General features: G+C 55.1%; 53 protein-coding genes and 2 tRNA genes (1 of these 55 only partly in view). 26 read left to right on the top strand and 29 right to left on the bottom strand.

Features of this window, described 5'->3' with window-relative positions; translation table 11 throughout:
• Positions 1-93: 93 nt before the first annotated feature.
• The 4 genes from infB to ACOTZP_RS08755 form a co-directional block, all read right to left on the bottom strand.
• Positions 94-2,781 (bottom strand): translation initiation factor IF-2, encoded by a 2,688-nt coding sequence (infB, locus tag ACOTZP_RS08770; RefSeq protein WP_022649517.1) that lies wholly within the window; start codon positions 2,779-2,781, stop codon positions 94-96.
• A 24-nt stretch (positions 2,782-2,805) separates the two neighbouring features.
• A complete protein-coding gene (gene nusA / locus ACOTZP_RS08765) occupies positions 2,806-4,308 on the bottom strand; it encodes a transcription termination factor NusA (protein WP_003861798.1) in 1,503 nt (500 codons plus the stop codon).
• 28 nt (positions 4,309-4,336) lie between these two features.
• Entirely contained in the window at positions 4,337-4,789 is a 453-nt protein-coding gene (gene rimP, locus ACOTZP_RS08760) for a ribosome maturation factor RimP (protein ID WP_014833432.1), read from the bottom strand.
• A 207-nt stretch (positions 4,790-4,996) separates the two neighbouring features.
• A tRNA-Met gene (locus ACOTZP_RS08755) sits at positions 4,997-5,073 on the bottom strand.
• 287 nt (positions 5,074-5,360) lie between these two features.
• On the opposite strand from ACOTZP_RS08755, the gene argG reads away from it, so the two are divergent.
• Positions 5,361-6,707 carry an argininosuccinate synthase gene (argG, locus tag ACOTZP_RS08750; RefSeq protein ID WP_022649518.1) on the top strand — a complete coding sequence of 449 codons (1,347 nt, stop codon included), beginning with the start codon at positions 5,361-5,363 and terminating at the stop codon, positions 6,705-6,707.
• A 187-nt stretch (positions 6,708-6,894) separates the two neighbouring features.
• Here argG and ACOTZP_RS08745 read toward each other — a convergent pair.
• The 6 genes from ACOTZP_RS08745 to rlmE all read right to left on the bottom strand — a co-directional run bounded on the left by ACOTZP_RS08745 (position 6,895) and on the right by rlmE (position 12,486).
• Positions 6,895-6,981 (bottom strand) — tRNA-Leu (locus ACOTZP_RS08745).
• A gap of 9 nt (positions 6,982-6,990) precedes the next feature.
• Entirely contained in the window at positions 6,991-7,323 is a 333-nt protein-coding gene (secG, locus tag ACOTZP_RS08740) for a preprotein translocase subunit SecG (RefSeq protein WP_022649519.1), read from the bottom strand.
• 222 nt (positions 7,324-7,545) lie between these two features.
• Complete coding sequence (gene glmM / locus ACOTZP_RS08735) at positions 7,546-8,883, bottom strand: phosphoglucosamine mutase (protein ID WP_003861804.1); 1,338 nt, start codon at positions 8,881-8,883, stop codon at positions 7,546-7,548.
• Entirely contained in the window at positions 8,876-9,724 is an 849-nt protein-coding gene (folP, locus tag ACOTZP_RS08730) for a dihydropteroate synthase (protein WP_022649520.1), read from the bottom strand. Before folP ends, glmM begins: the two co-directional genes overlap by 8 nt.
• A 98-nt stretch (positions 9,725-9,822) precedes the next feature.
• Positions 9,823-11,757: an ATP-dependent zinc metalloprotease FtsH gene (ftsH, locus tag ACOTZP_RS08725; protein WP_003861810.1), complete on the bottom strand. Its 1,935-nt coding sequence runs from the start codon at positions 11,755-11,757 to the stop codon at positions 9,823-9,825.
• A gap of 102 nt (positions 11,758-11,859) precedes the next feature.
• Positions 11,860-12,486, bottom strand: a complete 627-nt coding sequence (gene rlmE, locus ACOTZP_RS08720; protein ID WP_003861812.1) for a 23S rRNA (uridine(2552)-2'-O)-methyltransferase RlmE — start codon at positions 12,484-12,486, stop codon at positions 11,860-11,862.
• Between the two features lie 127 nt (positions 12,487-12,613).
• On the opposite strand from rlmE, the gene yhbY reads away from it, so the two are divergent.
• A complete protein-coding gene (yhbY, locus tag ACOTZP_RS08715; RefSeq protein WP_003861814.1) occupies positions 12,614-12,907 on the top strand; it encodes a ribosome assembly RNA-binding protein YhbY in 294 nt (97 codons plus the stop codon).
• A 151-nt stretch (positions 12,908-13,058) separates the two neighbouring features.
• On the opposite strand, the gene greA is transcribed toward yhbY, so the two are convergent.
• Complete coding sequence (gene greA / locus ACOTZP_RS08710) at positions 13,059-13,535, bottom strand: transcription elongation factor GreA (RefSeq protein WP_023298719.1); 477 nt, start codon at positions 13,533-13,535, stop codon at positions 13,059-13,061.
• Positions 13,536-13,763: 228 nt separating this feature from the next.
• On the opposite strand from greA, the gene dacB reads away from it, so the two are divergent.
• The 3 genes from dacB to pmrB are packed head-to-tail and all read left to right on the top strand — an operon-like array spanning position 13,764 to position 16,902.
• Entirely contained in the window at positions 13,764-15,197 is a 1,434-nt protein-coding gene (dacB, locus tag ACOTZP_RS08705; protein ID WP_003861817.1) for a serine-type D-Ala-D-Ala carboxypeptidase, read from the top strand.
• A gap of 2 nt (positions 15,198-15,199) precedes the next feature.
• Positions 15,200-15,862 (top strand): two-component system response regulator PmrA, encoded by a 663-nt coding sequence (gene pmrA, locus ACOTZP_RS08700; RefSeq protein ID WP_046620875.1) that lies wholly within the window; start codon positions 15,200-15,202, stop codon positions 15,860-15,862.
• On the top strand, positions 15,859-16,902 hold the full coding sequence (gene pmrB, locus ACOTZP_RS08695) for a two-component system sensor histidine kinase PmrB (protein WP_421633690.1): 1,044 nt from the start codon (positions 15,859-15,861) through the stop codon (positions 16,900-16,902). The genes pmrA and pmrB overlap by 4 nt, the downstream gene beginning before the upstream one ends.
• Before the next feature lie 33 nt (positions 16,903-16,935).
• Here the strand turns inward: pmrB and cgtA are convergent, their stop codons facing one another.
• The 4 genes from cgtA to rplU all read right to left on the bottom strand — a co-directional run bounded on the left by cgtA (position 16,936) and on the right by rplU (position 19,776).
• Positions 16,936-18,111 (bottom strand): Obg family GTPase CgtA, encoded by a 1,176-nt coding sequence (gene cgtA / locus ACOTZP_RS08690; protein WP_271075425.1) that lies wholly within the window; start codon positions 18,109-18,111, stop codon positions 16,936-16,938.
• A 15-nt stretch (positions 18,112-18,126) separates the two neighbouring features.
• Positions 18,127-19,092, bottom strand: a complete 966-nt coding sequence (locus tag ACOTZP_RS08685) for a DMT family transporter (RefSeq protein ID WP_003861826.1) — start codon at positions 19,090-19,092, stop codon at positions 18,127-18,129.
• A 95-nt stretch (positions 19,093-19,187) separates the two neighbouring features.
• Positions 19,188-19,445 carry a 50S ribosomal protein L27 gene (rpmA, locus tag ACOTZP_RS08680; protein ID WP_003861831.1) on the bottom strand — a complete coding sequence of 86 codons (258 nt, stop codon included), beginning with the start codon at positions 19,443-19,445 and terminating at the stop codon, positions 19,188-19,190.
• Positions 19,446-19,464: 19 nt separating this feature from the next.
• The gene (gene rplU / locus ACOTZP_RS08675; protein WP_003025032.1) at positions 19,465-19,776 is read right to left on the bottom strand and encodes a 50S ribosomal protein L21; all 312 of its coding nucleotides are present in this window, start codon (positions 19,774-19,776) and stop codon (positions 19,465-19,467) included.
• Between the two features lie 257 nt (positions 19,777-20,033).
• On the opposite strand from rplU, the gene ispB reads away from it, so the two are divergent.
• Both ispB and sfsB read left to right on the top strand, forming a co-directional pair.
• The gene (ispB, locus tag ACOTZP_RS08670) at positions 20,034-21,005 is read left to right on the top strand and encodes an octaprenyl diphosphate synthase (RefSeq protein WP_006812126.1); all 972 of its coding nucleotides are present in this window, start codon (positions 20,034-20,036) and stop codon (positions 21,003-21,005) included.
• Between the two features lie 229 nt (positions 21,006-21,234).
• Positions 21,235-21,522: a DNA-binding transcriptional regulator SfsB gene (gene sfsB, locus ACOTZP_RS08665; RefSeq protein ID WP_022649524.1), complete on the top strand. Its 288-nt coding sequence runs from the start codon at positions 21,235-21,237 to the stop codon at positions 21,520-21,522.
• 63 nt (positions 21,523-21,585) lie between these two features.
• Here the strand turns inward: sfsB and murA are convergent, their stop codons facing one another.
• The 7 genes from murA to mlaF form a co-directional block, all read right to left on the bottom strand.
• On the bottom strand, positions 21,586-22,845 hold the full coding sequence (murA, locus tag ACOTZP_RS08660) for a UDP-N-acetylglucosamine 1-carboxyvinyltransferase (protein ID WP_006812128.1): 1,260 nt from the start codon (positions 22,843-22,845) through the stop codon (positions 21,586-21,588).
• Between the two features lie 50 nt (positions 22,846-22,895).
• On the bottom strand, positions 22,896-23,150 hold the full coding sequence (gene ibaG, locus ACOTZP_RS08655; RefSeq protein WP_003861840.1) for a BolA family iron metabolism protein IbaG: 255 nt from the start codon (positions 23,148-23,150) through the stop codon (positions 22,896-22,898).
• 126 nt (positions 23,151-23,276) lie between these two features.
• Complete coding sequence (gene mlaB / locus ACOTZP_RS08650) at positions 23,277-23,570, bottom strand: lipid asymmetry maintenance protein MlaB (RefSeq protein WP_022649525.1); 294 nt, start codon at positions 23,568-23,570, stop codon at positions 23,277-23,279.
• Positions 23,570-24,205 (bottom strand): phospholipid-binding protein MlaC, encoded by a 636-nt coding sequence (gene mlaC / locus ACOTZP_RS08645; protein WP_006812130.1) that lies wholly within the window; start codon positions 24,203-24,205, stop codon positions 23,570-23,572. The genes mlaB and mlaC overlap by 1 nt, the downstream gene beginning before the upstream one ends.
• A gap of 18 nt (positions 24,206-24,223) precedes the next feature.
• On the bottom strand, positions 24,224-24,772 hold the full coding sequence (mlaD, locus tag ACOTZP_RS08640) for an outer membrane lipid asymmetry maintenance protein MlaD (protein ID WP_022649526.1): 549 nt from the start codon (positions 24,770-24,772) through the stop codon (positions 24,224-24,226).
• A 4-nt stretch (positions 24,773-24,776) separates the two neighbouring features.
• Entirely contained in the window at positions 24,777-25,559 is a 783-nt protein-coding gene (gene mlaE, locus ACOTZP_RS08635) for a lipid asymmetry maintenance ABC transporter permease subunit MlaE (RefSeq protein WP_003861848.1), read from the bottom strand.
• Positions 25,560-25,566: 7 nt separating this feature from the next.
• The gene (gene mlaF, locus ACOTZP_RS08630) at positions 25,567-26,379 is read right to left on the bottom strand and encodes a phospholipid ABC transporter ATP-binding protein MlaF (protein WP_022649527.1); all 813 of its coding nucleotides are present in this window, start codon (positions 26,377-26,379) and stop codon (positions 25,567-25,569) included.
• A gap of 227 nt (positions 26,380-26,606) precedes the next feature.
• Here mlaF and ACOTZP_RS08625 point away from each other — a divergent pair, with 227 nt between their 5' ends.
• The 11 genes from ACOTZP_RS08625 to npr all read left to right on the top strand — a co-directional run bounded on the left by ACOTZP_RS08625 (position 26,607) and on the right by npr (position 34,526).
• Positions 26,607-27,584: a calcium/sodium antiporter gene (locus ACOTZP_RS08625; protein ID WP_003861852.1), complete on the top strand. Its 978-nt coding sequence runs from the start codon at positions 26,607-26,609 to the stop codon at positions 27,582-27,584.
• A gap of 13 nt (positions 27,585-27,597) precedes the next feature.
• Positions 27,598-28,584, top strand: coding sequence for an arabinose-5-phosphate isomerase KdsD (gene kdsD / locus ACOTZP_RS08620; RefSeq protein WP_003861853.1), 987 nt, complete (start codon positions 27,598-27,600; stop codon positions 28,582-28,584).
• A 14-nt stretch (positions 28,585-28,598) separates the two neighbouring features.
• Positions 28,599-29,165 (top strand): 3-deoxy-manno-octulosonate-8-phosphatase KdsC, encoded by a 567-nt coding sequence (kdsC, locus tag ACOTZP_RS08615; RefSeq protein ID WP_017382729.1) that lies wholly within the window; start codon positions 28,599-28,601, stop codon positions 29,163-29,165.
• A complete protein-coding gene (gene lptC / locus ACOTZP_RS08610) occupies positions 29,162-29,737 on the top strand; it encodes an LPS export ABC transporter periplasmic protein LptC (RefSeq protein ID WP_022649529.1) in 576 nt (191 codons plus the stop codon). Before kdsC ends, lptC begins: the two co-directional genes overlap by 4 nt.
• Complete coding sequence (lptA, locus tag ACOTZP_RS08605; protein ID WP_006812136.1) at positions 29,706-30,260, top strand: lipopolysaccharide ABC transporter substrate-binding protein LptA; 555 nt, start codon at positions 29,706-29,708, stop codon at positions 30,258-30,260. Before lptC ends, lptA begins: the two co-directional genes overlap by 32 nt.
• 6 nt (positions 30,261-30,266) lie before the next feature.
• Positions 30,267-30,992 (top strand): LPS export ABC transporter ATP-binding protein, encoded by a 726-nt coding sequence (lptB, locus tag ACOTZP_RS08600; protein WP_003861862.1) that lies wholly within the window; start codon positions 30,267-30,269, stop codon positions 30,990-30,992.
• Positions 30,993-31,039: 47 nt separating this feature from the next.
• Entirely contained in the window at positions 31,040-32,473 is a 1,434-nt protein-coding gene (rpoN, locus tag ACOTZP_RS08595) for an RNA polymerase factor sigma-54 (RefSeq protein ID WP_022649530.1), read from the top strand.
• Positions 32,474-32,495: 22 nt separating this feature from the next.
• Entirely contained in the window at positions 32,496-32,783 is a 288-nt protein-coding gene (hpf, locus tag ACOTZP_RS08590; protein ID WP_014171818.1) for a ribosome hibernation promoting factor, read from the top strand.
• Positions 32,784-32,865: 82 nt separating this feature from the next.
• The gene (gene ptsN / locus ACOTZP_RS08585; RefSeq protein WP_003861869.1) at positions 32,866-33,357 is read left to right on the top strand and encodes a PTS IIA-like nitrogen regulatory protein PtsN; all 492 of its coding nucleotides are present in this window, start codon (positions 32,866-32,868) and stop codon (positions 33,355-33,357) included.
• A 45-nt stretch (positions 33,358-33,402) separates the two neighbouring features.
• Positions 33,403-34,257 carry an RNase adapter RapZ gene (gene rapZ, locus ACOTZP_RS08580; RefSeq protein ID WP_003861870.1) on the top strand — a complete coding sequence of 285 codons (855 nt, stop codon included), beginning with the start codon at positions 33,403-33,405 and terminating at the stop codon, positions 34,255-34,257.
• Positions 34,254-34,526: a PTS phosphocarrier protein NPr gene (gene npr, locus ACOTZP_RS08575; protein ID WP_003861872.1), complete on the top strand. Its 273-nt coding sequence runs from the start codon at positions 34,254-34,256 to the stop codon at positions 34,524-34,526. Before rapZ ends, npr begins: the two co-directional genes overlap by 4 nt.
• A 39-nt stretch (positions 34,527-34,565) precedes the next feature.
• Here the strand turns inward: npr and mtgA are convergent, their stop codons facing one another.
• From mtgA to lptF, 5 genes are all read right to left on the bottom strand, one after another.
• Positions 34,566-35,291, bottom strand: coding sequence for a monofunctional biosynthetic peptidoglycan transglycosylase (gene mtgA / locus ACOTZP_RS08570; protein ID WP_022649531.1), 726 nt, complete (start codon positions 35,289-35,291; stop codon positions 34,566-34,568).
• Positions 35,288-35,941: an isoprenoid biosynthesis glyoxalase ElbB gene (gene elbB, locus ACOTZP_RS08565; protein ID WP_271075426.1), complete on the bottom strand. Its 654-nt coding sequence runs from the start codon at positions 35,939-35,941 to the stop codon at positions 35,288-35,290. The genes mtgA and elbB overlap by 4 nt, the downstream gene beginning before the upstream one ends.
• 232 nt (positions 35,942-36,173) lie before the next feature.
• Positions 36,174-38,507, bottom strand: a complete 2,334-nt coding sequence (gene arcB, locus ACOTZP_RS08560) for an aerobic respiration two-component sensor histidine kinase ArcB (RefSeq protein WP_048966237.1) — start codon at positions 38,505-38,507, stop codon at positions 36,174-36,176.
• Positions 38,508-38,644: 137 nt separating this feature from the next.
• Positions 38,645-39,727 carry an LPS export ABC transporter permease LptG gene (lptG, locus tag ACOTZP_RS08555; protein WP_022649534.1) on the bottom strand — a complete coding sequence of 361 codons (1,083 nt, stop codon included), beginning with the start codon at positions 39,725-39,727 and terminating at the stop codon, positions 38,645-38,647.
• Positions 39,727-40,827: an LPS export ABC transporter permease LptF gene (gene lptF / locus ACOTZP_RS08550; protein ID WP_023307066.1), complete on the bottom strand. Its 1,101-nt coding sequence runs from the start codon at positions 40,825-40,827 to the stop codon at positions 39,727-39,729. Before lptF ends, lptG begins: the two co-directional genes overlap by 1 nt.
• A gap of 265 nt (positions 40,828-41,092) precedes the next feature.
• Between lptF and pepA the strand changes: the two genes are divergently transcribed.
• From pepA to ahr, 5 genes are all read left to right on the top strand, one after another.
• On the top strand, positions 41,093-42,604 hold the full coding sequence (pepA, locus tag ACOTZP_RS08545) for a leucyl aminopeptidase (protein ID WP_003861882.1): 1,512 nt from the start codon (positions 41,093-41,095) through the stop codon (positions 42,602-42,604).
• A 118-nt stretch (positions 42,605-42,722) separates the two neighbouring features.
• Positions 42,723-43,166, top strand: coding sequence for a DNA polymerase III subunit chi (gene holC, locus ACOTZP_RS08540; RefSeq protein WP_003861884.1), 444 nt, complete (start codon positions 42,723-42,725; stop codon positions 43,164-43,166).
• Entirely contained in the window at positions 43,166-46,021 is a 2,856-nt protein-coding gene (locus ACOTZP_RS08535) for a valine--tRNA ligase (protein ID WP_421633689.1), read from the top strand. The genes holC and ACOTZP_RS08535 overlap by 1 nt, the downstream gene beginning before the upstream one ends.
• A 123-nt stretch (positions 46,022-46,144) precedes the next feature.
• Positions 46,145-46,648, top strand: coding sequence for a GNAT family N-acetyltransferase (locus ACOTZP_RS08530; protein WP_048966236.1), 504 nt, complete (start codon positions 46,145-46,147; stop codon positions 46,646-46,648).
• 83 nt (positions 46,649-46,731) lie between these two features.
• The gene (ahr, locus tag ACOTZP_RS08525; RefSeq protein WP_022649538.1) at positions 46,732-47,751 is read left to right on the top strand and encodes an NADPH-dependent aldehyde reductase Ahr; all 1,020 of its coding nucleotides are present in this window, start codon (positions 46,732-46,734) and stop codon (positions 47,749-47,751) included.
• Positions 47,752-47,794: 43 nt separating this feature from the next.
• On the opposite strand, the gene ACOTZP_RS08520 is transcribed toward ahr, so the two are convergent.
• On the bottom strand, positions 47,795-49,435 hold the full coding sequence (locus ACOTZP_RS08520) for a dihydroxyacetone kinase subunit DhaK (protein WP_271075427.1): 1,641 nt from the start codon (positions 49,433-49,435) through the stop codon (positions 47,795-47,797).
• A gap of 137 nt (positions 49,436-49,572) precedes the next feature.
• On the opposite strand from ACOTZP_RS08520, the gene ACOTZP_RS08515 reads away from it, so the two are divergent.
• Positions 49,573-51,075, top strand: a complete 1,503-nt coding sequence (locus tag ACOTZP_RS08515) for a helicase HerA-like C-terminal domain-containing protein (protein WP_271075428.1) — start codon at positions 49,573-49,575, stop codon at positions 51,073-51,075.
• Here the strand turns inward: ACOTZP_RS08515 and ACOTZP_RS08510 are convergent.
• A complete protein-coding gene (locus ACOTZP_RS08510) occupies positions 51,055-51,996 on the bottom strand; it encodes a TIGR01212 family radical SAM protein (RefSeq protein ID WP_271075440.1) in 942 nt (313 codons plus the stop codon). The genes ACOTZP_RS08515 and ACOTZP_RS08510 overlap by 21 nt on opposite strands.
• Positions 51,997-52,683: 687 nt before the next feature.
• On the opposite strand from ACOTZP_RS08510, the gene gltB reads away from it, so the two are divergent.
• Together gltB and gltD are read left to right on the top strand one after the other, a co-directional pair.
• A complete protein-coding gene (gltB, locus tag ACOTZP_RS08505) occupies positions 52,684-57,144 on the top strand; it encodes a glutamate synthase large subunit (protein ID WP_271075429.1) in 4,461 nt (1,486 codons plus the stop codon).
• 9 nt (positions 57,145-57,153) lie between these two features.
• Positions 57,154-57,671: the beginning of a glutamate synthase subunit GltD gene (gltD, locus tag ACOTZP_RS08500; RefSeq protein WP_032626441.1), read on the top strand. 901 nt of this gene lie beyond the right edge of the window; 518 of the gene's 1,419 nt are visible here — the first part of the coding sequence; it begins with the start codon at positions 57,154-57,156; the stop codon falls past the right edge of the window.

Raw genomic sequence — 57,671 nt, 5'->3', positions numbered from 1 at the left:
GACAAAAAAGGGGCTTAAGCCCCTTTTTAAAATTACTGCCGGGTGGCGCTTCGCTTACCCGGCCTACGCTAATTAATCTTCAGTTGACGAAGATTACGCGATGGTACGCTGAATTTCGATGATCTCGAACACTTCGATCATATCGCCAACGCGAACGTCGTTGTAGTTCTTAACACCGATACCACATTCCATGCCGTTACGAACTTCGTTAACGTCATCTTTGAAGCGGCGCAGGGATTCCAGCTCACCTTCGTAGATAACCACGTTGTCGCGCAGTACGCGGATTGGGTTGTGACGCTTAATGGTCCCTTCGGTAACCATACAGCCCGCGATCGCACCGAATTTCGGTGATTTGAACACGTCACGTACTTCAGCCAGACCGATGATCTGCTGTTTCAGCTCAGGAGACAGCATGCCGCTCATCGCTGCTTTCACTTCGTCAATCAGGTTATAGATGACGGAGTAGTAACGCAGATCCAGGCTTTCAGCATCGATAACTTTACGCGCAGATGCGTCAGCACGAACGTTGAAGCCAACCAGGATAGCGTTGGACGCGGCTGCCAGGGTTGCGTCGGTTTCGGTGATACCACCTACGCCAGAACCGATGATCTTCACTTTCACTTCGTCGGTAGACAGTTTCAGCAAGGAGTCGGAGATCGCTTCCACAGAACCCTGTACGTCCGCTTTCAGAACGATGTTCACTTCGTGAACTTCGCCTTCAGTCATGTTGGCGAACATGTTCTCGAGTTTAGATTTCTGCTGGCGAGCCAGTTTCACCTCACGGAATTTACCCTGACGATACAGCGCCACTTCACGTGCTTTCTTCTCGTCACGTACCACGGTTACTTCGTCACCGGCAGCCGGAACACCGGACAGGCCGAGGATTTCCACTGGGATGGACGGACCCGCTTCCAGCACTTCCTGACCCAGTTCGTTACGCATCGCACGAACGCGACCGTATTCGAAACCACACAGAACGATGTCGCCCTTGTGCAGAGTACCTTCGCGAACCAGAACGGTTGCAACCGGACCACGACCTTTATCCAGGAAGGATTCGATTACCGCGCCGCTCGCCATACCTTTACGAACCGCTTTCAGCTCCAGAACTTCAGCCTGAAGCAGGATAGCGTTCAGCAGGTCGTCGATACCGGTACCTGCTTTTGCAGATACAGGGATGAACTGCGCTTCACCGCCCCACTCTTCCGGCATAACGCCGTACTGTGACAGTTCGTTCTTAACGCGATCCATATCGGCTTCTGGCTTATCGATTTTGTTGACTGCAACAACCAAAGGCACCTGCGCCGCTTTCGCGTGCTGGATAGCTTCAATGGTCTGTGGCATCACGCCATCATCGGCAGCAACAACCAGAACAACGATATCCGTTGCCTGAGCACCACGAGCACGCATTGAGGTAAACGCTGCGTGGCCTGGGGTATCCAGGAAGGTGATCATGCCGTTTTCGGTTTCTACGTGGTAAGCACCGATGTGCTGGGTAATACCACCCGCTTCGCCGGAGGCAACCTTAGTAGAACGAATGTAGTCAAGCAGAGAGGTTTTACCGTGGTCAACGTGACCCATGATGGTCACAACCGGTGCGCGCGGTTCAGCCGCTGCGCCCGTATCACGGTCGCTCATTACTGCTTCTTCCAGCTCGTTTTCACGACGCAGGATAACTTTGTGGCCCATCTCCTCGGCAACCAGCTGTGCGGTTTCCTGGTCGATGACCTGGTTGATGGTGGCCATTGCGCCCAGCTTCATCATCGCTTTGATGACCTGAGAGCCTTTCACCGCCATCTTGTTAGCCAGTTCGCCAACGGTGATGGTTTCGCCGATCACAACGTCACGGTTAACGGCCTGAGCTGGCTTCTGGAAGCCCTGCTGCAGAGCGGAACCTTTACGCTTACCGCCTTTACCACCGCGAACCGCTGCACGTGCTTCTTCACGGTCAGCTTTAGATTCAGCGTGCTTGTTACCTTTTTTCGCAGGACGCGCCGCTTTTGTACTGCGAGTACGGCCACGACCACCTTCAACTTCACGGTCGTTATCGTCTTCTGCCTGACGTGCATGCTGAGAGGTGGTGACGTGATAATCGCTGTTGTCTTCAGTTGGTTCAGCGGTATTCACACCGTTCTTCTCGTTTTCTTCTGCCATGCGACGCGCTTCTTCGGCGACGCGGCGAGCTTCTTCTTCAAGCTTGCGGCGGGCTTCTTCTTCCGCTTTACGCTTCAGCTCGGCAGCTTCATTTTCACGGCGGGCTTTTTCAGCCTGGGCAGTTTTGGTCATTTCGTCGGTCTGTTGATTGCTCACTTTGTCTTTTTCCGCAGCGTCACGCTTCGCTTTTTCACCGGCGTCGCGTTTCGCTTTTTCTGCGGCCTCACGTTCAGCTTTTAATTCTGCTTCGCGTTTAGCAGTGGCTTCTGCCTCACGCTGAGCTTGTTCTTCCGCTTCACGCTGTGCCTGCTCTTCCGCAGCAAGGCGTTCTGCCTCTTGCGGATCACGTTTTACAAAGGTGCGCGTCTTGCGGACTTCAATTTGTACCGATTTGCTTTTGCCACCGGTACCAGGGATGTTCAACGTGCTACGCGTTTTGCGCTGCAGCGTTAACTTGTCAGGCGTAGAGCCGTGTTCACGGTTCAGGTGCGCTAACAAGGTTTGTTTTTCTTGCGCGGTCACCGAGTCATCAGCGGCCTTCGGGATCCCTGCATCAGCAAATTGCTGTACCAGGCGGTCCACGGAGGTCTGAATCTCAGCAGCCAGCGATTTTACAGTTACATCAGTCATGCTGTTCCTTCCTGCTACAGTTTATTACGCTTCGTCGCCGAACCAGCAAATATTACGTGCGGCCATGATGAGTTCGCCGGCTTTCTCGTCGGTTAAACCTTCGATATCAGCCAGGTCATCAACGCCTTGCTCAGCGAGATCTTCCAGCGTACAAACACCACGGGCAGCCAGCTTGAACGCAATCGCACGATCAAGACCTTCCAGATTCAGCAGGTCATCAGCCGGCTTCTTATCGCCAAGGCTTTCTTCCTGAGCCAGCGCCAGGGTGGTCAGTGCGTTTTTAGCGCGTTCACGCAGGGCTTCAACGGTTGGTTCATCCAGACCGTCAATTTCCAGCAGCTCTTTCATTGGCACGTAGGCCAGTTCTTCCAGCGTAGAGAAACCTTCTTCAACCAGCACAGTGGCGAAGTCTTCGTCAATGTCCAGGTATTTGGTGAAGGTATCGATCGCCGCGTGGGCTTCAGCCTGATGCTTGGCCTGAAGGTCATCAACGGTCATCACGTTGAGTTCCCAGCCGCTCAGCTGTGACGCCAGACGTACGTTCTGACCGTTACGGCCAATCGCCTGCGCCAGGTTGCCCGCTTCTACAGCGATATCCATGGTGTGTTTGTCTTCGTCAACAACGATAGACGCCACATCAGCCGGTGCCATTGCGTTGATCACGAACTGCGCCGGATTGTCGTCCCACAGAACGATATCAATACGCTCGCCGCCCAGTTCGGTAGAAACCGCCTGAACACGTGCGCCACGCATACCGACGCAAGCACCGACCGGGTCGATACGCTTGTCGTTGGTTTTCACCGCAATTTTCGCACGGGAACCCGGATCGCGGGCCGCCGCTTTGATTTCGATAACTTCTTCGCCGATTTCCGGCACTTCGATACGGAACAGTTCAACCAGCATTTCTGGTTTAGAACGCGTCACGAACAGCTGTGCACCACGTGCTTCAGGACGTACGGCATACAGCACACCACGAATACGGTCGCCTGGGCGGAAGTTTTCACGCGGCAGCATGTCTTCACGCAGGATAACGGCTTCAGCGTTACCCGGCAGCCCTTCGGATTTGATCTCCAGAGAGATGTTATCGCGGTTCACTTTCTTCACCACGCCAGTGATGATTTCGCCTTCCTGATCGCGGAACTGATCGACAACCAGCGCGCGCTCGGCTTCGCGAACTTTCTGCACGATAACCTGCTTCGCGGTCTGGGTGGTGATACGGTCGAAGGTGACAGATTCAATCTGATCTTCAACGTAGTCACCCACGTTCAGACTTTCGTCTTCAAAACGTGCCGCTTCCAGGGTGATCTCTTTGGTCGGTTGGGTCACTTCTTCAACGATTACCCAACGACGGAATGTATCGAAGTCACCGCTTTTACGATCGATTTCTACGCGAACATCGATCTCTTGTTCGTATTTTTTCTTGGTTGCTGTAGCCAGTGCACTTTCCAGCGCTTCGAAAATCTTCTCACGCGGCAGTGATTTCTCGTTGGAGACGGCTTCAACAACAGCCAAAATTTCTTTGTTCATCGCGGGCTTTTCACCTCAATCCAGACTGTTAAAAGTGGGGAACCAGGTTCGCCTTCTGGATATTACTCAGCGCGAACACTTCATCTTTGCCTTCGACTGTCACCGTGATCATTTCACCATCAACGGCTTTGATAATTCCCTGCCATTTACGGCGGTTCTGTACGGCCATACGCAGAACGAGAGCCACTTCTTCACCGGTAAAGCGCACATAGTGCTCGGCCGTGAACATCGGACGATCGAGGCCAGGTGAGGAAACTTCCAGGTTGTACGCAACGGTAATCGGATCTTCAACATCAAGAACCGCACTCACCTGGTGGCTGACATCAGCACAATCATCAACATTGATGCCATCTTCACTATCAATATAGATGCGCAGCGTCGATGTGCGGCCGCGAACGAATTCGATGCCGACCAGTTCGTAGCCCAGTGCTTCGACCGGTGCAGTAATCATCTCTGTTAATTTTTGCTCTAATGTGGACAAGCCCACCCCCAAGACATAAAAAAAGGGCGTAAAGCCCAGTTATTCTGTAGTCAGATAACAAAAAACCCCGATAAATCGGGGCTTTAGATAACTGAACCCTATAGCCACAACTGTGGCCTGGAGCACTTTCCGAAAGAATTTTTTCAAATCCAGCTACGAAGGCTCTAAGTCTTCACAGTATATTTGAAAAAGAACTTTATAGGAAAGTGGTTGCGGGGGCCGGATTTGAACCGACGACCTTCGGGTTATGAGCCCGACGAGCTACCAGGCTGCTCCACCCCGCGCCTGAAACGTGGCAAATTCTACGCGTTTTGGACAGAATTTGCAAATAATGCTGGGATTTGGTACCGAAGACGGGACGTAAAATCGGCGTTTAGTATATTGATAGTTGACCCCACCTGTCAACCCAGCTTCTGCCAGACAGAACAGACCAATTTTTTTACAAAAAACGCACGAGTCTCTTTCGGTCTTCGACAAAAGATGATTAAATGAATACTCACTTATTTTGCATAAAAATGCACAAGAGAGCGAAAGCGGTCTCTAATCAGTCAATCAAGCAGGGTTTTATTCTATGACGACGATTCTCAAGCATCTTCCGGTAGGACAACGTATTGGCATCGCTTTCTCAGGCGGCCTGGATACCAGCGCTGCACTGCTGTGGATGCGCCAGAAGGGAGCGGTTCCGTATGCATATACTGCGAACCTGGGTCAGCCGGACGAGGAAGATTATGACGCGATCCCTCGTCGTGCCATGGAGTATGGCGCAGAGAACGCGCGTCTGATTGACTGCCGTAAGCAACTGGTCGCTGAAGGCATTGCCGCTATCCAGTGCGGTGCTTTTCATAACACTACCGGCGGCCTGACCTATTTTAATACCACTCCGCTGGGTCGTGCTGTCACCGGCACCATGCTGGTCGCCGCCATGAAAGAAGATGGCGTGAACATCTGGGGTGATGGCAGTACCTATAAAGGCAACGATATTGAACGTTTCTATCGTTACGGTCTGCTGACCAACGCCGAGTTGCAGATCTACAAACCGTGGCTGGATACCGACTTCATCGACGAACTGGGTGGCCGTCATGAAATGTCTGAGTTTATGATTGCCTGCGGCTTTGACTATAAGATGTCCGTTGAGAAAGCCTACTCAACCGACTCCAACATGCTGGGTGCGACGCACGAAGCGAAAGACCTGGAATTCCTGAACTCCAGCGTAAAAATTGTTAACCCGATCATGGGCGTAAAATTCTGGGATGAGAACGTGAAGATCCCGGCGGAAGAAGTGACCGTGCGTTTCGAACGCGGTCATCCGGTTGCCCTGAACGGTAAAACCTTCTCAGACGATGTTGAACTGATGCTGGAAGCAAACCGCATCGGCGGTCGTCACGGTCTGGGTATGAGCGATCAGATCGAAAACCGTATCATCGAAGCGAAAAGCCGTGGCATTTACGAAGCTCCAGGGATGGCGCTGCTGCACATCGCTTACGAGCGTCTGCTGACCGGTATTCACAACGAAGACACCATTGAGCAGTATCACGCTCATGGCCGTCAGCTGGGCAAACTGCTGTATCAGGGTCGCTGGTTTGATCCACAGGCGCTGATGCTGCGTGACGCCCTGCAACGTTGGGTGGCGAGCGCAATCACCGGCGAAGTGACGCTGGAACTGCGTCGCGGCAATGATTACTCCATCCTCAATACCGTGTCTGACAACCTGACCTATAAAGCAGAGCGTCTGACCATGGAGAAAGGTGAGTCAGTATTCTCTCCGGATGACCGTATCGGTCAACTGACCATGCGTAACCTGGACATCACCGATACCCGTGAGAAGCTGTTCAACTATGTTGAGAATGGCCTGCTCTCCGCGAATTCCGGTAATGGTCTGCCGCAGGTTGAGAACCTGGAACACAGCGATAAGAAGTAATCGACAGCAAGACATGCAAAAGGCGCCTAATGGGCGCCTTTTTTGTGGTCTTCGTAGGCCCGGTAAGCGCAGCGCCATCGGGCAAAACGGCGGGCGGCGCTGCGCTTACCCGCCCTACAATAGATCGGAAACACAGAATGTACAGACGAAAAAAAAGACGTCTTGCGACGTCTTTCTTCTGGAATATTGGTACCGAGGATGGGACTCGAACCCACAAGCCCGTTAGGGCACTACCACCTCAAGGTAGCGTGTCTACCAATTCCACCACCTCGGTACTGAATACTTACTGCGGGATATCGCTGGTTGGCTTAGCCGGTGCAGCTGGCTGAGTTTGCTCACTTTTTGCTGGCGCGCTCAGATTTTCCCACTCGCTTCCTTTACTGGTCTTGTTGCTATTGATATTGCCCAGCACCAGACTGATGATGAAGAACAGCGTAGCCAGAATCGCCGTCGTACGGGTCATGAAGTTCGCAGAACCACTTGAACCGAACAGCGTACCGGAAGCGCCTGCTCCGAAGGAGGCTCCCATATCAGCGCCTTTACCTTGCTGCAGCATAATCAGCGCTACGAGAGCGATGGCTACAATAAGGAAAATAACTAAAAGAGCTTCGTACATAATCAACCTGTTCCTTGCGGATTTGCCGCATACCAATGCTTCGACCATTTAGCAGGATTTTGTTTCCCACTGAAGCGGGTGTGAATACTAACCAAAGCGAATCACCTTCGCAAGGGCATTTTCGAGGCATTGTATCAACTGCGGAAAAAAACAGCAAAAAGCCATTAATTGCTTAAAACAAAGGCGGCAAACGCCGCCTTTTTAAACACTTATTCTGAAAGATTATGCAGCTTTCACTGCATCCGCAATGCGGTGCGCAAATTCAGTTACCTGCGCTTCGTCTTCACCTTCCACCATCACGCGGATCAGCGGCTCGGTACCCGACTTACGCAGCAGGACGCGTCCACGACTGCCAAGCGTCGCTTCCACCTCTGCCATCACCGCTTTCACGTTATCATTTTCCAGCGGGTCGCCTTTACCAGCGGTGAAACGCACGTTCACCAGGATCTGCGGGAACATTTTCATGCCGCTGCAGAGATCGTGCAGGCTCATATGGTTACGCGCCATCGCGGCAACAACCTGAAGCGCCGCCACAATGCCGTCACCGGTGGTGGTTTTATCGAGCAGGATCACGTGGCCGGAGTTTTCCGCGCCAATGCGCCAGCCTTTTTCCTGAAGTTTTTCCAGCACGTAGCGGTCACCCACTTTCGCGCGAACAAACGGGATGCCCAGCTGTTTCAGCGCCAGCTCCAGACCCATATTGCTCATCAGCGTGCCCACCGCGCCACCGCGCAGTTGCCCCTGACGCAGGCCTTCACGCGCAATGATGTAGAGGATCTGATCGCCATCGACCTTGTTACCTTCGTGGTCAACCATGATCACACGATCGCCATCGCCATCCAGGGCAATACCCAGATCGGCTTTTTCAGCCAGTACACGCGCCTGCAAGGCACGCACGTCTGTCGCGCCGACTTCTTCATTGATGTTCAGACCGTCCGGCTCGCAGCCGATGGTGATCACTTTCGCGCCCAGCTCGCGGAAAACATTCGGCGCAATGTGATAGGTCGCACCGTTTGCACAGTCCACCACAATTTTGAGGTGTGCCAGGCTCAGTTCATTCGGGAACGTGCCTTTGCAGAATTCAATGTAGCGGCCTGCGGCATCGACAATACGGTTGGCTTTACCCAGCTCAGCGGAGTCGACACAGGTGATCTCTTTCTCCATTTCCGCTTCAATCGCCTCTTCCACGTCATCCGGCAGTTTAGTGCCGTCGATGGAGAAGAATTTGATACCGTTGTCATAGAACGGATTATGAGAAGCTGAAATGACGATGCCCGCTTCCGCACGGAAGGTACGAGTCAGATAGGCAACAGCAGGGGTCGGCATTGGCCCCGTAAAGGAAGCTGAAAGCCCCGCCGCCGCCAGCCCGGCTTCCAGCGCGGACTCAAGCATATAACCCGAAATACGGGTATCTTTACCAATAATGATCTTACGGGAGCCATGACGCGCCAGTACCTTACCCGCCGCCCAACCCAGCTTCAGGACAAAGTCAGGGGTAATTGGCGCATCGCCTACGCGCCCACGGATGCCATCGGTACCAAAATATTTACGATTACTCATAGCGTTTGTTTTCCTTCGCTGCCAGTGTGGCTTCCACCACACGCATGGCTTCTACTGTTTCTTTTACGTCATGGACGCGAATGATGTGTGCACCTTGCATCGCGGCAATCACCGCGCAGGCCAGACTGCCGCTCAGACGTTCGTTCGGCCCGACATTCAACAACTGACCAATCATCGATTTTCTCGACATTCCCACCAGCAGTGGCAGGCCGAACTGATGAAACTCTGATAAGCGCGCAAGCAACGCGTAATTGTGTGAGAGATTTTTACCGAAACCGAAGCCCGGGTCGAGCAGCAATTTCTCTTTTGCGATACCCGCACGTTCACAGCGTTCGATATGCTCAATAAAGAAGCGGGTGACGTCGGCAAACACATCTTCATATTTTGGCGCCTCCTGCATTGTCTTAGGCTGGCCCTGCATATGCATCAGACACACCGGTAGCCCGGTTTCAGCGGCGGCTTCAATTGCGCCCGGCTCGGTCAGCGAGCGGATATCATTGATAATGTGAGCGCCCACTCTCGCCACTTCACGGATCACTTCGGGTTTGGAGGTATCAACGGAGATCCACACTTCAAAGCGCCGGGCGATAGCCTCCACCACCGGCACCACGCGCGCCAGCTCTTCTTCCACCGAAACCTCCGCCGCGCCAGGCCGCGTTGACTCCCCTCCAACGTCAATGATGGTGGCACCCGCGTTGATCATTAAATTCGCGTGTTTAACCGCGTCGATAAGCGAGTTATGCGTGCCGCCGTCAGAGAAGGAATCAGGCGTGACATTCAGGATCCCCATCACATGCGGATGTGAAAGGTCGAGATGCGAGTCCTGGGCGAAGAGTTTCATGGCTAAATCCCTGTTATTTGCATGGTTATATAAAAAAGAAAAACCCCGGAGCACGCTCCAGGGTTTGATGTACAGACAAACGCTTCAACAGCAGTGACTTACTTGTCGCCCAACTGCTCTGACATGGTGTTGCCCGGGTTTGGCGTACGCGGTTCATCGACCGGACGCGGTGCACGCGGGGTGCCATTGTTGTCAGAATTGTTAGACGCGCCTGGGTCTTCCCAGCCTGCTGGCGGACGCACTTCGCGGCGAGCCATCAGGTCGTCAATCTGCGGCGCATCGATGGTCTCATATTTCATGAGCGCATCTTTCATCGAATGCAGGATGTCCATATTGTCATTCAGGATCTGACGGGCGCGAGCGTAGTTACGCTCAATCAGCGCTTTCACTTCCTGGTCGATGATACGAGCCGTTTCATCGGACATATGTTTCGCTTTTGCCACGGAGCGGCCCAGGAATACTTCGCCCTCTTCTTCTGCATAGAGCAGCGGACCGAGTTTGTCGGAGAAGCCCCACTGGGTCACCATGTTACGTGCCAGGTTTGTCGCCACTTTAATATCGTTCGACGCACCGGTGGAAACATGTTCCGCACCGTAGATGATCTCTTCTGCCAGACGACCGCCGTACAGGGTTGAAATCTGACTTTCCAGCTTCTGACGGCTGGCGCTGATCGCGTCGCCTTCAGGCAGGAAGAAGGTCACACCCAACGCACGACCGCGTGGAATGATCGTCACCTTGTGTACCGGATCGTGTTCCGGCACCAGACGACCGATAATCGCGTGGCCCGCTTCGTGATATGCCGTGGACTCTTTCTGCGCTTCCGTCATCACCATGGAGCGACGTTCCGCACCCATCATGATTTTGTCTTTCGCTTTCTCAAATTCCACCATGGACACTACACGCTTGTTACCGCGAGCGGCAAACAGTGCTGCCTCGTTGACCAGGTTAGCCAGATCCGCACCGGAGAAGCCTGGAGTACCACGCGCGATGATTGCCGCGTCGATATCTGGTGCCAGCGGTACGCGACGCATATGCACTTTCAGGATCTGTTCACGACCACGAACATCCGGCAGACCGACCACAACCTGACGGTCGAAACGGCCTGGACGCAGCAGCGCAGGGTCGAGTACGTCTGGACGGTTAGTTGCCGCGATAACGATGATACCTTCGTTACCTTCAAAGCCGTCCATTTCAACCAGCATCTGGTTCAGGGTCTGCTCACGTTCATCGTGACCACCGCCCAGGCCTGCGCCACGCTGGCGGCCAACGGCGTCGATTTCATCGATGAAGATGATGCACGGTGCTGCCTTCTTAGCCTGCTCGAACATGTCACGCACACGAGATGCACCGACACCCACGAACATTTCAACGAAGTCAGAACCTGAAATAGTAAAGAACGGGACCTTCGCTTCACCCGCGATGGCTTTTGCCAGCAGGGTTTTACCGGTACCCGGAGGGCCGACCATCAGGACGCCTTTCGGGATCTTACCGCCCAGTTTCTGGAAACGGCTCGGCTCGCGCAGGTATTCAACCAGTTCACCCACCTCTTCTTTTGCTTCGTCACAACCTGCTACGTCAGCAAAGGTGGTCTTGATCTGGTCTTCCGTCAGCATACGCGCCTTGCTCTTACCGAACGACATGGCACCTTTGCCACCACCGCCCTGCATCTGGCGCATAAAGAAGATCCAGACACCGATAAGAAGCAGCATCGGGAACCAGGAAATGAAGATAGAAGCCAACAGGCTTGGTTCTTCCGGCGGCTCGCCTACCACTTTGACGTTTTTGGTCAGAAGGTTATCAAGCAGCTTAGGATCGTTCACCGGGATGTAAGTCGTGTAACGGTTACTATCTTTCTTGGTAACGTTGATCTCACGTCCGTTGATACGCGCTTCGCGAACCTGGTCCTGATTGACCTCTTGCAGGAAGGTAGAATAATCCACCTTGCGGCCATTCGACTCGCTGGGCCCAAAGCTCTGGAAAACTGACATCAGCACAACGGCAATGACCAGCCAGAGTATTAGGTTTTTCGCCATGTCACTCAAGGGATTAACCTCATATTACAACTGTGTTAAAAACAGCGTCAGGATACTCTATATCCAGTTTCATTCAAACTTTCGCCTGAAATCTACCGGTTATCATTTTCGCCCGGTCGCTACAATATACACTTCACGGGAACGGGCCCGGGAAGAGTCCGGCTTACGAACTTTGACCTTCGCAAACAGGGAGCGAATTTCCTTAAGATACTCCTCGAAACCTTCGCCCTGAAACACCTTCACAACAAAACTACCACCAGGCGCTAGTACATCACGACACATTTCTAACGCTAGTTCCACCAGATACATGGCGCGGGGGATATCCACCGCCGGTGTTCCACACATATTTGGTGCCATATCCGACATGACAACCTGGACCTTACTGTCACCTACACGATCAAGTAATGCTTTAAGCACTAATTCATCACGAAAGTCGCCCTGAAGGAAGTCGACACCGACGATGGGATCCATTGGTAAAAGATCGCATGCGATGATTCGGCCCGTTCCGCCGATCTGCGTAACCGCATACTGAGACCATCCGCCAGGTGCCGCACCGAGGTCGACCACCGTCATTCCCGGTTTAAAAAGTTTGTCACTTTGCTGTATTTCATCAAGTTTAAACCAGGCGCGGGAACGTAACCCCTTTTTCTGCGCCTGTTGAACATATTTATCGCTAAAGTGTTCCTGAAGCCAGCGGCTGGAGCTGGCAGAACGCTTTTTACCTGTCATTTAACATTTCCGTCCTGGTTCATCGTTACTTGCCTGTGACGTAAATTTCTACGCAGCTATTTGGCGATATTAGGGAGATGGCGGTAGAATGAACCGTTTTCAATCCCAACGTAAGCAAAAATATACGATGAATCTGAGTACTAAACAAAAACAGCACCTTAAAGGTCTGGCACATCCGCTCAAGCCTGTAGTGATGCTTGGCAACAATGGTTTGACCGAAGGGGTGCTTGCCGAGATTGAACAAGCGCTGGAACACCACGAGCTGATCAAGGTGAAAATCGCCTCTGAAGACAGAGACACTAAAAACCTGATCGTGGAAGCCATCGTGCGCGAAACCGGCGCCTGTAATGTACAGGTCATCGGTAAAACGCTGGTGCTCTATCGCCCATCTAAAGAGCGCAAAATCTCGCTGCCACGTTAAGGATATCCTGAATCAAACACATTTTCTGTGTGAAACGAGGGATTTCTTTCAGCAGGCGAGCAAAATGCCATGCTCCTTGAGTTGATAAAAGGCCGCTATGCGGCCTTTTTCTTTTCTTTACAATGTATCAACATCTTAGAAGAGAAGCGAATTACAGGTATTCAACCTTAATAATTTCGTATTCCACTTCGCCACCCGGGGTGCGGATAATCACAACATCATCCTGCTCTTTGCCAATCAGGCCGCGAGCAATCGGGGAGTTCACCGAAATCAGGTTCTGTTTGAAGTCCGCTTCATCATCACCCACGATGCGATAGGTTTGCTCTTCGTCGTTGTCCAGATTCAGGACGGTGACGGTAGAGCCAAAGATCACGCGACCGTTGTTTGGCATTTTAGTGATATCGATAACCTGCGCGTTGGACAGTTTCGCTTCGATATCTTTGATGCGCCCCTCGCAGAAACCCTGCTGCTCACGCGCCGCGTGGTATTCAGCATTCTCTTTCAGGTCGCCATGCTCACGCGCATCCGCGATAGCGGCGATGATTTCAGGGCGACGTACGGATTTCAGAAAATCCAGCTCTTCGCGCAGTTTTTCGGCACCACGTAAGGTCATCGGAATAGCTTGCATTTGTTATACCTCTTAAACATTCCTGTTGGGAGCAGTGTTCCCTGCTCCAGCCCACCTGAACAGGCCAGAAGCAAAAAGAAAACCGACCCGGGAGCAACGCCCCAGGTCAGCAGCAATTTTTCAATTTGATACGCATTTTACCGCGAAGTTCACTATGGGTCATCGTTTACTTTACAGTGCCATGCACCGTAGTATGACGGTTTGTTTTCGGGTTGTTAGCGCGAGATTATGCGATTTTCCAGTTTTATCATCGGATTGACTACCAGTATAACGTTCACCGTTCAGGCCGCGAATGTTGATGAGTACATTAATCAACTGCCCGCCGGCGCGAACCTTGCCCTGATGGTGCAGAAGGTTGGCGCGCAGGCTCCCGAGATTGACTATCACAGTCAACAGATGGCGCTGCCTGCCAGTACCCAGAAGGTGATCACTGCCCTCGCCGCCCTGCTCCAGCTCGGGCCTGACTTCCGTTTTACTACCACCCTTGAAACCAGAGGTAACGTTGAGGGTGGCGAACTGAAAGGCGATCTTATCGCCCGTTTTGGTGGCGATCCCACCTTTAAGCGCCAGGATGTCCGCAACATGGTGGCGGTACTGAAAAAATCCGGCGTAACAAAAATTGATGGCAACGTGCTGATCGACACCTCCATTTTCGCCAGCCACGATAAAGCGCCTGGCTGGCCATGGAACGACATGACGCAGTGCTTTAGCGCCCCGCCAGCCGCCGCCATCGTTGACCGTAACTGCTTCTCCGTATCGCTTTACAGCGCGCCAAAACCCAATGACTTAGCGTTTATCCGCGTGGCGTCTTATTACCCGGTCACGATGTTCAGCCAGGTGCGGACGCTGGCGAAAGGCTCCCCGGAGGCGCAGTATTGTGAGCTCGACGTGGTACCGGGCGATCTCAATCGCTATACGCTCACCGGCTGCCTGACCCAGCGGGCCGATCCCCTCCCGCTGGCCTTTGCCATTCAGGATGGCGCAGGCTATGCCGGTGCCATTTTTAAAGATGAACTGAAGCAGGCGGGCATAACCTACACCGGAACGCTGCTGCGCCAGACGCAGGTGAATGAACCAGGCACGGTGATTGCCAGCAAACAGTCCGCGCCACTGCATGATTTGCTTAAGATTATGCTGAAAAAGTCGGATAACATGATTGCCGACACGGTGTTCCGTATGATCGGGCACGCGCGCTTTGGTGTGCCAGGAACCTGGCGGGCCGGTTCTGATGCCGTACGTCAGATCCTGCGCCAGCAGGCGGGTATCGATCTGGGCAATACGATCGCTGTCGACGGTTCCGGTTTATCGCGCCATAACCTGATCTCACCGGCCACCATGATGCAGGTGTTGCAGTACATCGCTCAGCATGACGCTGAGCTAAACTTTATTACAATGCTGCCGCTCGCCGGACACGATGGGTCACTTCAGTACCGTGCGGGCCTTCACGCTGCAGGCGTGGATGGCAAAGTGTCAGCCAAAACGGGTTCCCTGCAGGGCGTTTACAACCTTGCCGGTTTTATCACGACAGCCAGCGGGCAACGCATGGCCTTTGTGCAGTATCTGTCCGGCTATGCCGTCGAACCGGCTGACCAGCGCAATCGTCGTATTCCACTGGTGCGTTTCGAAAGCAGGCTCTATAAGGACATCTACCAGAATAACTAGCGATGAAACTACTTATAGTTGAAGACGATCTGTTATTACAGGAAGGGTTAGCGCTGGCACTGGGGAATGAGGGCTACGCCCTGGATTGTGCCGCCACGGCGGCTGAAGCAGATGCCTTGATCCAGAGCGGAGAATACAGCCTTGTGATTCTGGATTTGGGACTGCCGGATAAAGACGGCGCGACGCTGCTCTGCCAGTGGCGTCGTCGCGGAGTGGAGAATCCCGTATTGATTCTCACCGCCCGCGATGCCATTGAAGACAGAATTAACGGGCTGGATTCTGGCGCTGACGATTATCTGGTAAAACCCTTCGCCCTTGCCGAGCTACAGGCTCGCGTACGGGCGTTAATCCGCCGCTATCAGGGCCACAGCGACAACATGCTGACGGACGGGGATATCACCCTCAATCTGCAAACTCAGCAGGTGCTGCGCCAGTCTCAGCCTGTGGAAGTGACCCCAAAAGAGTTCGCTCTGCTGACGCGTCTGATCATGCGCAGCGGGCAGACCGTGCACCGTGAAACGCTGCAACAGGACATCTACTCCTGGCAGGACGATCCAGGATCAAACACGCTTGAAGTTCACATTCATAATCTGCGCCGCAAGCTCGGTAAAGATCGCATCAAAACCGTACGTGGCGTGGGTTACCGTCTGGAGAGCCAGAAATGAACAGTATGCGCCGGCGATTAATGGTGTTGCTGGCGGTTATACTGCTATTTTTTCAACTGGTTAGCGTAGTCTGGCTGTGGCATGAGAGCCGCGAGCAAATCGGTTTTCTGGTGAATGAAACGTTGTCTGCGAAAGCGCGCAACAACCATGTCGAAAAAGAGATCCGCGAAGCCATTGCCTCCCTGCTAGTCCCTTCTCTGGTGATGGTCGGTTTTACCCTGCTCTTCTCATTCTGGGCCGTCACCTGGATCACCCGACCACTCAACAAACTTCGCGCCAGCCTTGCGAACCGTTCGGCGGATAATCTGACTCCCCTGCCGATGTATTCTGATATGGAAGAGATAGGCGCAGTAACCACGTCCCTCAACCAACTCCTCGCCCGGCTGGACCACACTATTCAACAGGAACGCCTGTTTACCGCCGATGCGGCACACGAGTTACGTACGCCGCTTGCGGGGATCAGGCTCCATCTGGAACTGATGGCTCAGTCCGGCTCCCCGCAGGCCACGCCACTGATAAACCGGATCGATCAGTTGATGCACACGGTGGAACAGCTGCTGATGCTGGCGCGTGCCGGACAGGCGATGGCCAGCGGCCATTACGATACCGTGAACTGGACTGAGACGATCATTGCTCCGCTTAGCCTGGAGCATGAAGCCAGAGAGCATACGGTGATATGGCCGGCCCACAGCGCGCTGACGGTTCAGGGCGACGCCGTCCTGTTACGTCTGATGCTAAGGAACCTTCTGGAGAATGCCGCCCGCTACAGCCCGGCAGGCACAACCATTGAAGTGGCATTAACAGCGACGGAAAGCGGTACCCAGGTGAGCGTTACCGATCAGGGGCCGGGTATTGATGAGGCACACCGCCAGTCGATCACCGAACCTTTCCGACGTCTCGACCAGCGCTACGGCGGCAGCGGCCTTGGGCTGAGCATCGTACAGCGTATCGTACAGCTCCATCATGGCTATTTAACGCTGAAGAACGGCGCTGAGGGCGGCCTCATCGCCAGCTGTTGGTTACCGGCGAAAATAGGATAAAAAAAAGCCCCGTTAAGGGGCTTTATACTGAGGTTAGTGCTTGTAGATGAACTCGACGCCTTCTTCGTCGTCTTCATCCCAGTCATCGTCCCAGTCTTCATCATCTTCTTCCGCTTCCAGCTCTTCGAGCTGCTGGCGGTGGTATTCATCCCACATGAATTCGACTTTTTCAGGCTGTTTCGCCTCTTCTGCCTGAACAACCGGATTCTCGATGATAAAGGTCATCACATCCCAGCAGAGATCTTTCACGCCAACCTGGCTGGCGGCAGAGATCAGGTAGTACTTATCTTCCCAACCCATCGCTTCGGCAATCGCTTTCGCTTTCGCTTCAGCTTCCGCTTTGTCCATCAGGTCGATCTTGTTAAATACCAGCCAGCGCGGTTTTTGCGCCAGTTTTTCACTGTATTTCTCCAGCTCACCGATAATGATACGGGCGTTTTCAACCGGATCGGAACCGTCGATTGGATCGATGTCGATGAGGTGCAACAGTACGCGACAACGCTCAAGGTGCTTCAGGAAGCGAATCCCCAGACCGGCGCCTTCTGCTGCCCCTTCAATCAGACCCGGGATGTCAGCGACCACGAAGCTCTTCTCGTTATCCATACGGACAACGCCCAGGCTCGGTACCAGCGTCGTAAACGGATAATCTGCCACTTTTGGTTTCGCCGCAGAGACCGCACGGATAAACGTCGATTTACCGGCGTTTGGCATACCCAGCATCCCCACATCCGCCAGCAGCATCAGTTCCAGTTGCAGGTCGCGCTTATCACCCGGGGTACCCATGGTTTTCTGACGCGGGGTACGGTTAACGGAAGATTTGAAACGGCTGTTACCCAGACCGTGCCAGCCGCCTTTCGCCACCATCAGGCGCTGACCGTGTTTGGTCATATCACCCATGGTTTCGCCCGTGCCCTGATCGATGACACGCGTACCTACCGGCACTTTGATCGTCACGTCTTTACCGCGTTTACCGGTACAGTCGCGGCTCTGGCCGTTCTGCCCACGTTCGGCGCGGAAAGATTTTTCGAAACGGTAGTCGATCAGCGTGTTGAGGTTTTCATCCGCCTCCAGCCACACGTCGCCACCGTCCCCACCGTCACCGCCGTCAGGACCGCCACGAGGAATATATTTTTCACGGCGGAAGCTTACACAACCGTTACCGCCATCACCTGCCACGACCAGAATCGTCGCTTCATCAACAAACTTCATTTTACTCTCCGTAACTCATTCGCCTGAGCGGGGGACTATTACAACCGCTTCATTTTTGCGCCAACGCCCCCAGAGACGATGACCAATGGCGGAATACATCGCGCCCGCAACCACGACAAACGCACCGAGATAACCCAACAGGTTGAGCATCGGCTTGACGAAGACATCGGGCCAGGCCATTGATAACAAATCTGAAAATAACAGCGTAAACAGCGGGGTAAGCGTGATTAAGGCGCTCACCTGTGCTGCCTGCCAGCGCGCCATGGCTTCAGCCAGCGCGCCATAACCGACCAGCGTGTTCAGCCCACAAAAAATGAGGCACGCCAGTTGCCAGTCGCTGAGCTGGGTAATCACCCCCGGCTTAGCTAACGGCAATAATGCCAGTGTACACAAAGTGTACAGCAAAAAGAGGATCTGCTGTGAGGCAAGTCGACGCAATAACACCTTTTGCGCGACGCCATAACTCACCCAGACCGTTGCTGCGCCCACCCCAAAAATGACACCCCAGGTGTAATCCGTCAGGCGGGTAAAAATCTCGATCAGACTGGTGTTAAAGAACATCACCAGACCGCAAAGCAGCATGCTTGCCCCGATGATCTGCGTACCGCGCATCTTCTCCTTGAGGATGAATACGCTGGCGACCATCATGCCGACCGGTGATAGCTGACCAATCACCTGCGACGCTGTAGGGCTAAGATATTGCAGGGAAGAGCTGAACAGAATGAAGTTACCGAACAGACCGCCCGTCGCGATAGCCAGTAACACCAGCCAGCGCGGTTTTCGGAAGATGCGCAGCGGTGGCAGCTTACCTTTGACGGCCAGAATGGCGCCCAGGCCTATACTTGCCATCAGGAAGCGATAAAACACCACCGTGGGCGGTTCCATCACTTCCAGTACCTGCTTCATTGCAATTGGCAGCGCACCCCAGCACATCGCGGTAGTGAGCGCCAAAAGAATACCAATGCCGGCCTGCTGCTTCATGCCCGTTTTCCCTACAGAAAATTTTCCGGGTTTCCAATGTAAAAAGCCCCGCAACACGTTGCGGGGCTTTAATCCGTTACCGGACCGAGAAAACCTTACTCAGCAACGATGCTGATGTATTTACGGTTGTTCGGGCCTTTAACTTCAAATTTCACTTTACCGTCTGCTTTAGCAAACAGAGTGTGGTCACGACCGCAACCTACGTTGGTACCCGCGTGGAACTTGGTGCCACGCTGACGAACGATGATGCTACCCGCCAGAACGGATTCGCCACCGAAACGCTTAACGCCCAGGCGTTTAGCTTCTGAATCGCGACCGTTACGTGTGGAGCCGCCAGCCTTTTTATGTGCCATTTAAATCTCTCCTCAGGTCTTAGGCGCTGATGCCAGTAATTTTCACATCAGTGAACCACTGACGGTGGCCCTGCTGCTTACGATAGTGTTTACGACGACGAAACTTAACGATTTTAACTTTCTCGCCACGACCGTGAGCAACAACTTCAGCTTTGATAACGCCGCCATCAACGAAAGGAACGCCGATTTTGACTTCTTCACCGTTTGCGATCATCAGAACTTCAGCGAACTCAACAGATTCGCCAGTTGCGATGTCCAGCTTTTCCAGGCGAACGGTCTGACCTTCGCTTACTCGGTGTTGTTTACCACCACTTTGGAAAACCGCGTACATATAAACTCCGCTTCCGCGCACATCCTCGTATGATTCAGAGTGCGCTATAAATATTCACAATAGGGCGCGAATATTACGCAAAACGCGAGCCTTTGACAAGTGCTACCATCAATACATGAAGAAAAAAAACACAACACGTACGGTAACGTTTATCTGAGCCATTTTTTCAGTACAATCAGCAATACTATTTATAAACCGAAACCCTTTGTGTACCCATCTCGTGTGGGATAAACAGGATAAAAAGCCCGGCTTTTGCGATGAATTTAGAAAAAATCAATGAGTTAACCGCGCAAGATATGGCGGGTGTGAATGCAGCAATCCTGGAGCAACTCAACTCTGACGTTCAGCTGATCAATCAGTTGGGCTATTACATCGTCAGCGGCGGCGGTAAACGTATTCGTCCGATGATTGCCATTCTGGCCGCACGCGCGGTTGGCTATCAGGGAAATGCCCACGTCACGATCGCGGCGCTGATCGAATTTATCCACACCGCCACCCTGCTTCATGACGATGTTGTGGATGAATCAGACATGCGTCGTGGCAAAGCCACCGCCAATGCCGCGTTTGGTAATGCGGCAAGCGTTCTGGTAGGGGATTTTATCTATACCCGAGCCTTCCAGATGATGACCAGCCTTGGCTCGCTGAAGGTGCTGGAAGTGATGTCAGAAGCCGTAAACGTTATCGCTGAAGGCGAAGTCCTACAGTTGATGAACGTTAACGACCCGGACATCACCGAAGAAAACTATATGCGGGTGATTTACAGCAAGACCGCACGTCTGTTTGAAGCCGCCGCACAGTGCTCCGGCATTCTGGCAGGCTGTAGCGAAGCTCAGGAAAAAGGGCTTCAGGACTACGGCCGTTACCTCGGCACCGCGTTCCAGCTGATTGATGATTTGCTGGACTACAGCGCGGATGGCGAAACGCTCGGTAAAAACGTTGGTGATGACCTGAACGAAGGCAAGCCAACGCTGCCGCTGCTCCACGCGATGCGCAATGGCACACCAGAGCAGGCGAAAATGATCCGGGAGGCTATCGAGCAGGGAAATGGTCGCCATCTTCTGGAACCGGTACTGGAAACAATGGCCATCTGTGGTTCCCTTGAATGGACGCGTCAGCGTGCTGAAGAAGAAGCAGACAAAGCCATCGCCGCAATTCAGGTCATTCCCGACAGCCCATGGCGTGACGCGCTAATCGGTCTCGCGCACATCGCCGTCCAGCGCGACCGTTAATCCCCTCCTCATCTCCCTGCGATCTCGTAGGGAGGTTCCAGTACGCACCAATAAATTACATTTACGCGTAAGCTCATCAGGTTACAGGCCGTATGTATAAAGCCGTGCCTTATTCTGAATATTGCTTCTCGTAACATGAACTTTTTAGAACAGATGTTCGAAGTGAGTATAGTAATGCTGTCTTTTCACACGAAACGACGTGGACGATAACGAACACAAGGACAGCATTATGGATACAAAATTCATCGACTGGCATTCTGCTGACATTATTGCGGCACTGCGTAAAAAAGGGACATCGCTGGCTGCCGAATCACGTCGTCATGGGCTGAGCTCGTCGACGCTGGCAAACGCCCTGACCCGCCCATGGCCGAAGGGGGAACTGATTATTGCGACGGCGCTGGATACGCATCCGTGGGTGATATGGCCGTCACGCTATCACGATCCCATTACCCATGAATTTATCGACAGAACGCGCATGATGCGCCAGAGCAAAGCGAAGAAAGCACATCAGGACTGATGCACCCGGATTTACAGGAACAGCAATCCCCCGGCCTGTTCTGGCAGGGGGGTGCCGGAACGATTACTCGCCCTTCACACGCTCGATATTCGCACCCAGCGCGCGCAGTTTGTCTTCAATACGCTCGTAACCACGATCGATGTGGTAGATACGATCGACAACGGTAGTCCCTTCTGCAATACAACCTGCCAGTACGAGGCTCGCAGACGCGCGCAGATCGGTCGCCATCACCTGCGCACCGGACAGTTTTTCAACGCCGTGGCAAATGACCGTGTTGCTTTCAATCTCAGCATGCGCACCCATACGGATCAGTTCCGGTACGTGCATGAAACGGTTTTCGAAGATAGTTTCCGTGATGAAGCCTGTGCCTTCGGCCACCAGGTTCAACAGGGTGAACTGTGCCTGCATATCCGTCGGGAATGCCGGATGTGGCGCAGTGCGCACGTTAACGGCTTTAGGACGCTGCCCGTGCATATCGAGGCTGATCCAGTCTTCACCAATTTCAATGTCCGCACCCGCATCGCGCAGTTTCGCCAGCACCGCATCCAGGGTATCCGGTTGTGCGTTACGACAAACAATCTTACCGCCAGAAATGGCAGCCGCTACCAGGAAAGTACCGGTTTCGATACGGTCTGGCAGTACGCGGTACACACCACCACCCAGACGTTCAACGCCTTCGATGGTGATACGGTCTGTGCCCTGCCCGCTGATCTTCGCCCCCAGCGCGACCAGGAAGTTCGCGGTATCCACGATTTCCGGCTCTCGGGCGGCGTTTTCGATGATGGTAGTGCCTTCTGCCAGCGTAGCAGCCGACATGATGGTTACCGTTGCACCCACGCTCACTTTGTCCATGACAATGTGCGCGCCTTTCAGGCGACCGTTGACGGACGCTTTAACGTACCCCTCTTCCAGCTTGATCTCCGCGCCCAGCTTTTCCAGACCGAAGATATGCAGGTCGACTGGACGGGCGCCGATAGCGCATCCGCCCGGCAGTGAAACCTGTCCCTGACCGAAACGCGCAACCAGCGGGCCAAGCGCCCAGATGGAAGCACGCATGGTTTTCACCAGCTCATACGGCGCTGAGAAGTTGTTCACGTTGCTGGCATCAATCCAGACGGAACCGTTACGCTCCACTTTGGTGCCCAACTGGCCGAGCAACTTCATGGTCGTGTCGATATCTTTCAGCTTCGGTACGTTCTGGATCTCTACCGGCTCTTCTGCGAGCAGCGCAGCGAAAAGAATGGGCAGCGCGGCGTTTTTAGCGCCAGAAATTGTGACTTCGCCCTGGAGACGCGTGGGTCCCTGTACACGAAATTTATCCATCGTTTGCTCTCTTATAAATTCAACCGTGCTGCGGGCGCTTCGCCCTCAGCTCAAAAACCGTTTAGTTTGCGATCGCGTGCCCACTCCTGTGGGGTGAACGCTTTAATCGACAGGGCGTGGATGCGGTTATCCGCAATGTATTCCATCAGCGGCGCGTACACAGCCTGCTGTTTCTTCACGCGACTCATTCCGTCGAACATCTCACCCACAGCAATAACCTGGAAGTGACTGCCATCGCCAGAGACGTGGGCTTCCTGAAGGGAGAGTGCATTCATCAGCACTGTCTGGATTTCATTATTTTCCATGGGGTCTACATCATCTGATAGTGAAAACAAGCTCAACATCTTAGAGCAAAGTGGCGCGGTCTTAAACAAGCAAAAAGCCCCGACGCGTAAACTGTCGGGGCTTTCGGAAGTAACGTACTGAAAAAGTTAGCGAGGTAATACGTCTTCAGGCAAATTGTAAAGCTGTGCAAGGGTTACGACATTATCGCTTACCCCCGTCAGGGTGACGCTACTCCCCTGCTTTTTGCCCGTGGCCACCAGGTGCGCCAGCAGGGCGATACCGGCGGTATCTACCCGCGTGACGCCATGGAGATCAATCAACGTCACGCCCTGCATCGCGTTATGGCGAGCGTCCCACAGCGGGTTAAGCAGATCCTGATCCAGCTCTCCCGTCAGCGTCAACGTCTCGCCGTCACGCGCCCAGCTAAGCTGCTGTGACATTACTTCTTCTCGTCCAGGGTAATTTTCTGACGAGAGATGGACTGAAGCTGAGCCGTCAGGCCATCGATGCCTTTGGTGCGCAGCAGATCGCTCCACTCGTTCTGTTTAGTGGTGATCATGCTGACGCCTTCAGCGATCATGTCGTACGCCTGCCAGTTTCCGGTCTGGCTGTTTTTACGCCACTGGAAGTCCAGGCGTACCGGTGGACGACCGTTTGGATCGATAATCGTCACGCGGATAGGAATGATGGTGGCATCGCCCAGCGGCTGTTCAGGAGCAATCTGATAGGTCTGCCCGTGGTACATCGCCAGCGCCTGGCCGTAAGCCTGTTTCAGGTATTCACGGAACGCCGCAAAGTAAGCCTCGCGCTGCGCCGGGGTCGCGTCTTTGTAGTAACGGCCCAGCACCAGTGCGCCCGCGTACTTGATCTGCACATACGGCAGCAGTTCCTGATCCACCACATCACGCAGATAATCAGGGTTAGAACGGATTTTGGGCTGTTCGTTTTTAAGACGGTCGAAGGTTTTCTTCGCGGCCTCATCCATCAGTTTGTACGGGTTACTCTGATCCGCAGCGTGCGCCGCGGTTAGAGGGGCAATGACCAGCATGGCAACCATTAACAGTCGTTTAAACATGAATGACTTCTCCTGAAATTAATTCGTCGCGCCTGGCGTCGGTTCGACGTTGGTGTGGTCTTCACTCTGCGCAGGGGCATCGTCAGACTTTTTATCATCCCCTTTACTGTTGTAAAGGAACTGACCAATCATATCTTCCAGCACCATCGCTGACTTGGTATCCTGGATTACGCTACCGTCTTTAAGGATAGACGTTCCCAGCTCAGGATCTTCAAAACCAACGTTAAGGGCCAGATATTGCTCCCCCAGCAGGCCAGAGGTGCGGATAGAGAGCGAGCTGGTGTCAGGAATGTGGTTATAGCGTTCTTCGATATCCATTGCGACGCGCGGCAGATAGGTTTTCTCATCAAGCGTAATGTCAGCGACACGTCCAATAACGACGCCACCAATACGGACCGGTGAGCGCGCCTTCAGGCCGCCGATATTATCGAAAGTCGCGTAGACGCGATACGTCGGCTCGGTGCGAACAGAGGTGATGTCCGCCGCGCGCAGGCAGATAAACAGCGCGGCCAGCAGCGCCAGAAGCAAAAACACGCCAACCCAAATTTCATTTTTTCTCGTTTGCATGAACTCAATTCCCAAACATCAGTGCGGTGAGCACAAAATCCAGACCTAAAACGGCCAGCGACGAATGTACGACAGTACGCGTCGTTGCACGGCTAATGCCCGCCGACGTCGGAATGGCATCGTAACCATTAAACAACGCAATCCAGGTAACCGTCACAGCGAAAACCACGCTCTTGATCAGACAGTTCACCAGATCCATCCGCAGATCGATGGCGTCCTGCATGGCAGACCAGAAGAACCCGGCATCAATGCCTTTCCAGTTGACGCCAACCAGCGCGCCTCCCCAGATACCTACCGCCACAAAGAGGATAGTCAGTAACGGTAAGGAGATAACCCCGGCCCAGAAGCGCGGCGAGATCACCCGGCGCAGCGGATCGACCGCCATCATCTCCATACTGGAGAGCTGCTCTGTGGCGCGCATCAGGCCAATTTCAGCCGTCAGCGCCGATCCGGCACGCCCGGCGAACAGCAGCGCTGCTACAACCGGCCCGAGTTCACGCAGCAGCGAGAGCGCCACCAGCATGCCAAGGCTGGTTTCCGCGCTGTAGGTTGTCAGCACCAGATACCCCTGCAACCCTAGCACCATGCCAATAAACAGACCCGACACGATGATGATAAGCATCGACAGCACGCCGACGTTATAAAGCTGCCGCACCAGTAACGGCGCATGCTTGCGGAACTCCGGTTTGCCAACCAGCGCGTTGAACAACATTAATCCGGCACGCCCGAACGTACTGATGGTTTTTAGGCCACGGTGTCCAAGACCCGCCAACGCATTTAACAGCATGAGTGGATTAACTCCCTATTCCCAGTAAATCGTCATGATAGTCGCCCGCCGGATAGCGGAAAGGCACCGGCCCATCTGCGATACCGTCCAGGAACTGCCGCACGCGCGGATCGCCATTTTCCTGCAACGCCTGAGCGCTGCCGTGGGCGACGATCTTTTTGTCAGCCACAATATAGGCGTAATCAGCAATACTCAGCACTTCCGGCACGTCGTGGGAAACCACCACGCAGGTGACGCCAAGGGCGCTGTTCAGCTCCGAGATTAACTTCACCAGCACGCCCATGGTGATAGGGTCCTGCCCGACGAACGGTTCATCGAACATGATTAAATCGGGTTCCAGGGCAATAGCACGCGCCAGCGCGGCGCGGCGCGCCATCCCACCCGAGAGTTCGGACGGCATAAGTTTCGCAGCCCCCCGCAACCCCACGGCTTCGAGCTTCATCATCACCGTGCTGTGCAACAGCGCAGGAGGTAGATGGGTATGCTCACGCAGCGGATAGGCCACGTTGTCAAATACGTTCATATCGGTGAATAGCGCACCCGACTGAAAGAGCATGCTCATCCGTTTGCGAACCGTGTAGAGGCGCGAGCGAGACATCTCCGGGACGTTTTCACCGTCGAAGAGAATTTCGCCGCTATCAGGGGGGATTTGCCCGCCGATAAGACGCAGCAACGTCGTTTTACCGATCCCTGACGGCCCCATGATGGCGGTGATTTTACCGCGCGGCACGGTCAGCGAAATATCATCAAATATCACCCGGTTGCCGCGAGAAAAACTGACGCCCCGGACATCGACTATATTCGCCATCGTTTGGCTCATTTATGGTTCCTTACTTACCTTGCTTCACTGCTGGCATGAAGCGTAAATCAGCCCTAAACCCCGCATTTTTACAGAATATTCACTATTGGGGTTAGCGAAAGCTGGCATTTGTTTTACTTTTCCGGCGCATAAAGTCAAAATTAGGAATTCGTCACGTCTCAGACTTCATCTGGCGCTAAAATTCGTGCGCAGTGGACCAGCGAGTATACCTGAAGAAAGGACTTTTGATGCTTTTAGCAACAGCACTGTTAATAATTGGTTTACTGTTGGTGGTCTACAGTGCTGACCGTTTGGTCTTTGCCGCATCCATTCTCTGTCGACTCATTGGCATGCCGCCCATCATTATTGGGATGACGGTGGTCAGTGTAGGCACATCGCTTCCTGAAATCATCGTTTCTGTTTCAGCCTCGTTGCATGGCCAGGTCGACCTCGCTATTGGCACTGCGATTGGCTCTAACATCGTCAATATCTTGCTGATTTTAGGCTTAGCCGCATTACTGCATCCATTTCGCGTACATTCCGATGTTTTGCGTCGTGAATTGCCGCTAATGTTAGTCGTCAGTCTGCTGGCAGGCTATGTGCTTTATGACGGGGTGCTGAGCGTCGGTGACGGTATATTCCTGCTCGCCCTGGCCGTGATCTGGTTGCTTTACAGCGTGAAGATCGCACGTCTGGCGGAAAAACAGGGTAATGATAGCCTCACGCGTGAGCATCTCGCCGAGCTGCCACGGGAAGGGACCTTACCCGTCGCCCTGCTGTGGCTGGGCGTCGCGCTGATTATAATGCCAATGGCCACGCGGATGGTGGTCGATAACGCGACGGTGCTGGCGAACGCGTTTGCGATGAGCGAACTGACAATCGGTCTGACGGTCATCGCCATCGGCACCAGCCTGCCAGAACTGGCTACCGCCATCGCCGGGGCGCGTAAAGGGGAAGATGATATCGCCATTGGCAATATCATTGGCTCGAATATTTTCAATATCGCGATCGTGACGGGGCTGCCGGCATTAATCTCACCGGGGCCGTTTAACCCTATGGTCTTCACGCGCGATTACGGTGTGATGCTACTGGTCAGCGTAATTTTCGCCCTGCTCTGCTGGCGGCGAAAAGAGCAGATCGGCAAAGGCGCGGGCGCGCTGCTGACGGGTGGATTTATCGTATGGCTGGCGATGCTGTACTGGCTCTCGCCACTTCTCTCTGGGTAAACGGAAACGCATTATGTCGCAAATAGAATTGCAGCCGGGTTTTGACTTTCAGAAAGCAGGCAAAGACGTTCTGGAGATTGAACGTGAAGGTCTGGCGCAGTTAGATCAGTACATTAATCAGGATTTTAGTCTGGCCTGTGAGAAGATGTTCTACTGCGCCGGTAAAGTCGTGGTGATGGGGATGGGCAAATCCGGCCATATCGGGCGCAAAATGGCGGCGACCTTTGCCAGTACCGGCACGTCGTCATTCTTCGTTCATCCCGGTGAAGCCGCGCACGGTGACCTCGGCATGGTTACGCCGCAGGACGTGGTTATTGCGCTGTCCAACTCCGGGGAATCGAATGAAATCCTGGCGTTGATCCCGGTGCTGAAGCGTCTGCACGTACCGCTGATTTGCATGACCAGCCGCCCGGAAAGCAGCATGGCGCGTGCGGCAGATATTCACCTGTGCGTGAAGGTGCCGAAAGAAGCCTGTCCGCTGGGGCTGGCGCCGACCTCCAGCACAACCGCCGCGCTGGTGATGGGCGATGCCCTTGCCGTTGCGCTGCTGGAAGCCCGCGGTTTTACGCCAGAAGATTTCGCCCTGTCTCACCCCGGCGGCGCGCTCGGGCGCAAACTGCTGCTGCGGGTCAACGATATTATGCACACCGGGGATGAGATCCCGCACGTCAGCAAAGAGGCCTCTTTGCGCGACGCGTTACTGGAGATCACCCGTAAAAACCTGGGCATGACGGTTATCTGCGACGATCTGATGAAAATTCAGGGCATTTTCACCGACGGCGACCTGCGCCGGGTATTCGATATGGGTGTGGATGTCCGAACGCTGGGCATCGCTGATGTAATGACACCAGGCGGGATCCGCGTCCGTCCGGGCACGCTGGCGGTAGATGTACTGAACCTGATGCAGTCCCGTCATATTACCTCAGTGATGGTTGCCGATGGCGACCAACTGCTGGGTGTGGTACATATGCATGATCTGCTGCGCGCTGGCGTAGTGTAATGAAGGATAAGACAATGAGTAATGCGGGTGCATCCCTTGCAACCTGTTATGGCCCGGTGAGCGCCCACATGATGGCAAAGGCGGAAAATATCCGCCTGCTGATCCTCGATGTGGATGGTGTGCTCTCCGACGGTCTGATTTATATGGGCAATAACGGCGAAGAGCTGAAAGCCTTTAACGTTCGCGACGGTTACGGTATCCGCTGTGCGCTCACGTCCGGTATTGAAGTTGCAATCATCACCGGGCGGAAAGCTAAACTGGTAGAAGATCGGTGTGAAACGCTGGGCATTACCCATCTCTATCAGGGGCAGTCTGATAAGATGGTAGCCTTCCGGGATCTGTTGGGAAAACTGGCCATTGCACCAGAGAATGTGGCATACGTCGGGGATGATTTGATCGACTGGCCAGTCATGGCGGAGGTGGGTCTGAGCATCGCCGTGGCTGACGCGCACCCGCTGCTGATCCCGCGTGCTGATTATGTTACCCATATTCACGGTGGCCGCGGCGCCGTCCGTGAAGTCTGCGATCTGCTTCTGCTGGCGCAGGGCAAGCTTGATGAGGCGAAAGGGCAATCGATATGAGTAAAACCAGACGTTGGGTTATCATTCTGCTTGCGCTTGTCGCCCTGGTACTGATTGGCGTAAACCTCGCTGACCGCGAAGATACGCAAGCGGAAGTGGTTAACACGAGCGACCCGACCTATAAAAGCGATCACAGCGACACCGTGGTCTATAGCCCGGAAGGCGCGCTGAACTATCGCCTCGTTGCTCAGCATGTAGAATATTTTTCAGATGACGGTACTTCGTGGTTTACCCAACCGGTCATGACCACCTTTGATACGGACAAAGTGCCGACGTGGTCTATCAAGTCTGACCGGGCAAAACTGACAAATGACCGTATGCTTTACCTGTATGGTCACGTTGAAGTCAACGCCCTGACCGCTGACGCGCAACTGCGAAAAATTACGACGGATAACGCCCAGATCAACCTGGTCACCCAGGATGTCACGTCGCAGGATTTAGTCACCCTGTATGGCACAACATTTAATTCCAGCGGTTTAAGAATGCGCGGGAACTTACGCAGCAAAAACGCCGAGCTGATTGAAAAGGTTAGAACCTCCTATGAAATTCAAAACAAACAAACTCAGCCTTAAAGTTGTTATCGCCAGCGCGCTGCTGGCGGCCAGTCTTCCCGCGCTTGCTGTGACTGGCGATACCGAACAGCCGATTCATATTGAATCCGATACCCAGTCTCTGGATATGCAGGGTAACGTCGTCACCTTTACCGGCAACGTGGTCATGACCCAGGGCACCATCAAAATCAACGCCGACAAAGTGGTCGTTACCCGACCGGGCGGCGAGCAGGGCAAAGAGATTATCGATGGTTATGGCAACCCGGCCACCTTCTACCAGATGCAGGACAACGGCAAGCCGGTGAAAGGCCATGCCTCGCATATGCACTATGAACTGGCGAAGGATCTGGTCATCCTGACCGGTAATGCTTACCTGGAACAGCTGGACAGCAATATCAAAGGCGACAAGATCACTTATCTGGTGAAAGAGCAGAAAATGCAGGCCTCCAGTGAAAAAGGCAAACGCGTCACGACCGTTCTTGTGCCTTCGCAATTGCAGGACAAGAACAACGGCCAGGCTCCGGCACAGAAAAAGAGTAACTAATTCGTTATGGCAACTTTAACTGCAAAAAACCTCGCGAAAGCGTATAAGGGCCGCCGCGTCGTCGAAGATGTCAGTCTGACCGTCAACTCCGGCGAAATCGTGGGTTTGCTTGGCCCTAACGGGGCGGGTAAAACCACGACTTTCTACATGGTGGTGGGCATCGTCCCGCGTGACGCCGGCAACATCATCATCGATGATGAAGATATCAGTCTGCTGCCACTGCATGCCCGCGCGCGTCGTGGCATCGGCTATCTGCCGCAGGAAGCCTCCATCTTCCGCCGCTTAAGCGTGTTCGACAACCTGATGGCCGTGCTCCAGATCCGTGACGATCTGACCAGCGAGCAGCGCACTGACCGTGCGAACGAGCTGATGGAAGAGTTTCATATCGAACATCTGCGTGACAGCCTCGGTCAGGCGCTGTCCGGTGGTGAACGCCGCCGCGTTGAGATTGCGCGCGCGCTGGCAGCAAACCCGAAATTTATCCTCCTGGATGAACCGTTTGCGGGCGTTGACCCCATCTCCGTTATCGATATCAAACGTATTATTGAGCACCTGCGCGACAGCGGGCTTGGCGTGCTGATCACGGACCACAACGTTCGTGAAACGCTGGCCGTGTGTGAGCGCGCCTACATAGTGAGCCAGGGCCATCTGATTGCCCACGGTACGCCGCAGCAAATCCTCGAAGATGAGCATGTTAAGCGCGTGTACCTTGGGGAAGACTTCAGACTCTGATAGGGTAGAGGTTAAGTCACGCCGAACCGGAGAAAAACGCTCTGAACATGAAGCAAGGTTTGCAATTACGGCTCAGCCAGCAACTGGCCATGACGCCGCAGCTCCAGCAGGCAATCCGTCTGTTGCAGCTGTCCACGTTAGAACTCCAGCAGGAGCTCCAGCAGGCGCTGGACAGCAATCCGCTGCTGGAGCAAACCGATCTTCATGACGAGGTAGACGCTCAGCAGACGCAGGACACAGAAACGCTCGACTCCGTAGATGCGCTCGAACAGAAAGAGATGCCGGAGGAACTGCCGCTGGATGCCAGCTGGGATGAAATCTACACCGCGGGTACCCCTTCCGGGACGCGTGCAGATTACCAGGACGATGAACTCCCGGTCTACCAGGGCGAAACTACCCAGTCGCTTCAGGACTACCTGATGTGGCAGGTGGAGCTGACGCCTTTCTCCGATACCGATCGCGCCATTGCCACCTCGATTGTCGATGCCGTTGACGACACGGGCTATTTGACCGTGACGCTGGACGAGATTCTGGAAAGCATCGGCGATGACGAGATTGAACTGGAAGAGATCGAAGCCGTCCTGAAACGCGTTCAGCGTTTCGACCCGATTGGCGTCGCCGCGAAAGATCTGCGCGACTGCCTTCTGATCCAGCTTTCGCAGTTTGCCAAAGAGACACCGTGGATTGACGAAGCCCGGCTCATCATCAGCGAGCATCTGGATTTGCTGGCAAATCACGACTTCCGCACCCTGATGCGCGTCACGCGCCTCAAAGAAGAGGTGCTGAAGGAAGCGGTGAATCTGATCCAGTCACTCGATCCGCGTCCGGGGCAATCTATCCAGACCAGCGAACCGGAATACGTTATTCCTGATGTGCTGGTGAGAAAACACAATGGCCGCTGGGTCGTTGAACTGAACGCCGATAGCATTCCTCGCCTGCAAATCAACCAGCAATACGCCTCCATGTGCACCAGCGCCCGTAACGACGCTGATAATCAATACATTCGCAGCAACCTTCAGGAAGCACGCTGGTTGATTAAGAGTCTGGAAAGCCGTAATGACACGCTGCTGCGCGTCAGCCGCTGTATTGTCGAACAGCAGCAGGCATTCTTTGAGCAGGGCGAAGAGTTTATGAAACCGATGGTGCTGGCGGACATCGCCCAGGCCGTCGAGATGCATGAATCAACCATTTCCCGCGTGACCACGCAGAAGTATCTGCACAGCCCACGCGGTATTTTTGAGCTTAAGTATTTCTTCTCCAGCCACGTGAACACCGAAGGCGGCGGCGAAGCCTCGTCAACGGCTATTCGCGCACTGGTGAAGAAGTTGATCGCCGCGGAGAACCCCGCGAAGCCACTCAGTGACAGTAAGTTAACCACCATGCTGTCCGATCAGGGTATTATGGTGGCACGCCGTACTGTCGCGAAGTATCGAGAGTCTTTATCCATTCCGCCGTCTAACCAGCGTAAACAACTGGTTTGACACAACCGATAAGGAAGACACTATGCAGCTCAATATCACCGGACATAACGTCGAAATTACTGAGGCTTTACGCGATTTTGTAAACGCTAAGTTCGCGAAACTCGAGCAGTATTTCGAGAGGATCAACCAGGTCTATGTTGTGTTGAAAGTGGAGAAAGTGACGCATATCTCGGATGCGACCCTGCACGTCAACGGAGGGGAACTTCATGCCAGTGCGGAAGGGCAAGACATGTACGCGGCTATCGACGGCTTGATTGATAAGCTTGCGAGACAGCTCAATAAACATAAAGATAAACTGAAACAACACTAATTGTCCGGGCAGTTAACGGGTGCAGGACGGCCTGTTGTGAAACACAACAGGCCATTTGTACAGTTAGCGCTTAGGTGAAATTATGATAAACAACGATTCCGCTCTTCAACTGAGCAATGTCCTTAACCAGGATTGTACCCGCAGTGGCGTTCACTGCCAGAGCAAAAAACGTGCGCTGGAAATCATCAGTGAGCTGGCCGCAAAACAGCTGGGTCTGCCGCCGCAGATCGTGTTTGAAGCCATTCTGACCCGTGAAAAAATGGGCAGTACCGGCATCGGCAATGGCATTGCGATCCCGCATGGCAAGCTGGAAGAAGATACGCTGCGTGCCGTGGGGGTGTTTGTGCAACTGGAAACGCCTATCGCTTTTGACGCCATCGATAACCAGCCTGTGGATCTGCTCTTCGCGCTGCTGGTTCCTGCCGATCAGACCAAAACCCACCTGCACACGCTGTCGCTGGTTGCCAAACGTCTGGCGGATAAAACCATTTGTCGTCGACTGCGCTCAGCTCAAAGTGATGAAGAGCTTTATCAAATTATCACTGAAGCAGAAGGCAATCAGGATGAGGCATAATCGGGAAAGGGCCTTCAGAACGGCTTCCCTGAGGAGAAACGGAACATGGTGCTGATGATCGTCAGCGGTCGTTCGGGGTCCGGGAAGTCCGTGGCCCTGCGCGCGCTGGAAGACATGGGATTTTACTGCGTAGATAACCTGCCGGTAGTGCTGTTACCCGATCTGGCGCGGACGCTGGCGGACAGGCAAATCTCTGCCGCTGTCAGTATTGACGTGCGTAACATGCCGGAATCGCCGGAAATCTTCGAGCAGGCAATGAACAGCCTGCCGGAGTGCTTCTCGCCTCAGCTCTTGTTCCTGGACGCTGACCGCAACACGCTGATCCGCCGTTACAGCGATACACGTCGTTTGCATCCGCTCTCCAGTAAAAATCTTTCGCTGGAAAGCGCCATCGATAAAGAGAGCGATCTGCTTGAGCCGCTGCGTTCCCGGGCCGACCTGATTGTCGACACCTCTGAAATGTCCGTCCACGAGCTGGCGGAAATGCTGCGTACGCGCTTACTCGGCAAGCGCGAGCGCGAACTGACGATGGTGTTTGAATCCTTCGGCTTTAAGCACGGTATCCCTATCGATGCGGATTACGTTTTTGATGTGCGTTTCCTGCCGAACCCACACTGGGATCCGAAACTGCGTCCGATGACCGGTCTGGATAAGCCGGTGGCGGCGTTCCTCGACCGACACACAGAAGTACACAATTTTATCTACCAGACGCGAAGCTACCTTGAGCTATGGTTACCTATGCTGGAGACAAACAATCGTAGCTACCTGACGGTGGCGATTGGCTGTACCGGCGGTAAACATCGTTCGGTCTACATTGCCGAACAGCTGGCCGATTACTTCCGCTCACGCGGGAAGAACGTTCAGTCCCGTCATCGCACGCTGGAAAAACGTAAAACATGACCGTAAAACAGACCGTCGAAATCACCAATAAGCTGGGCATGCATGCGCGCCCGGCGATGAAGCTGTTTGAACTGATGCAGGGTTTTGATGCTGAGGTGCTGCTGCGCAACGATGAGGGAACCGAGGCAGAAGCCAACAGCGTGATTGCGCTGCTGATGCTGGATTCTGCCAAAGGCCGCCAGATTGAAGTTGAAGCCACCGGCCCGCAGGAAGAAGAAGCGCTGGCGGCAGTGATTGCCCTGTTTAACGCCGGGTTTGACGAAGATTAACGTTCGCCACGTCGGCGGGTAGCGCTGCGCTTACCCGCTTTACATAAGATTATTTCGCTCCATAAACCCTTCCCCACCCAGCTGACGCATCTGGCGCATAATCCACGCCTGGCGGCTTCGCACGTAGCCTGACGGCGCGCTGGCCTTAAAACGCAGCGGGTTCGGCAGCACGGCGGCAAGCAGTGCCGCTTCGGACATAGTCAGCCTGCTGGCGGGCTTGCCAAAATAGCGCTGCGATGCCGATTCGACGCCAAACACGCCGTCACCAAACTCCGCGATATTCAGGTAGACGGTCAAAATGCGTTTTTTGCTCCACACCGTCTCGACGCCCAGCGTCAGCCCGGCCTCCAGCCCTTTTCTCACCCAGCTGCGACCGTCCCATAAGAACAGATTTTTTACCGTCTGCTGAGAAAGCGTCGACGCACCGCGGACGCGGTTTTCATGACGTTCATTATGATCCAGCGCCTTCTCGATAGCCGCCACGTCAAAACCCCAGTGCTCCGGGAATTTCTGATCTTCTGCCGCAATGACCGCCAGCCCCATCCACGGGGAGATTTCATCCATGCCGACCCAGTCTGAGTGGGCAACATAGCCAAAATCACCCGAGAGCCAGGCGCTAATCTGCCGCTCTGCCATCACGGCCGAGAACGGGACGGGCAGGATGCTGAACAGCGCAATGCCTCCGCCCCAAAAAACGGCCAGGACCAGCACAATACGCAGCAGGATCCGTTTTAACCACCCGCCAGGGGATAATTTACGGCTCATTCGGTAAGAACCAGCACTCTGTCCACCAGCTTTTCAATGCCTGCAGCAGCCTCGGCAATGTTCTGCGCCAGCATATACGCCGGCGTGGTGACGATTTTATTGTCCTCATCCACCACAATGTCGTCTACCGGACATGGCACGTGTTCGCCGCCCATATCTTCGACAATTTCAGCAGTATCAAAGTCGGTTCCGATCGTGAGCCGCAGCGGGAAATCAAAAATTTTCGGCAGCATGGCTGGCGCAATGCAGATAAAGCCCTGCGGCTTACCCGCCGCATGCATCGCCAGCGATAGCGCTTTCAAATCGGGCTCGACCTGACACGCCGCGCCTTGCGTTGCAAACGTGCTCAGGTTTTTCGCCGCGCCAAAGCCGCCCGGCACGATGAGCGCATCTAGCTCAGCCGCATCGGCCTGTACCAGCGGATGAATATCCCCGCGCACAATACGCGCCGCTTCAATCAGCACGTTACGGCTTTCCGCCATTGGCTCGCCGGTAAGATGATTAACCACGTCTGCCTGCGTTTTATCCGGAGCGAAGCAGATAACGTCGGCCCCCTGGCGCGATAATGCCAGCAGCGTTAATACGGTTTCATGTATCTCTGAACCATCGTAAACGCCACATCCGCTCAGCACGACACCCACCTTCTTCATTCTGACGATCCTTCTATGCAACTCGCTGAAGCACATTAAAAATTCTGATTAAAACGCTATGCTTCACACATTTCACTGATTCATGTAACAAACTGTTTAAGATTTGCTATCTTATCTGCGTGCGGCCTTAATTTTCAGGCGGCGTCCATGCGAAAACAACCCATAAAAATCAGGCGCAGCCACGATTTCCCTGGTGTTGGCGCAGTATTCGCGCACCCCGGTATAGCCGGGGTCATTTTTTTCGGGATTCTACCCAGGCTTTCAGCACTGCCACATCGTTTTGCCACTCTTGTTTCATCTCTTCAACCCAATCACCTACGTTATCTTCCCAGGCAGGTAAATCAGGCGACTGAATCTGTTGGCCCAGTTGCTGGAGATGGCGTAACCCGACTGAACCAGCTGCGCCTTTGATTTTATGTCCCTCTTCGACGATGCCCTTCTGGTCACGCGCCGTCAGGTTGGATTCGAGCACGTTCAGATAGCCCGGCATCATTTTTTCGAACACGGCCAGGCCATCGGTGATCAGTTTGGGTCCCACCAGATCGATATACTGCTCCAGCATGGCGGTATCCAGTATCGTTTGGGTTTTGGCGCTATCAACAGACGTCATGGTGCTCTCCTCTTCATCACAGGTATCCCAGAACTTCTTGATCATCGCCGTCAGGGCAGGTACTGCCAGCGGCTTGCTGAGCACGTCGTCCATACCGGCCTCGAGGTACTCTTTTTTATCTTTCAACACGTTTGCGGTCAACGCAACCAGAGGCGGCAGCTCGTCAGGAGCATATTTGTGCGTCAGCTCGCGGGAGATATCCAGCCCGGTCATGTCCGGTAGCTGAATATCGAGCAGCACCAGGTCGTACTCGCCCGGCGTGAACATCTCCAGCGCGGCTTTGCCGGTCATCGCGACATCCACGCTGTTACCGAGTTTTTCCAGTACCGACCGGGCGACAATGACGTTCAGCTCAATATCTTCAACCAGCAGGACGTGCAGGGCTGGAAGCGGCATATCGTCGTTCTCAAACGTATCTTCCACTTCTTCAGCAACAGCAGGGGCGTGGACGGTAAGCGTAAAGGTGGAGCCTTTACCCGGCTGGCTGGCAACGGTGATATCCCCACCCATACTTTTCGCCAGACGTTTCGACACCGCCAGGCCAATGCCCGTGCCGGTCGCCGGTTTACCGCCGTGGCTGTCTTTAACCTGATAATACATGGCGAAGATCTTATCCTGCTCATCCTGAGGAATGCCGATACCCGAGTCCTCAACTTCAAAGTGCAGCATGTCCCCCTCATCATAGCGAATGCGCACCGCAACCTGTCCCTTCTGGGTAAACTTCACGGCGTTGCTGATGAGATTCCACAGGATCTGACGCAGACGCGTGCCGTCCGTCACCACTTTATGCGGCAGCGGCAGCGTCGGTTCCATCACGAAGCTCAACCCTTTCTGCTGGGCCTGCAAACCTGACAGGTTCTCCAGGTCCGCGAGGAAGCCGGTAAAATCAACCGGCTGGTTGTCGAGCTGAACCTTACGGCGCTCCATCTTATCCATGTCGATAATATCATTGAAGATATTGCCCAGCGTGACCGCCGAAACGTGGATCGTTTTGAGGTATTTTTCCTGCTCACTGGTCAGGTCGGTATCCAGCAGAATGCGGCTCAGCCCCACAATACCGTTTAGCGGCGTACGAAGCTCATGGCTGATGGTGGAGATGAAGGTTGTTTTATCCCGGCTGGCGCGCTCCAGCGCATCCTGATATCGCTTACGCTCGGTGATATCACGGCCAAAGCCCATCAGACCATGACGTTTACCCACCCGGTCGTAATAAGGCACTTTGCGGATTTCAAAGCAGGCTTTGCGCCCGTCGGGATAATCCAGCCACTGCTCATAGGTCAACGAGACGTTATGACGGAAGACCTTTTCATCTGTCTCCATCACTTTTGCCGCCGCCTCTTCGGAATAGACATCCTGAGGTTTCAGGTGGATCAGCTGCTTTTCGCTTTTCCCGGTCAACAGTTCCATGGCCCGGTTACAGCCGGAGAACTCTTTATCTTCATTACGGTAGAACACCAGATCCGGCGACGCATCGAGGAACGAGCGCAGGAAAGAGGATTGCTGTTCAAGCTGGATCTGCGTGACCTCACGCTCTTTCATCTCAATTTTCAGCTGCTCCAGCGTGGTCTGACGCTCGGCTTCCGCCTTCTCACGGTCTGAAATTTCCTGATTCAGCTGGGCAATGTTGTCCTTGAGCTGAACGTTGAGTTTAAGATCGCGCTCGCGCATCTCTTCCAGCTTATCCACCAGTTTCGATAAACGCTGTCGGGACTCTTCCAGCTGCTCAACCACCACGGAGAGGAAATAGACCGCCCATGGGGTGATCAGCAGGCCAAAGAAAATAGAGCGGATCACGTCGATGCTCTCGACCTGACCATGCAGAACCATGGTCACGGCCATTTGCACGACGATGGCCAGAACGACCAGCGCCAGCGCCAGCAGCATGGAAAAACGCACCAGCCCGAGCTTCATCATCAGGTCCACGTAGTACTGGGCCAGCATTCGAATTTGCTTCATAGAGGATCCCTTCACGACTTTATCGCTCAATAATACTCAAATTCACGGCGAGGCGTTGAAGGTTGTGAGAAAAAGTGCGGGGTGAAACAGGAGATTAGCCTCGCCCCCGGGCAAGCGGGAGCGAGGAAGAAGGTTTATCAGGAGCGTTTTAGCAGCATCCAGAGGCTGATCAGGAAGAAACTGGCGCTCGGCAACAGCGCGCCGATAATTGGCGGAATGCCATACACCAGCGTCAGCGGACCAAAAATCTGATCGAGGACATAGAACACGAAACCAAAGCTGATACCGGTTACCACGCGAACCCCCATCGGCACGCTACGTAGCGGTCCAAAGATGAACGACAGCGCCATCAGCATCATCACCGCCACGGACAGCGGCTGGAAGATTTTGCTCCACATGTTGAGCTGGTAACGCCCCGCATCCTGCCCGCTCGATTTCAGATACTTCACGTAGTTATGCAGACCGCTGATGGAGAGCGCATCGGGATCAAGCGCCACGACGCCGAGCTTGTCCGGCGTCAGGTCGGTTTTCCAGGTACCGCTAACGGTCTGCGAACCGGTGATCTGTTTCGGGTTAGTCAGGTCAGATTCATCAACCTGGGATAACCGCCACAGCTTGTTGTTTGCATCAAATTTAGCAGAGGCGGCATAACGCACTGACTGCAAACGACGATCGTTATTGAAAGCATAGATACTCACGCCACCCAGCTCGTCATCCCCTTTCACGCGTTCGATATAGACGAAGTTCTGGCCATCTTTCGCCCATAATCCCTGCTGCGTGGAGAGCAGAGAACCGCCGTACATCGCCTGAGCACGGTAGTTACGCGCCATCTGTTCGCCCTGCGGCGCGACCCATTCGCCGATCGCCATGGTCAGCAGCACCAGCGGGATCGCGGTTTTCATCACCGACAGCGCAACCTGCATACGGGTAAAGCCCGATGCCTGCATCACCACCAGTTCGCTACGCTGAGCCAGCATCCCCAGGCCCAGCAGCGCACCCAGCAGGGCCGCCATCGGGAAGAAGATCTGCACATCTTTTGGTACGCTGAGCAGGGTGTACATCCCGGCGCCCAACGCGTCGTAACTCCCCTGCCCGGCTTTTTTCAGCTGGTCGACAAATTTGATAATGCCCGAGAGCGACACCAGCATGAAAAGGGTCATCATGATGGTGGTAAAAATTGTTTTACCGATATAGCGGTCAAGTACGCCAAACGCCTGCATTAGATGGCTCCTTTACGCGTAAACCGGGCACGAAGACGACGCACAGGCACCGTGTCCCACAAGTTGAGTCCGACTGCCAGCAGCAGATACAAACCATTCACGACCCAGGTCCAGATCATCGGGTCAATTTTTCCTTTCCCGCCGTTAGACTTGATTGAGGTTTGCAGCAGGAAGAACACCAGATACAGCAGCATCGCTGGCAGCATCGACAGCACGCGGCCCTGGCGCGGGTTTACCACGCTCAACGGAACCACCATCAGCGCCATCATAAATACGGTGAATACCAGCGTGATACGCCAGTGCAGTTCAGCACGCGCACGATCGGTATCAGTATTCATTAAGGTGCGCATATCCATCTGCTCAGTATCCGTTGGATCGAGCGCGACGGCCTGGTGACCAATGATGGCCTGGTAGTTCTGGAAATCGGTGATACGGAAGTCACGCAGCATAGCCGTGCCTTCGAAACGCGTTCCTTTGTTCAGCGTGACAACCTGAGAGCCGTCTTTACGCTGCGCCAGCTGACCGGAGTCCGCCACTACCACAGAAGGGCGAGCGTTACCTTTCGGGCGCAGTTGAGCAAGAAACACGTCATTGAAGCGGCTGCCATCGACGCTTTCGATAAACAGCACGGAGTTACCGTCGGTCGCCTGCTGGAACTGCCCCTGCGCCAGAGCCGCCAGCCCCGGGTTAGCTTTTGCTTCCGCCAGCACCTCATCCTGATGACGGGACGAGGTCGGCCCCGCCCACATGACGTTAACCGCGGCAACAATGCCCGTAAACAGCGCCAGCACCATGGCTGCCTTTACCAATACGGCCTTACTGAGGCCGCAGGCATGCATCACGGTGATTTCACTTTCGGTATAGAGCTTACCCAGGGTCATCAGCAGACCAAGGAACAGGCTTAACGGCAGGATAAGCTGCGCCATTTCCGGCACGCCAAGCCCGAGCAGGGAAAGCACCAGATTCGTTGGGATTTCGCCATCAACTGCCGCGCCGAGGATCCTGACCAGCTTCTGACAGAAAAAGATCAGAAGGAGGATAAAGAGGATCGCCAGTTGGCTCTTCAGCGTCTCCCGAACCAGATATCTTATGATTATCACTTTAAATACGCCCGTTAAAACTCGTCTTATGCAGGAATTTAGCTTGTTTCATGGCTTAAACGTCATTTATTCTCTTGAGTCGTCGAAATCATCGCTAAGATTAAAAAACCCGGCGGATTCGCGCTTCATGACATTTATTGACGTGTCGAAACCGTAGTAACGTAAGATTAACACGAAGTCACCACAACGGCGGACATGAGTTACGAAAGGTTTCAATTCTATCCGTAGCCGCCGCCGTTGTCTTTAAGATTCAGGAGCGTAGTGCATGGAGTTCAGTGTAAAAAGCGGTAGCCCGGAGAAACAGCGGAGTGCCTGCATCGTTGTGGGCGTCTTTGAACCACGCCGACTCTCCCCGATCGCCGAGCAACTCGATAAAATCAGCGACGGCTATATCAGCGCCCTGCTGCGCCGTGGCGAACTGGAAGGCAAACCAGGGCAGACCCTGTTGCTGCACCACGTTCCAAACGTCCTGTCCGAGCGTATTCTGCTGATTGGCTGCGGTAAAGAACGTGAGCTTGATGAGCGCCAGTACAAGCAGGTTATTCAGAAAACCATTAATACACTGAATGATACTGGTTCGATGGAAGCCGTCTGCTTCCTCACGGAGCTGCACGTTAAGGGCCGCAACACGTACTGGAAAGTACGCCAGGCCGTCGAAACCGCAAAAGAGAGCCTCTACAGCTTTGATCAGTTGAAGACCACCAAAAGCGAGCCGCGTCGCCCGCTGCGTAAAATGGTCTTTAACGTGCCGACCCGTCGCGAGCTGACCAGCGGCGAGCGCGCCATTCAGCACGGTCTGGCGATTGCTGCCGGTATTAAAGCGGCAAAAGATCTTGGCAATATGCCACCAAACATCTGTAACGCCGCTTACCTGGCGTCACAGGCGCGCCAGCTGGCTGACGCCTACAGCAAGAACGTCATCACCCGCGTTATCGGCGAACAGCAGATGAAAGAGCTGGGGATGCACTCTTATCTGGCGGTCGGTAACGGCTCCCAGAACGAATCCCTGATGTCGGTCATCGAATACAAAGGCAATCCGTCTGAAGACGCGCGTCCGATCGTGCTCGTTGGCAAAGGGCTGACCTTCGACTCCGGCGGTATCTCCATCAAGCCTTCAGAAGGCATGGATGAGATGAAGTACGACATGTGTGGCGCGGCGGCGGTTTACGGCGTCATGCGCATGGTCGCGGAACTTCAGTTGCCCATCAACGTGATCGGCGTGCTGGCGGGCTGCGAAAACATGCCTGGCGGCCGCGCTTATCGCCCGGGTGATGTGCTGACTACCATGTCCGGCCAGACCGTTGAAGTGCTGAACACCGACGCCGAAGGCCGTCTGGTGCTGTGCGACGTGCTGACCTACGTTGAGCGTTTCGAACCTGAAGCGGTTATCGACGTAGCTACCCTGACCGGCGCCTGCGTGATTGCGCTGGGGCATCACATCACCGGCCTGATGTCGAACCACAATCCGCTGGCGCATGAGCTGATCGGCGCGTCCGAACAGGCTGGCGACCGCGCGTGGCGTCTGCCGCTGGGGGACGAGTTCCAGGAACAGCTGGAGTCTAACTTCGCGGACATGGCGAACATTGGTGGTCGTCCTGGCGGCGCAATTACCGCAGGCTGCTTCCTGGCGCGCTTCACCCGCAAGTACAACTGGGCGCACCTGGACATCGCGGGGACCGCATGGCGCTCCGGTAAAGCCAAAGGCGCGACCGGACGTCCGGTGGCGCTGCTGTCGCAGTTCCTGCTCAATCGCGCGGGTTTTAACGGCGACGAGTGATGAAAAACGCCGGGTAGCGGCTTCGCCTTACCCGGCCTACAACGTCACTCAACCGTAGGCCGGGTAAGCGTAGTGCCACCCGGCTTTGCATTTAAATCCACGACAAGAAACCCCATATATGAAGAATGCAACGTTCTACCTTCTGGACAATGACACCCATCAGGATGGCCTCAGCGCCGTTGAACAACTGGTGTGTGAAATTGCCGCAGAACGTTGGCGCGCAGGTAAACGCGTCCTGATTGCCTGTGAAGATGAGCAGCAGGCGATTCGTCTGGATGAAGCGCTATGGGCGCGCCCGCCGGAGAGTTTTGTTCCGCATAACCTGTCGGGCGAAGGTCCACGCGGCGGGGCACCGGTGGAGATTGCCTGGCCGCAAAAACGCAACAGCAGCGCGCGCGACATTCTCATTAGCCTGCGGACAGACTTTGCAGATTTTGCCACCGCTTTCACAGAAGTGGTAGACTTTGTCCCTTACGAAGAATCTTTGAAACAGCTGGCGCGCGAACGCTACAAAGCGTACCGCCTGGCCGGTTTTAACCTGAATACGGCAACCTGGAAATAATGGAAAAGACATATAACCCACGCGATATCGAACAGCCGCTTTACGAGCACTGGGAACAGCAGGGCTATTTCAAGCCTAACGGCGACGAAAGCAAAGAGTCCTTCTGCATCATGATCCCGCCGCCGAACGTCACCGGCAGTTTGCATATGGGGCATGCTTTCCAGCAGACCATCATGGATACCATGATCCGCTACCAGCGTATGCAGGGTAAAAACACCCTGTGGCAGGCGGGGACTGACCACGCGGGTATCGCGACCCAGATGGTGGTTGAGCGTAAAATTGCCGCTGAAGAGGGTAAAACCCGCCACGACTACGGTCGCGACGCGTTTATCGACAAAATCTGGCAGTGGAAAGCGGAATCCGGCGGCACTATTACCCGTCAGATGCGCCGTCTCGGCAACTCCGTGGACTGGGAGCGTGAGCGCTTCACCATGGACGAAGGCCTGTCCAACGCCGTGAAAGAAGTCTTCGTGCGCCTGTACAAAGAAGACCTGATTTACCGTGGCAAACGCCTGGTCAACTGGGACCCGAAACTGCGTACCGCCATCTCTGACCTGGAAGTGGAAAACCGCGAGTCTAAAGGCTCCATGTGGCACATCCGCTATCCGCTGGCCGACGGTGCAAAAACCGCAGACGGTAAAGATTACCTGGTGGTGGCGACCACCCGTCCGGAAACCCTGCTGGGCGATACCGGCGTGGCCGTTAACCCGAAAGATCCGCGCTATAAAGATCTGATCGGCAAATTTGTGGTGCTGCCGCTGGTGAACCGCCGTATTCCGATTGTGGGCGACGAACACGCCGACATGGAAAAAGGCACCGGCTGCGTGAAAATTACCCCGGCGCACGACTTTAACGACTATGAAGTCGGTCGTCGTCATCAACTTCCGATGATCAACATTCTGACCTTCGACGGCGATATCCGCGAAAGCGCAGAAGTGTACGACACCAAAGGCAACGAATCCGACGTTTATTCCAGCGACATCCCGGCTGAGTTCCAGAAGCTGGAGCGCTTTGCCGCGCGTAAAGCCGTCGTAGCCGCCGTTGACGCGCTCGGCCTGCTGGAAGAGATTAAACCTCACGATCTGACCGTGCCGTACGGCGACCGTGGCGGCGTAGTTATCGAGCCAATGCTGACCGACCAGTGGTACGTGCGTGCCGACGTGCTGGCGAAACCGGCTGTGGAAGCGGTTGAGAACGGCAGCATTCAGTTCGTGCCGAAGCAGTACGAAAACATGTACTTCTCCTGGATGCGCGATATTCAGGACTGGTGTATCTCCCGTCAGCTGTGGTGGGGTCACCGTATCCCGGCGTGGTACGACAATGAAGGCAACGTCTACGTTGGCCGCACCGAAGAGGAAGTGCGTCAGGAAAACAACCTGGGCGCTGACGTTGCGCTGCGCCAGGACGAAGACGTGCTGGATACCTGGTTCTCTTCCGCGCTGTGGACCTTCTCGACCCTCGGCTGGCCGGAAAACACCGACGCGCTGCGTCAGTTCCACCCAACCAGCGTGATGGTCTCCGGCTTCGACATCATCTTCTTCTGGATTGCCCGCATGATCATGATGACCATGCACTTCATCAAAGACGAAGATGGCAAGCCGCAGGTTCCGTTCCATACCGTCTACATGACCGGCCTGATCCGCGACGACGAAGGCCAGAAGATGTCCAAATCCAAGGGTAACGTTATCGACCCGCTGGACATGGTTGATGGTATCTCTCTGGAAGAGCTGCTGGAAAAACGTACCGGCAACATGATGCAGCCGCAGCTGGCGGAGAAAATCCGCAAGCGTACCGAGAAGCAGTTCCCGAACGGGATCGAATCTCACGGTACCGACGCCCTGCGCTTCACCCTGGCGGCGCTGGCCTCCACCGGTCGTGACATCAACTGGGATATGAAGCGTCTCGAAGGTTACCGTAACTTCTGTAACAAGCTGTGGAACGCCAGCCGCTTCGTGTTGATGAACACCGAAGATCAGGATTGCGGCTTTAACGGCGGCGAAATGACCCTGTCTCTGGCAGACCGCTGGATCCTGGCGGAATTTAACCAGACGGTGAAAGCGTTCCGCGACGCGCTGGACAGCTACCGCTTCGACATCGCGGCAGGCATCCTGTACGAATTCACCTGGAACCAGTTCTGTGACTGGTATCTGGAGCTGGCGAAGCCGGTCATGAACGGCGGCACTGAGGCAGAGCTGCGCGGTACGCGTAATACGCTGATTACCGTTCTGGAAGGTCTGCTGCGCCTTGCGCACCCGATCATTCCGTTCATCACCGAAACCATCTGGCAGCGCGTGAAGGTGATTGCCGGTATTAACGCCGATACCATCATGCTCCAGCCGTTCCCGGCATTCGATGCCGCGAAAGTGGATGAAGCCGCGTCTGCGGATACCGAGTGGCTGAAACAGGCGATCGTTGCGGTACGTAACATCCGCGCGGAAATGAACATCGCTCCGGGTAAACCACTGGTGTTGCTGCTGCGCGGTTGCAGCGAAGCTGTCGTTCGTCGCGTCACCGAGAACAACACCTTCCTGAAAACCATGGCGCGTCTGGAAAGCATCACCGTGCTGCCTGCCGATGATAAAGGTCCGGTTTCCGTGACCAAAATTATCGACGGCGCGGAGCTGTTGATCCCGATGGCGGGCCTGATCGACAAAGACGCTGAGCTGGCTCGTCTGGCGAAAGAAGTGGCGAAAGTCGACGTGGAAATCGGCAAAATCGAAAGCAAACTGGCGAACGAAGGCTTTGTGGCCCGCGCGCCGGAAGCGGTCATCGCCAAAGAGCGTGAGCGTCTGGTTGCCTTCGCCGATGCGAAGACCAAACTGATCGAGCAGCAGGCGGTTATCGCAGCCCTGTAATGCTTTTACCCCTTACGCTTCAGGGCGTAAGGGGTATCCTTCCTGAAAACTCCTCGCTTGCACTCCCCTTTCTGCGGTGCTATTAACAGCAGTTGTGTGTCAATTTTTGTCATGAGTAATGCTATGAGCGTGATTACCCCCGTCGCGACGACAATGCGTCGGATCACTGAGCAGGACAACCCGGCTATCGCCGCCGTTATCCGCACGGTATCGGCCGAATATGGCCTGACCGCCGACAAAGGCTACACCGTGGCCGATCCCAATCTGGACGAACTTTTTCAGCTGTACAGCCAGCCGGGCCATGCCTATTGGGTCATCGAGCAGGACGGCCAGGTCGTGGGCGGCGGCGGCATTGCCCCCCTGCTCTGCAGCGAGCCGGATATCTGTGAACTCCAGAAAATGTATTTCCTGCCAACGATACGCGGACAAGGCCTGGCGAAAAAGCTGGCGCTGGTCGCCCTGGAACATGCACGCTCACAGGGCTTTAAACGTTGCTACCTTGAAACCACCGCTTTCCTTAAAGAGGCCATTGGCCTGTATGAGCATCTGGGCTTTAAGCATATCGATGCGCCACTGGGCTGCACGGGCCACGTGGACTGCGAAGTCAGGATGCTGAAAAGTCTGTAAGTTTTGTTCCTGCCGTCTTCTGTTAAGCGTCTGTAAACTGAATGCTCTACACTCACAGTTCACACCAAAACAGGGGAAACGCGATGTCGAAGATAAAAAGCTACGCCGCACCGCAGGCGGGTGCAGAACTTGAGCTGTACGAGTACGATGCGGGCGAACTAAAAGCGGAAGACGTCGAAGTACAGGTGGATTACTGCGGGATCTGCCATTCAGACCTCTCGATGATCGACAATGAATGGGGCTTTTCCAGCTATCCGCTGGTTGCCGGGCACGAAGTCATTGGCCGCGTCGTGGCGCTCGGCAGCGCCGCGCAGGACAAAGGGCTGAAAGTGGGCCAGCGCGTGGGTATCGGCTGGACGGCACGCAGCTGCGGCCACTGCGACGCCTGTATTAGCGGTAACCAGATCAACTGCCTTGAGGGCGCTACGCCGACCATCCTGAACAAGGGTGGTTTCGCCGATAAACTACGCGCCGACTGGCAATGGGTTATCCCGCTGCCGGACAGCATTGATATTGAATCAGCAGGTCCGCTGCTGTGTGGCGGTATCACCGTATTTAAACCGCTGCTGATGCATCACGTAACTGCCACCAGCCGCGTGGGCGTGATCGGTATTGGCGGGCTGGGGCATATTGCCATCAAACTGCTGCACGCGATGGGCTGTGAAGTGACAGCGTTCAGCTCTAACCCGGCGAAAGAGCAGGAAGTGCTGGCGATGGGTGCGGATAAAGTGGTGAACAGTCGCGATCCCGAGGCGCTCACCGCCCTGGCAGGCCAGTTTGACCTGATCATCAACACCGTCAACGTCGATCTCGACTGGCAGCCGTACTTTGAGGCCCTGGCCTACGGTGGTAACTTCCACACCGTGGGTGCGGTGATGAAGCCGCTGCCGGTTCCGGCGTTTACCCTGATCGGCGGCGATCGCAGCGTATCCGGATCTGCTACCGGCACGCCATATGAGTTACGCAAGCTGATGAAGTTTGCCGGACGCACAAAAGTGGCGCCGACCACCGAACTGTATCCGATGTCAAAAATCAACGAAGCAATCCAGCACGTGCGCGACGGCAAAGCCCGCTACCGCGTAGTGTTGAAAGCGGATTTCTGATGTGAGTTTGCCGGGTGGCGGCTTCGCCTGACCCGGCCTACTTTCACTGCCGCGCCAATACGTTAAGTACTTCTGCCACCGCGACCGCTCCCGGATCCATCACCCCATCCAGGTTCTCTTTATTGACATACGACGAGCGTCCCGCGCCGGCTTTCGCCATTTTTGCCGTTGCTTCGGCGCCCTGCTGCGCAGCCTGCGCCGCCGTCCGCAGATCGCCATCCCTTAACGCCTCCAGCGCCGGTTGCAGGGCGTCGATCAGCGTGCGATCCCCAAGATCTGCACCGCCATACTGCTTCATCTGCGCCAGTCCGCTCAACAATGCTTCTGGTAGCGGCTGTCCATCGTGAAGCTTTTGTCCTGCCGCCGTGAAGAAGATCGACATCAGCACCCCGCTCGACCCGCCCATTACCGTAGCCAGCCGCTCCCCCACCAGCAGGAGTAATGTCGGCACGTCGTTAAGGGGCAGGTTGTTCTCCTCAAGTCGCTGCGCAATATCCCGCGCCCCTTGCGCAAAGGTGGAGCCCGTATCGCCATCGCCTACTTTAGCATCCAGCGCGTTGAGGCGGTTTTCCAGCTGGATCAATGTCTTCGTTACCGAAGCGACGGCCTCGCTCACCTGCGGATTGTCCGATGGGGTATATTCCACGCGGTCACGAAGGGCGCTATGGGGGACGGTACGCAGGGGCGCGAACGCGACGGGCTTCTGCCAGCCCAGCGTCTCGACCTCGGCGTGAATCGCCTTCTCGAAGAAATCGTTGAGCTTCAGCAGCGTCAGAGAAAAGCCTTTCATATCCAGCGCACTCACCAGCGGCGCCGGGCCAATCAGATACGCTATGTTCTCTTTCAGCGCCGAATGCGCCAGCTCTTTGGTGAGCAGAGCCATCTCCAGCGCTGACACGCCGCCGAGGTTGTTGATCAGCACCGCAAAGCGCCCGTCACCCGCCTTCGCGCGTAACGGCGTCACCAGCGTGTCGATAATGGCTTTGCTGTTTTGCGTATCCACGACGGAAGCTCCCGGCTCGCCGTGAATGCCCAAACCCAGCTCGACATGGCCTTGTTTTATGCGCCCCTCTTCATCATCGCTGCCCGGCAGGTTGCACGTTTGCATCGCCACGCCCAGGCTCCAGAGGTTATCGCAGGCCTGTTGCGCTATATCCCGCACGTCGTTTAGCGATTTCCCCTGCTCTGCCGCATATCCCGCAATCTTATGCACCAGCGCCGTTCCCGCGATACCACGCGGCTGCTTGTTATCCGGCAGGGCAATATCATCCGCGACGATAACCATCTCCACCTTCAGGCCGTAGCGTTTGGCTTTTTCCGCCGCCAGGCCAAAGTTAAGCCGGTCGCCGGTGTAGTTTTTCACAATCAGCAGGCAGCCACGATCGCCCGTCACCGCCACAATGGCATTGAGGACCGCATCCACGCTTGGGGAGGCGAACAAATCGCCACACACCGCTGCGGTAAGCATGCCTTTACCGACGAACCCGGCATGTGCCGGTTCATGGCCGGAGCCGCCACCGGAGATCACCGCCACGCGGCTTTTATCCCAGTCGCCGCGTGCCACCACGCGGATGGCCGGATCGATATCCAGTTTGACGAGATTACCGTGCGGCGCGGAGAGAAGTATGCCTTCAATGGCATCGTTGACAAGCTGTTTGCGGTCGTTAAAAAAGAATCTGGACATAGTTTCCCAAAATTTTGTTTACCGTATGCAAAAGCATAGTCCGCACTGGATAATGCGCCGCAAAGTGAGGAATTTACGCAGACATTTTGCCGTCAGGTTGCCTATACTCCACCCAGGACTACGAGAGGACGTGCATCATGAGTACACCATTGTTAATCGCCAGGACGCTGGAAAAAGAGCTGTTTTTACTGCCCGCGATGGCGAACCGTCATGGCCTGATCACCGGCGCGACCGGGACGGGAAAAACCGTCACCCTGCAAAAGCTGGCTGAGTCGTTGTCCGAGGCTGGCGTGCCGGTTTTTATGGCTGACGTGAAGGGCGATTTAACCGGGGTGGCTCAGGAAGGCACGGCGTCAGAAAAACTGCTCGAGCGCCTGAAAAATATCGGCATCACGGACTGGACGCCGCACGGTAATCCAGTGGTGGTCTGGGATATCTTCGGCGAAAAAGGGCATCCGGTGCGCGCCACCGTCTCCGACCTCGGCCCTTTGCTGCTGGCCCGTCTGCTTAATCTTAACGACGTGCAGTCCGGGGTGCTGAACATTATTTTCCGTATCGCCGACGATCAGGGCTTACTGCTGCTCGACTTCAAAGATCTGCGCGCCATCACCCAGTACATTGGCGATAACGCCAAATCCTTCCAGAACCAGTACGGCAATATCAGCAGCGCCTCGGTGGGCGCCATTCAGCGCGGGCTCCTGACGCTGGAGCAACAGGGCGCCGAGCATTTCTTCGGCGAGCCAATGCTGGATATCAAAGACTGGATGCGCACCGACAGCAGCGGCAAAGGCATCATCAACATTCTGAGCGCAGAGAAGCTCTACCAGATGCCGAAGCTCTACGCCGCCAGCCTGCTGTGGATGCTCTCTGAACTCTACGAACAACTGCCGGAAGCAGGCGATCTGGAAAAACCCAAACTGGTGTTCTTCTTTGACGAAGCGCACCTGTTGTTTAACGACGCGCCGCAGGTGCTGCTGGATAAAATTGAACAGGTTATCCGCCTGATCCGCTCCAAAGGCGTCGGGGTCTGGTTTGTGTCGCAAAACCCGTCGGATATTCCGGACAACGTACTGGGGCAACTGGGTAACCGCGTGCAGCACGCCCTGCGCGCCTTTACGCCAAAAGATCAGAAAGCGGTGAAAGCCGCGGCGCAAACCATGCGTGCCAATCCGGCCTTTGATACCGAAACCGCCATTCAGGCGCTGGGCACCGGTGAAGCGCTGATTTCGTTCCTCGATGCAAAAGGCAGCCCGACAGTTGTCGAGCGCGCGATGGTGATTGCGCCCTGCTCGCGCATGGGGCCAGTAACGGACGATGAACGCAACGGCCTGATCAACCACTCCCCGGTGTACGGGAAGTATGAAGACGAGGTGGATCGCGAATCCGCGTTCGAGATGCTGCAAAAAGGGGTGCAAGCGACTGCCGAATCGCAGAATGCGCCTGCCGCCAAAGGGCAATCTGTAGCCGTGGACAACGGCATTCTCGGCGGGCTGAAAGATATTCTGTTCGGCAGCACCGGGCCGCGCGGCGGCAAACGCGATGGCGTGGTGCAGACCATGGCAAAAAGCGCGACGCGTCAGATTACCAACCAGATAGTGCGCGGCATGCTGGGAAGTCTGTTAGGCGGCCGTCGCCGGTAGCGGTGGAACCCACGGGCGGCCAAGCGCCGACCCCTGTACGCCGTTCTCCTGTAGATAGCGGTCGATTTCCAGTATCCCCGTCCAGCGGTTCTCACACCAGAGCGGTGCCAGAAGCGTTGGGCGGCGGGCGCTTGCCGAGATGCGGTGGTAAACAATCTCCGGCGGCGTGTGGCGAATCATCTCCCCCGCCGTCACCGTATAGTCGTCGAGTTCGATACCACTTAACCGCCCCGCTTCCCAGGCTTTCGCCATAATGCTTCCCGTAACGATATGCAGCGGGTGCAGCTTAATGCCGTCCACGCCGGTCTCGACGACTTTTTCCAGCGTTTCAAGGCCATGCTGCTGCCCTTCTCCCGGCAAGCCGACAATCAGATGCGAGCAGACTTTTAATCCACGCTCGCGGGCGAGACGCGTGGTGCGCTGGTAGCAGGCAAAATCATGCCCGCGATTGATACGGTGCAGGGTTTTGTCGTGCGCGGTCTGCAAGCCCAGCTCCAGCCAGATCTCGTAGCCCTTCTCTTTGTACTCGCTAAGTAAATCCAGCACGGCGTCCGGCACGCAGTCCGGACGCGTCCCCACGCACAGCCCGACAATGTTCGCTTGAGCAACCGCCTGTTGATACATAGCGCGCAGCACCTGCACCTCCGCCCACGTGCTGGTGTAGGCCTGGAAATAGGCCAGATATTGCTTCGCGCGGTTCACCAGACTCGCCTGATGGGCGAGCTGTTCAGCGATAGATTTATGCTGTTGAGCTTCATCAGCAAACGAGGCCACGTTACAGAAGGTGCAGCCACCACGCCCGATGGTGCCATCGCGGTTCGGACAGCTAAATCCGCCGTGCAGCGTCAGTTTGTGAACCTTTTGGCCGTAGCGCTGCAAAAGATCCCCACCAAACATATTGACTAATTTCTGTAACTGCATAATCTGATAGACCGTCCCGAAGAAAGGGGACAAGCCTGCCATTTTTAGCCTCTGTCGGCGATGACCTGGATCAATCGCCCTGGACGGCCTTTATCTATTTGAATAAATAATCACGATTACCGAGATTTCATTCACCCTGCACGTAATTACTTTTCCTTATGTTCTGATGGTTTTTTTCATTTATAGCGCCAGGTCTGAAAAACAGTGATTTTATGCGGGTTTGAATGCCACCCCAGATTATTATTCTGCTATAAATCTGCATTTCAGCACGCTGCATTGATAATACCGCTTTCATATAGTGAGTCAGATCACACTCCCCTGCACCTTCCCGGCGCTTTAAGTGGTTGTAAAAATAGTGAAATCATCAATAAAAACAACAATATGACCACTCTTTAGCACATTTTTGTATAAATAAGATTGCCATTTGACCTGTGTACCAATTCCCGATAAGTTGGAAATCCGCTGGAAGCTTTCTGGATGAGCGGCCTGCTCATCATATTTATGCAGTAATTGAGATTCCCTCTGAAGCAAGTCCTCAAACTTGTTTACCTGCGCGAAAGGATGAAAAAGAGGGCGAATGGGAGGTCCGCGTATGAAACGCTAACCCCGTCGCCATGCTCTTTCTGCGCCTGTGCGCCACGGTAAAGTTCAGTGGGAAGCCCGACGAGCCTGGGGAGGTTCACTGATATGTTGTACGATAAATCCCTTGAGAAGGATAACTGTGGTTTCGGCCTGATCGCCCACATAGAAGGCGAACCTAGCCACAAGGTAGTGCGTACTGCTATTCACGCACTGGCCCGTATGCAGCACCGTGGCGCCATCCTTGCCGATGGTAAAACCGGCGACGGTTGCGGTCTGCTGCTGCAAAAACCGGATCGTTTCTTCCGCATCGTGGCGGAAGAGCGCGGCTGGCGTTTAGCCAAAAACTACGCTGTCGGTATGCTGTTCCTGAATCAGGATCCTGAAAAAGCTGCCGCGTCACGCCGCATCGTTGAAGAAGAACTTCAGCGTGAAACCCTGTCGATTGTCGGCTGGCGCGATGTGCCAACCAACGAAGGGGTGCTCGGTGAAATCGCCCTCTCCTCGCTGCCTCGTATTGAACAGATTTTCGTCAACGCGCCTGCGGGCTGGCGTCCGCGTGATATGGAACGCCGTCTGTTTATTGCCCGCCGCCGCATTGAAAAACGTCTTCAGGACGATAAAGAGTTCTACGTCTGTAGCCTCTCTAACCTGGTGAACATCTATAAAGGTCTGTGCATGCCGGCTGACCTGCCGCGCTTCTACCTGGACCTGGCGGATCTGCGTCTGGAATCGGCCATTTGCCTGTTCCACCAGCGCTTCTCCACCAACACCGTTCCACGCTGGCCGCTGGCTCAGCCGTTCCGCTACCTGGCGCACAACGGTGAGATCAACACCATCACCGGTAACCGCCAGTGGGCCCGCGCCCGTACCTATAAGTTCCAGACCCCGCTGATCCCGGACCTGCACGATGCCGCGCCGTTCGTGAACGAAACCGGCTCGGACTCCAGCTCAATGGATAACATGCTGGAACTGCTGCTGGCGGGCGGTATGGATATCGTACGCGCCATGCGTCTGCTTGTACCGCCGGCCTGGCAGAACAACCCGGATATGGACCCTGAGCTGCGCGCGTTCTTTGACTTTAACTCCATGCACATGGAGCCGTGGGATGGCCCGGCAGGCATCGTTATGTCCGACGGACGTTTTGCCGCCTGTAACCTGGACCGTAACGGTCTGCGTCCGGCGCGCTATGTCATTACCAAAGACAAGCTCATCACCTGTGCCTCTGAAGTGGGTATCTGGGATTACCAGCCAGACGAAGTGGTCGAGAAAGGCCGCGTCGGACCGGGCGAGCTGATGGTGATTGACACCCGCGGTGGGCGTATTCTGCACTCTGCTGAAACCGACAACGATCTGAAGAGCCGCCATCCGTACAAAGAGTGGATGGAGAAAAACGTGCGTCGTCTGGTGCCGTTTGAAGATCTGTCAGACGAAGAAGTGGGTAGCCGCGAGCTGGACGATGACACCCTCGCGAGCTTCCAGAAGCAGTTTAACTACAGCGCGGAAGAGCTGGACTCGGTTATTCGCGTGCTCGGCGAAAACGGCCAGGAAGCGGTCGGCTCAATGGGTGACGATACCCCGTTTGCTGTGCTCTCCAGCCAGCCACGCATTATTTACGACTATTTCCGTCAGCAGTTTGCGCAAGTCACCAACCCGCCAATCGATCCGCTGCGCGAAGCCCACGTCATGTCGCTGGCCACCAGCATCGGCCGTGAGATGAACGTATTCTGTGAAGCCGAAGGCCAGGCGCACCGTCTGACCTTTAAATCACCGATCCTGCTGTACTCCGATTTCAAACAGCTCACCACCATGACCGAGGAGCACTATCGCGCCGACACGCTCGATATCACCTTCGACGTGACCGAAACGAGCCTCGAAGAGACGGTGAACGCGCTGTGCGACAAAGCCGAGCAGATGGTGCGTAACGGCACCGTTCTGCTGGTGCTGTCTGACCGCAACATCGCGAAAAACCGTCTGCCGGTGCCTGCACCCATGGCGGTGGGGGCTATCCAGACGCGTCTGGTGGACAAGAGCCTGCGCTGCGATGCCAACATCATCGTTGAAACTGCGAGCGCGCGCGACCCGCACCACTTTGCGGTGCTGTTAGGCTTTGGCGCCACGGCGATCTACCCGTATCTGGCCTACGAAACACTGGCCCGCCTGGTGGATACCCGCGCGATCGACAAAGACTACCGTGCAGTGATGCTGAACTACCGTAACGGCATCAACAAAGGTCTGTACAAGATCATGTCCAAAATGGGCATCTCGACCATCGCCTCTTACCGCTGCTCGAAGCTGTTTGAGGCGGTCGGTCTGCATGACGACGTTGCCAACCTCTGCTTCCAGGGCGTGATCAGCCGTATTGGTGGCGCAGGCTTTGCTGACTTCCAGCAGGATCTGGTGAACCTGTCGAAACGCGCCTGGCTGGCACGTAAGCCGCTGGAACAGGGCGGTCTGCTGAAATACGTTCACGGGGGTGAGTATCACGCTTATAACCCGGACGTGGTGCGCACACTGCAACAGGCGGTGCAAAGCGGCGAGTACAGCGATTATCAGCAGTATGCTGATCTGGTGAACAACCGTCCGGCGGCGACGCTGCGCGATCTCATTGCCCTCAATCCGGGTGAGGAAGCGGTCAGCATTGACGAGGTTGAACCCGCATCTGAACTGTTCAAACGTTTCGATACCGCGGCGATGTCCATCGGCGCGCTGAGCCCGGAAGCCCACGAAGCGCTGGCGGAAGCCATGAACAGCATCGGCGGCAACTCCAACTCCGGCGAAGGCGGTGAAGATCCTGCCCGTTACGGCACCAATAAAGTGTCCCGTATCAAGCAGGTAGCGTCCGGCCGTTTCGGCGTAACGCCTGCGTACCTGGTTAACGCCGACGTGATCCAGATTAAGGTCGCGCAGGGGGCAAAACCGGGTGAAGGCGGTCAGCTGCCGGGTGATAAAGTCACCCCGTACATCGCTAAGCTTCGCTACTCGGTGCCGGGCGTGACGCTGATCTCCCCGCCGCCGCACCACGATATTTACTCTATCGAGGATCTGGCGCAGCTGATTTTCGACCTGAAACAGGTCAACCCGAAAGCGATGATCTCCGTGAAGCTGGTTTCCGAGCCGGGCGTTGGCACCATCGCCACCGGCGTGGCGAAAGCCTATGCGGATCTGATCACCATCGCCGGCTACGACGGCGGCACCGGCGCAAGCCCGCTCTCCTCCGTAAAATACGCGGGTTGTCCGTGGGAGCTTGGCCTGGTGGAAACCCAGCAGGCGCTGGTCGCCAACGGCCTGCGTCACAAGATCCGTTTGCAGGTAGACGGCGGGCTGAAAACCGGCCTCGACATCATCAAAGCGGCGATTCTGGGTGCGGAAAGCTTCGGCTTCGGTACCGGCCCGATGGTTGCGCTCGGCTGTAAATACCTGCGTATTTGCCACCTGAATAACTGCGCAACGGGCGTTGCTACCCAGGACGAAAAGCTGCGTAAGAATCACTATCACGGCCTCCCGTTCAAAGTGACTAACTACTTTGACTTCATCGCCCGTGAAACCCGCGAGCTGATGGCGCAGCTGGGCGTGAAGCGTCTGGTGGATCTGATTGGCCGTACCGACCTGCTGAAAGAGCTTGAGGGCTTCACGGCCAAGCAGCAGAAGCTGGAGCTGTCTAAGCTGCTGGAAACCGCTCAGCCGCATCCTGGCAAAGCGGTTTACTGCACCGAGAACAACCCGCCGTTCGACAACGGCGTGCTGAACGCGCAGCTGCTGCAACAGGCGAAGCCGTACGTGGACGAGAAGCAGAGCAAAACGTTCTGGTTTGATATCCGCAACACCGATCGTTCCGTGGGTGCATCCCTCTCCGGTTACATCGCGCAAACGCACGGTGACCAGGGCCTGGCATCGGATCCGATTACCGCGCACTTCAGCGGTACCGCGGGTCAGAGCTTCGGTGTGTGGAACGCGGGCGGCGTTGAGTTATACCTGACCGGTGATGCCAACGACTACGTCGGAAAAGGCATGACGGGCGGTCTGCTGGCGGTGCGTCCTCCGGTTGGTTCAGCCTTCCGCAGCCATGAAGCAAGCATCATCGGCAATACCTGTCTGTACGGTGCAACCGGCGGTCGTCTGTTTGCCGCGGGCCGTGCGGGCGAGCGTTTTGCGGTGCGTAACTCCGGTGCCATCACCGTGGTGGAAGGCATCGGCGATAACGGCTGTGAATACATGACGGGCGGAATTGTGTGCGTCCTGGGTAAAACCGGCGTGAACTTTGGCGCGGGCATGACGGGCGGTTTTGCCTACGTCCTGGATGAAGACGGTGAGTTCCGCAAACGCGTGAACCCGGAACTGGTGGAAGTGCTGGACGTTGATACGCTGGCCATCCACGAAGAACACCTGCGCGGCTTAATTACCGAACACGTGCAGCATACCGGTTCTTCGCGCGGCGAAGAGATCCTGGCCAACTGGCCGGCGTTCTCTGCGAAATTTGCGCTGGTTAAGCCGAAGTCCAGCGATGTTAAAGCCCTGTTGGGTCACCGTAGTCGTAGCGCAGCAGAGCTGCGCGTGCAGGCGCAGTAAGGAATTCAGATGAGCCAGAACGTTTACCAGTTTATCGACCTTCAGCGTGTTGATCCGCCAAAGAAACCGCTGAAGATCCGTAAAATTGAATTTGTTGAAATCTACGAGCCGTTTTCAGAAGGCCAGGCCAAAGCACAGGCAGACCGCTGCCTGTCCTGCGGTAACCCTTACTGCGAATGGAAGTGTCCGGTCCATAACTACATCCCGAACTGGCTGAAGCTGGCCAACGAAGGGCGTATTTTTGAAGCCGCCGAGCTGTCTCATCAGACCAACACCCTGCCGGAAGTGTGCGGCCGCGTGTGCCCTCAGGATCGTCTGTGTGAAGGCTCCTGTACGCTGAACGACGAGTTTGGCGCGGTGACCATCGGCAACATCGAACGCTATATCAACGATAAAGCGTTCGAAATGGGCTGGCGTCCGGATATGACCGGCGTGCGTCAAACCGACAAGCGCGTGGCGATTATCGGCGCGGGCCCGGCAGGCCTGGCCTGTGCGGACGTGCTGACCCGTAACGGCGTGAAGGCGGT

The organism is Enterobacter cloacae complex sp. SYL001 (assembly GCF_049237025.1).
Taxonomy (GTDB): domain Bacteria; phylum Pseudomonadota; class Gammaproteobacteria; order Enterobacterales; family Enterobacteriaceae; genus Enterobacter; species Enterobacter intestinihominis.
The sequence above is the reverse complement of the archived record's forward strand: the minus strand, read 5'-3'. Positions and strand labels throughout refer to the sequence as shown.

Bases quoted from the DNA above. Each gene is read 5' to 3' on its own strand.
- pmrA (WP_046620875.1), top strand. From the start codon at position 15,200: ATGAAACTACTTATAGTTGAAGACGATCTGTTATTACAGGAAGGGTTA.
- lptG (WP_022649534.1), bottom strand. From the start codon at position 39,727: ATGCAGGCGTTTGGCGTACTTGACCGCTATATCGGTAAAACAATTTTT.
- mtgA (WP_022649531.1), bottom strand. From the start codon at position 35,291: ATGAGCCGTAAATTATCCCCTGGCGGGTGGTTAAAACGGATCCTGCTG.
- sfsB (WP_022649524.1), top strand. From the start codon at position 21,235: ATGGATACAAAATTCATCGACTGGCATTCTGCTGACATTATTGCGGCA.
- glmM (WP_003861804.1), bottom strand. From the start codon at position 8,883: ATGAGTAATCGTAAATATTTTGGTACCGATGGCATCCGTGGGCGCGTA.
- ACOTZP_RS08530 (WP_048966236.1), top strand. From the start codon at position 46,145: ATGAGCGTGATTACCCCCGTCGCGACGACAATGCGTCGGATCACTGAG.
- mlaE (WP_003861848.1), bottom strand. From the start codon at position 25,559: ATGCTGTTAAATGCGTTGGCGGGTCTTGGACACCGTGGCCTAAAAACC.
- holC (WP_003861884.1), top strand. From the start codon at position 42,723: ATGAAGAATGCAACGTTCTACCTTCTGGACAATGACACCCATCAGGAT.
- lptC (WP_022649529.1), top strand. From the start codon at position 29,162: ATGAGTAAAACCAGACGTTGGGTTATCATTCTGCTTGCGCTTGTCGCC.
- rpmA (WP_003861831.1), bottom strand. From the start codon at position 19,445: ATGGCACATAAAAAGGCTGGCGGCTCCACACGTAACGGTCGCGATTCA.
- folP (WP_022649520.1), bottom strand. From the start codon at position 9,724: ATGAAACTCTTCGCCCAGGACTCGCATCTCGACCTTTCACATCCGCAT.
- dacB (WP_003861817.1), top strand. From the start codon at position 13,764: ATGCGATTTTCCAGTTTTATCATCGGATTGACTACCAGTATAACGTTC.
- kdsD (WP_003861853.1), top strand. From the start codon at position 27,598: ATGTCGCAAATAGAATTGCAGCCGGGTTTTGACTTTCAGAAAGCAGGC.
- gltB (WP_271075429.1), top strand. From the start codon at position 52,684: ATGTTGTACGATAAATCCCTTGAGAAGGATAACTGTGGTTTCGGCCTG.
- ACOTZP_RS08685 (WP_003861826.1), bottom strand. From the start codon at position 19,092: ATGAAGCAGCAGGCCGGCATTGGTATTCTTTTGGCGCTCACTACCGCG.
- secG (WP_022649519.1), bottom strand. From the start codon at position 7,323: ATGTACGAAGCTCTTTTAGTTATTTTCCTTATTGTAGCCATCGCTCTC.
- ahr (WP_022649538.1), top strand. From the start codon at position 46,732: ATGTCGAAGATAAAAAGCTACGCCGCACCGCAGGCGGGTGCAGAACTT.
- npr (WP_003861872.1), top strand. From the start codon at position 34,254: ATGACCGTAAAACAGACCGTCGAAATCACCAATAAGCTGGGCATGCAT.
- greA (WP_023298719.1), bottom strand. From the start codon at position 13,535: ATGCAAGCTATTCCGATGACCTTACGTGGTGCCGAAAAACTGCGCGAA.
- ACOTZP_RS08625 (WP_003861852.1), top strand. From the start codon at position 26,607: ATGCTTTTAGCAACAGCACTGTTAATAATTGGTTTACTGTTGGTGGTC.
- kdsC (WP_017382729.1), top strand. From the start codon at position 28,599: ATGAGTAATGCGGGTGCATCCCTTGCAACCTGTTATGGCCCGGTGAGC.
- ACOTZP_RS08515 (WP_271075428.1), top strand. From the start codon at position 49,573: ATGAGTACACCATTGTTAATCGCCAGGACGCTGGAAAAAGAGCTGTTT.
- lptA (WP_006812136.1), top strand. From the start codon at position 29,706: ATGAAATTCAAAACAAACAAACTCAGCCTTAAAGTTGTTATCGCCAGC.
- arcB (WP_048966237.1), bottom strand. From the start codon at position 38,507: ATGAAGCAAATTCGAATGCTGGCCCAGTACTACGTGGACCTGATGATG.
- rpoN (WP_022649530.1), top strand. From the start codon at position 31,040: ATGAAGCAAGGTTTGCAATTACGGCTCAGCCAGCAACTGGCCATGACG.
- rlmE (WP_003861812.1), bottom strand. From the start codon at position 12,486: ATGACAGGTAAAAAGCGTTCTGCCAGCTCCAGCCGCTGGCTTCAGGAA.
- ptsN (WP_003861869.1), top strand. From the start codon at position 32,866: ATGATAAACAACGATTCCGCTCTTCAACTGAGCAATGTCCTTAACCAG.
- hpf (WP_014171818.1), top strand. From the start codon at position 32,496: ATGCAGCTCAATATCACCGGACATAACGTCGAAATTACTGAGGCTTTA.
- pepA (WP_003861882.1), top strand. From the start codon at position 41,093: ATGGAGTTCAGTGTAAAAAGCGGTAGCCCGGAGAAACAGCGGAGTGCC.
- murA (WP_006812128.1), bottom strand. From the start codon at position 22,845: ATGGATAAATTTCGTGTACAGGGACCCACGCGTCTCCAGGGCGAAGTC.
- yhbY (WP_003861814.1), top strand. From the start codon at position 12,614: ATGAATCTGAGTACTAAACAAAAACAGCACCTTAAAGGTCTGGCACAT.
- infB (WP_022649517.1), bottom strand. From the start codon at position 2,781: ATGACTGATGTAACTGTAAAATCGCTGGCTGCTGAGATTCAGACCTCC.
- mlaF (WP_022649527.1), bottom strand. From the start codon at position 26,379: ATGAGCCAAACGATGGCGAATATAGTCGATGTCCGGGGCGTCAGTTTT.
- elbB (WP_271075426.1), bottom strand. From the start codon at position 35,941: ATGAAGAAGGTGGGTGTCGTGCTGAGCGGATGTGGCGTTTACGATGGT.
- mlaC (WP_006812130.1), bottom strand. From the start codon at position 24,205: ATGTTTAAACGACTGTTAATGGTTGCCATGCTGGTCATTGCCCCTCTA.
- ACOTZP_RS08520 (WP_271075427.1), bottom strand. From the start codon at position 49,435: ATGTCCAGATTCTTTTTTAACGACCGCAAACAGCTTGTCAACGATGCC.
- lptB (WP_003861862.1), top strand. From the start codon at position 30,267: ATGGCAACTTTAACTGCAAAAAACCTCGCGAAAGCGTATAAGGGCCGC.
- pmrB (WP_421633690.1), top strand. From the start codon at position 15,859: ATGAACAGTATGCGCCGGCGATTAATGGTGTTGCTGGCGGTTATACTG.
- ACOTZP_RS08510 (WP_271075440.1), bottom strand. From the start codon at position 51,996: ATGCAGTTACAGAAATTAGTCAATATGTTTGGTGGGGATCTTTTGCAG.
- rplU (WP_003025032.1), bottom strand. From the start codon at position 19,776: ATGTACGCGGTTTTCCAAAGTGGTGGTAAACAACACCGAGTAAGCGAA.
- nusA (WP_003861798.1), bottom strand. From the start codon at position 4,308: ATGAACAAAGAAATTTTGGCTGTTGTTGAAGCCGTCTCCAACGAGAAA.
- mlaB (WP_022649525.1), bottom strand. From the start codon at position 23,570: ATGTCACAGCAGCTTAGCTGGGCGCGTGACGGCGAGACGTTGACGCTG.
- ACOTZP_RS08535 (WP_421633689.1), top strand. From the start codon at position 43,166: ATGGAAAAGACATATAACCCACGCGATATCGAACAGCCGCTTTACGAG.
- cgtA (WP_271075425.1), bottom strand. From the start codon at position 18,111: ATGAAGTTTGTTGATGAAGCGACGATTCTGGTCGTGGCAGGTGATGGC.
- ftsH (WP_003861810.1), bottom strand. From the start codon at position 11,757: ATGGCGAAAAACCTAATACTCTGGCTGGTCATTGCCGTTGTGCTGATG.
- ibaG (WP_003861840.1), bottom strand. From the start codon at position 23,150: ATGGAAAATAATGAAATCCAGACAGTGCTGATGAATGCACTCTCCCTT.
- ispB (WP_006812126.1), top strand. From the start codon at position 20,034: ATGAATTTAGAAAAAATCAATGAGTTAACCGCGCAAGATATGGCGGGT.
- rapZ (WP_003861870.1), top strand. From the start codon at position 33,403: ATGGTGCTGATGATCGTCAGCGGTCGTTCGGGGTCCGGGAAGTCCGTG.
- argG (WP_022649518.1), top strand. From the start codon at position 5,361: ATGACGACGATTCTCAAGCATCTTCCGGTAGGACAACGTATTGGCATC.
- mlaD (WP_022649526.1), bottom strand. From the start codon at position 24,772: ATGCAAACGAGAAAAAATGAAATTTGGGTTGGCGTGTTTTTGCTTCTG.